The organism is Corallococcus sp. CA054B, assembly GCF_003611625.1.
GTDB classification, from domain to species: Bacteria; Myxococcota; Myxococcia; order Myxococcales; family Myxococcaceae; genus Corallococcus; species Corallococcus coralloides.
The window spans coordinates 1-55,735 of record NZ_RAVY01000009.1; the positions used below are offsets into that span (position 1 = coordinate 1).

Below are 55,735 nucleotides of genomic sequence, written 5' to 3' on the forward strand. Positions count from 1 at the left end.
CGATTCGGTGGGGCGGCTGGTGGCGTTGACCGCGTACACGGGCGAGCTGGTGCGGCGCGACGACGTCTTCCTCTTCGAGGGCCGGCGCATCCCCATCCCGGAGCTGGACGAGGGCGCGGGGCTCGCGCACGCGTACCGGCTGGATGCGGGGATGTGGAAGCGCATCGAGACGGTGGCCACGCGCGGTGACTGGGACGCGGTGTTCGCGCTCGCCACCACGGAGATGCTGGTGTCCTCCACGGTGGCCGGGGACCTGGACGCGCTGGTGGCGCAGGGATTGGACGAGGGCAGCCAGGACGCGGTCCGGCTCGACGCGGTGGTGCCGGACCGGGGGCACGCCGTGTTCGGCGGCTGGGCGCGCGTGGAGTCGCGCGGCGGTCCGCTGTTCGCGTGGCAGACCGCGGGCGAGCAGACCGCGCTGATGATGCCGGTGCGCTGGGAGGCGGAGGACGGCCACCTGCGCGAGCCCGAGGGACTCGCCCTGCCCGCCCAAAGCCCCGTGCGGGCGATGGCGCGCGGGGACCTGCTGATGCTCGCGGGCGAGACGCAGGCGCGCGTCTACGACCTGGGCTCGCGGCGCCTGGCGGCGTCCTTCGACGGCTTCCGGAGCGCGCGCTTCTGGCCGGAGCCGTCGTCGCTGGTGCCGCACGGGGCCACGGTGGCGACCGGGCAGCGCTAGTCGCGCGAGACGTGCCTCAGACCTGGCCCGTGCTCTTGAGGGCCGCGAACACGATGGCGCCGTAGACGCCGCCGCAGAGGCAGCAGGAGAGCACGGGCGCCAGGAACGCGCCCGCGATCGCCGTGCCCCAGCTGGTGCGGTGCAGCGTGCGGTAGGTGAAGGCGCGCAGGCCCACGGCCCAGAAGGGCGCGGCGTACACGGCGACGAAGGGAATCACGCCGACGATGTAGGGCGCCTGAGAGAGGGCGTGCGCGCGCATGGTCACGGAGAAGCGGTGCTCCACGCCGCCCATGCGGAGGATGAGGTGGTCCAGGCCCGCGTTCACCAGGGTCATGCCGGTGCTGACGATGGGCATGAGCACCGTCCAGGCCGCCATGCCGATGGTCATCCACAGCTTCACGTCCTTTGGATCCGCGCCGCTCGTCTCCGTCTCGGGGACGAGCCCCATGATGACGCCGATGATCGCGGTGTAGACGAGGCCTGTCGTCAGGAAGCCGGCGATCGCCGACAGCATCACGAAGCCCATGGAGCTGCTCACGGGTGCGTCGGGGTTGACGCCCCGGAGGGTCTCCGTGGGCCGCATCAACATGCCGTAGCACGTCCGCCAGAACGCCTTGAGCGTCCCCAGCTCCGCGCGCTGGTCCCAGGGCAGCTGGCCCAGGGGTTCACGTTCGAGGCAGGTGGCGCAGACGGTGCCCTCGGGGCCCTGGCGCAGGCAGCGGGCGCAGGCGAACGCGCCACAGCGCGGGCAGGTGGCCACGCCGCGCCACTCGGGGTGCACGGCGCAGACGGGCTCGGCGCCGCCGGGAGCCGGGGCCACCAGCAGCGAGGCCCCGCACCGCGCGCACGTCTCCGCGCCGGGGGTGAAGGGGGCCTGACAGGAAGGACAGGAAGGCGTCATCGCCGCGCATCCTCGCACGGCTCGGGAGCCGTGCCTTCCCGGAACGCCCGATTCACCTCGGGCGCTACGGCTCCGGCGAGGACTCCGGATCCACCGGCACCGTGGGGGACGTGTTCCCGGCCTTGTCCTGCGCTGGCGCGCTCCCCGCCGGGGCCACGACGCCCGGCGCCTTCGGAGCCCGGGCCTCCTGCGCGGCCCGGACCTGACGGGCTCGCTTCGCCTGGGCCAGCGCCGCCTTCGCCGCGCCCGCGTCGCCCAGGGCCCGCTCGCGCTTCGCCAGCGCGTCCCACAACTCAGGCGCGTCTGGATGCAGCATCACCGCCGCTCGCAACAGGCCCCGCGCCACCTTCGGCGAACGCGTGTCCAGCAGCCGCTTCAGGAAACCCGTGGGCGACAACACCAGCGAGCCCTCCGGCGTCTCGAACGCCTCACGCACGTGGGGAATCGCCTCCGGCTCCCGGTCCGCCTCCAGCAACCCCACCGCCTGCGCCAGGTGCGCGTCCATCGACTCCGGATGCAGCTCCGTCGCGCGCTCCAGCCAGCGCATCCGATCCACCGGCTTCCGCTTCGCGCGGTCCGCCAGCGTCAGCAGCTCGTCCGTGTAGTCCGGCCGCACGGCGGGAGCGCGCACCGCCGCCTCCTTCAGCGACGGCCACAGCCGCTCCGGATCCTTCGCCGCCTCCAGGCGCGTGCGCTTCAGCGCCGGCACCTCCGCGCGCTTCCACCCCGCGACGAAGCGCGCCACGTCGCTCCGAACGGACGGGCTGAAGCGCTCCGTCTCCGGACACTTCAGCGTCTCGCACGCCGCCAGGTAGTCCGCGAAGAAGCCCGCCGCGCCCTGCGTCCGGTACGCGCGCAGCCGCTCCGCGCCCATCGCCTTCTCCACCGTGGCCGCCATGTGCGCGCCCACGCGGATGAAGAGCGACTCGGCGCGCGGCTCGTGCGCGCCGCGGATCCGCTCCATCGCGCCCCGGCCGTCCCGGGCAATCGCCGCCCGCTCGAAGAGCAAGGACACCTTCGCGAACGCCCCCGCCAGGTCCGTCTCCCGCGGCAGCGTGCCCGGACCGCGCGTGGCCCAGTCGTGGTAGGCGAGCCCGTAGCTCGCCAGCCGCCCCATGCCCTCGTAGACGACCGCGTCCACGGGGTCCGTGAAGTGGCCGCCCCGGGCCGGCGCGCCCTCGTCCAGCACCGTCTCCATCAACCGGATGGACAGCCGGCGCAGCCGCTTCGCCTCGTCCTCCACGTTGGTGGCGAGCGCGATGGCCGTGTCCTCCGCCGGCAGCAGCACCAGCAGCGTCGTCGTCTCCGGCTGGCCGCCCGCGTGCGCCACGATGTAGTGGCCCCGCAGCGGATAGGTCGCGAAGCCCATGCCGTAGTCGGTGATGTGCCCGTCGCGCGTCACCATCGACGCCTGCATGCGGCCCATCGTCTCGCGCGTCACCAGCTTGTGGTCCAGCACCGCGCGCGCGAAGCCCAGCAGGTCCTCCACCGTCGCGCGCGTGCCGCCGCCCGCGAAGCGGCTGGTGACGTCCAGGAAGCGCGAGGGCTTCAGCGTGGCGCCCGACACGCGGTAGCCCACCGCCTGCTGCGCGTCGCGCGTGCTGAGCTCATCCACGTCCGCGTGGCTCATGTTCGCGGGGCCGAAGACGTGGTCGCGCAGGTACTCGCGATAGGGCTGGCCGGAGGCCGTCTCCACCGCCGCGCCCAGCAGGTTGAAGCCCCACGTCGTGTACAGGTAGCGCGTGCCCGGCTCCGACACGAGCGGCCGGTCCGCGAACAGGCCGATGGCCTCCTTCGTCGTCACCGGCTTCGTGTTGTTGCCGGCGCTCGGGCTGTCGTAGGTGGGCACCCCGCCCAGGTGGCCCAACAGCTGCCGCACCGACACCGGCCACTGCTTCACCGGGTACTCGGGCACCAGCGTGTGGATGTCCGCGTCCAGGTCCAGCTTGCCCGCCTGCGCCAGCTGCATCACGGCCACCGCCGTGAAGGACTTGGTGATGGACGCCATGCGGTACGTGGTGCGCACCGTGGCCGGCAGCTTCTTCGCCACGTCGCGGTAGCCGTAGCCGTTCATCCACCGCTGGCCGCCCCGCATCACGCCCACGGACAGGCCCGCGGTGGGGCCCTGCTTCAGGTCCGCGCGCACCAGCGCGTCCAGCGCGCGTTGCACCTCCGGCGGGAACCCGGAGGCCTTCGCGTCCGGCTCCGGCGCGACCTTCGCGCTGGACTCCGGCGGAGACGCGGGCTTCTCGGCGGGCGTCTGCGCGAACGCGGGCCCTGCCTGCACCAACAACCACAGCGCGACGAAGAGCCGCTTCATGGCACCGCCTCCGCGGTCTGGCCGCTCGCACCGGTGTCCACTGCCGCTTCACGCGAGGTCGTGAGCGCCGGTGCCGGCACCGCGCCCTCGTTCACCCAGCCCGCGAGCAGCGCGTCCGAGACCAATTGCCCCAGCAGGTCCAATCCATGGCCGCGCGGATGCACCAGGTCCTCGTGCATGAACCCCGCCTGGTTGAAGCGCGCGAGTGAACCCGCGCCGCCCATCGCCGCGTAGAGGTCGAAGAAGCCGCAGCCCTCGGCGAGCGCCACCTCGCGCTCGGCCTGGATGGCGGCCTCCAGGAACGGCCGCTGCGTCAGGGGCTTGCCCTTCGCGTGCCCGTCCTGCACCGCGTCCATGGGGCCCACCACCATGCACGCGCTGCCGGGCGCGGCGGCGCGGGCGCGGCGCAGGAGCGCGCCCAGGTCCTGGCGCACGGTGGGCAGGTCCGTGCGCTTCCACTCCAGGCGCTTGGACTCATTGCCGCCCAGGAAGAAGAGCAGCAGCTTCGGATCGCGCTGCTGAAGCTGCGCCTTCAGCGCGTCCTCCTCCAGCCGGCCATACAGCGTGGCATCCGCGGACGGCACGCCGAGCATGTCCAGCACGATGCCGGGTTCGTCCTTCTGGAGCACCACGCCCTGCACGATGGCGCCCTTGCCCTCCGCGGTGATGTCCAGCCACTTCGCGCCCGCGGGCAGGTCGAAGGACGTGGTGCGGCTGGCCCCGTCCTCCCGCGGCTCCGTGCGCGCCAGCACCGTGCCGTCCACGGACACGACGAGGCGGCCCGCGCCCTTCACGTCCTTCCACCACAGCGTCCCGCGCGGCTCGCCCTCCAGCTTGAAGCGGCCCCGGGCCCGGTTCTCGGTGGCCAGGTGGTACACGCCGGTGATGCCGAACGGGTGCGGCGGCGCCTTCAGCTCGCCCAGCGTGCGCGGCTGCCAGCCGTTGCTCACGGCGGCCGTGCGCCCCCGTCCGCCGTAGGGGGCCATGCGGTCCACCAAAAGGACGCCCCGGCCCGCGCCACCGAAGCCCGCGGCCAGCTCCTCGCGGACCACGTCCACGATGCGGTCCCCCGCGATGAGCGAGTTGCCGAACGCGGCGATGACGGTGGGCGTCGTCCCCGGCGCCTGCACGAGCCCGTCCAGCGCGGTGAAGAACGGCGTCAGCGCGGACCGCGCGCAGCCGGCGTCACCCGTCTCCAGACAGGGGTCCTCCACCGCGCCGCCCGGAGCCTTCAACCGCGTGGCCAGCGCATGCAGCCGTCCGGCACGCTCGGTGGTGGGCGGCAGCGCACGGAACGCGGAGCGCGCCAACGGACGCGCCTTGCCTGACGTCTGCGCGGGCAGGCTCGCGGAAGCGGGCACCACCTGGGGCGAACCCGCGGACTCAGCACCCGTGGAAGGTTGCGCCTCCACGGATGCGGGCGGCACGGAGTCCGTCGCGAGAGTCGTCTTCAGGGGAAAACGGTGAGGGGGTGTGCGGGACTCGCACCCGGGGAGCAGGACCCCTGCCAGGAGAGCGAGCAACCCCGCCCGCCGGAGCCCGCGCGAGACATCGAGAACCGTCATGGGGTCCGCGAGCGTAGACGAAAGCCCGGGGACACGCATGTTCTGGACCCCACGCTCGGCCGCCTCGCGAGCCGCCCCGTCGTGGCATCCCGGACATTGAATCCGTCCTGGACCGCACGTCCAGGCCGGCCAGCCCCGGGGAAGAGCAGGTTTCCCGTACCCCAGTGCAAATGCAGGGTCTGGCCGCGAACAGGGTCCCTTCACATGGCGCGACGCGGCCCCAAATTATCCGCCGCGATGATGGCGAAGAACCGGCTCACAACGTGGACGAAGCTCCACCGGCGATTTGGCGAGCACGTGCGCAGCATGCGCAACAGCCGCTCGCTCACGCAGGAAGCGCTCGCCGAACGCAGTGACCTGTCGGTGGACGCCATCCGCCGCATCGAGCGCGGTGCCTTCTCTCCGTCGCTCGACACGCTGGGCAAGCTGTCCGTGGGGCTGGACGTGTCCCTCAAGACGCTCTTCCACTCCTTCGACCTGGAGCGCACCGACGGCGTGGCGGAGATCTGCGACTTCCTCGCGTGCCGCTCCGGCTCCGAGCTGAAGCTCGCCTGGCGCGTGCTCCAGGCCATGTTCGACGAGCGCTGAAGCGCGCCCCGCTACCGGTCGCACCCGGCAGATGTTCCCTGTCACTCCCGGCGTGCTTGCCCTATGCGTCGGGGCACATGAGCCGCGCGCCCCCCACCCTCCTCCTCGTCGAGGACGACAGCGACCTGCGCGACGCGCTCGTGGAGATCCTCGTCGCGGAAGGGCACACCGTCGCCGCCGCGGAGAGCGGTGACGAGGCGCTCGCGTGGCTGGAAGCGCACCCGTGCCCCGCGCTGCTGCTCGTGGACATGTGGACGCCGCGCAAGGACAGCTGGCGGCTGCTGGACGCCCTGCGCCGCGAGCCCCGCTTCGCGGACCTGCCCGTCATGGCCATCAGCTCCGGCGAGGAGCGCCACCCCGCCATCCGCGAGGTGCTCTCCAAGCCCTTCGACCGCGAGGCCCTGCTCGCCGGGGTGCGCCGCTTCGTGCACCCGCTGCACTGAAGAGCAAGCCCGTCAGCCGCCCGTCGTCCGCTGCCCCAGCTTGCCCACCACGACCGGGTCCAGGCGGAACGAGTCGAAGAAGCGGTCCGCGTCCTGCGGCGCGCGCCCCTCCGGGTGCAGCAGCAGCTGCTGGTACAGGCGCGGGCCCACCATGAAGAAGCGGCCCCGGAGGCGGCGCGGACCGGACAGTCCCCCCACCTCCTGGCCGGGGAAGCCGCCCTCCAGCTCCAGCGTCTTCGCGGTGATGGCCGTCGCGCCCAGGGCCTCCAGCGCCCCCTGGCTGGCGCGGTCCACCACGTCGCGCGGGCGCACCTGCGCCACCGCCGCGAGCGGGAAGTCCGTATAGGAGACGTAGTAGGCGGTGTCCTCCTGCGTGCGCGCGGCGATGAACGTGTGCAGCGTCACCTCGCCCACGTCCGTGGGCTGCACGCGGCGCTCCTCGGTGACGGGGCCGGGGAACGTCACGCTGAAGCCCCCCTCCTGGGACTGGACGACGGAGGACGGCGCCTCCCGCACGGGCTGGGCGGGGGACACGGGGGGCTCGGTCTGCGTGCGCCCCGCGCACCCTCCCAGCACCAGCAGGGCGGCGGCCAGCGGCACGGCCCGGTGAGAACGCTTCATCATCCAGACGGCTCCTGACATGAGGCCGCAAGGTACGCCCTGCCCCGCCCGCGCGCATCCCTCCGCTTCATCCGGGCCCGTTTCAGGCAACGGTTGCCCCGGCCTTCAGTGCACAGCGCCGGAGCCGGCTCCGGAGCCTTCTGGGGCGGGCTCCGCCTCGGCGGAGGGCACGGGCGTCCTGGGCGAACCCGCGGACACCCGGGCCAGGTGGACGCGGAACACGGAGCCCTGGCCGGGCTGGCTCTCCACCTCGATGCGCCCGCCGTGCGCCTCGATGATCCGCCGCGACACCGACAGCCCCAGCCCCACGCCCGGGGCGCGCTGCTTCGCGTTGCCCGCGCGCTGGAACGGGACGAAGAGCCCCTGGAGATCCTCCTGCGACATGCCGATGCCCTGGTCCGCCACGGCCAGCACCACGTGCTCGCCGTCGCCGCGCACGGACACCTCCACGCGGCTGCCGGAAGGGGAATACTTGAGCGCGTTGCTCACCAGGTTGTTCAGCACCTGCTCCAACCGGGAGGGGTCCGCGCGCACCAGCACCGCGGTGTCCGGCACCACCAGCTCCAGCATGTGCCCGGAGTCGCTGGACTGGTACAGCTCCACCACGGAGCGCGCCAGCTCGCGCGTGTCGCGCACCTCCGGCTGGAGCTCCAGCTTACCGGCCTCGATGCGGGTCGCGTCCAGCAGGTCCCCCACCATCTGGTCCAGGCGCGCCACCTGCCTGCGCACCAGCGACAGCGTGCGCTGCATCCGCTCCGGGGTGACCTCTCCGCGGCCCGTCAGCGCCGTGGACAGTTTCAGCGCGGACAGGGGGTTGCGCAGGTCGTGCGCCACGCCCGCCAGGAACGCCAGCTGCTGCTCCTGCTGGTGGGTCAGGCTGTCCGCCATCTCGTTGAAGGTGCGGGCCATGTCGCGGATCTCCAGCGGGCCCTCCTCGGGCGCGCGCAGGTGCCGCCCGCCCCGGCCGAAGCCGGCCATCGCGCTGCGCAGCGCCGTCACCGGGCGCAGCGCGAAGCGCCGCAGCCAGAAGACCACCAGGCCCAGCGTCGTCAGGAGCAGCACGCCCAACAGCAGCCCCAGCAGGTCGGCCATCTCGCTCCAGTTCGTCGCGTTCTGCCGGGCCTCCTGCGCTTGGTCCACGTTGATTTGGATGAGGCGCTCCAGCGAGCTCAGCGCCGCGTTCAGCGAGGTCATCGCCGACGCCTCGTGCTGGGCCGGGGACACCCCGGGACCGACCGGCGCATGCTGCGCGGCCAGGTAGGCGAAGACCTGCTGCTGCACCTCCGCCACGGTCTGGCGCTCCTCCAGGGTGGACGCGATGGCGTGCATCTCCAGCAGCTGGCGGCGCAGGTCGGCCTCAAGCTGGGGCGGCGAGCGCCCGCGCGACGGGTCCGCCACCAGGGGAGCACCCGGCGCCATCAGCAGCCGCGAGTGGACGAGCAGGTCCACCTCCAGCTCCTCGGCCTGCCGGACGCCTTCCACGGATTCACTCAGCGTGGAAGCCATGCGCTCCAGGGCGGTCGTCAGCACCACGAGCAGGGAGGCGGACACCACGGTGAGCAGGACCAACCCACCCACCACGGTGGAAAAGAAGGCGCGCAGGCTCATCGCCGCCTCCTCGCGAGCCTTCGGCCAGCGTCCCGCTTCGTCATGGTTGCCCATCCTCCCTCCGGGCCACGCCAACCCAGGTGGTTGCTGCCCTCTTCCCAAGGAAAGCAACAAGCGTCCGATATCGTGGATTCGCGCCTGGATGCTGGCAGGCCAACTCCTGGCGCGGCCCCTCAAAAGGAGCCGGCCTCCCGAGGCCCGGCCATGTTAGTCAGCACGGACACGCGGCCCGATGCGTCCCCCGGCGTTCGGGCGCCCGCTCTCCTCGATGAGGTCACCCGATGGATCTGCTCGCACCACCGGCCCGCACCCTGAACTTCGATGCCTTCTGGCGCTGGCTCCAGGAGCACACCAACTGCATCCTGCGGTGTGGCTCTCCCGACATGACGCTGTTCGACCATGACGACTTCCACTGGATGCTGATGGAAGAGGAGCGCCAGCACGTCCTCCAGCTCATCAAGGGCAAGTCCCTGGTGGGCGAGATGGTGATGGTGGGCCGCGAGGTCACCGAGGTTTCCATCTCCCCGGATCCGGACGCGGATCCGCAGGCGGGCCACTTCCTGGTGGAGCTGATGGGCGGCCCCAAGGAAGACCCCCAGGTGATGTACCACTTCGTCATGGCCCACGGCATCGAGCCGGTCGCCGGCCACCAGGGCTTCAAGCACTAGCGCGCGACGCGCTCGATGGCCTCCACCGCCGCGTGGACGCCGTTGAGCCAGGCTGGGGGGCGCGCGTCGTACCCTCCCGGCGTCAGGAGCAGGGACGCGACCTTCGCCTCCAGCTCCCCCGCGTCCCCCACCCGCTCCGTCTCCGTCAACCGCAGGGCCTGCCGGTCGTAGAGCCGGGGCCTGGCCCAGGCCACCAGCGGCGTCCCGGTGGCCCGGGCCTCCTGCACGGTGTTGTAGCCGCCCGCCCCCACCAGCACGTCCACGCCCCGCATCACCTGGAGCGCCGGCCAGACCGTCATCCCGGAGGCGTGGGGCGTGGGGACGAGCCACAACACCGCGGCATGTCCGGCCAGCGACGTCCGCAGCCGGCTCACGGTTTCTCCGGCCTCCGCCACCTCCTCCGGGCGGCCGCAGCCCATCACCGCGACCACGGGCCGCGAGTCCCCGTCATCCAGGCCCAGCCGCCGCCGGGCCTCCTCGCGGGACAGCAGCGCGTCCGCGTCCAGCAGCAGCCACGGCGCCGTCCGCACCGCGCGCGGGTGGTGCGCGAAGGGTGCCTCCTCACCGGGCACGACGAGCAGGTCGAACGCGTCCACGGCGCGGGCCACGTCGAAGCGCTCCACGTAGACGGGGTTCAGGTCGCGGTGCACCAGCACGCGCGGCGCGCGCACCGTGGGTAGCAGCGCCACCAGCTCTCCGGCGAGTCCTCGCGGAAACGTATCCACCACCAGCACGTCCGGCGTGGACTCCGCGAGCCACGCGCCCACCGCGGCCACGGTGGCGGCCTTGTCCAGCCGCGCGTCCACGCGGTGCACGGTGGCGCCGGGGCCCAGCCACGACTCCAGGGGCAGGCCGGGGGCGAACGGGCTGTTGGTGAGGAGGTCCACCGCATGGCCCCGGGTCACGGCCACGCGGGCCAGGGCCGCGGCGCGCGTCAGGTGCCCCAGGCCTCCGCCGAGCGCATAGAGGCGCCAGTGCTGACGTCGCGCGGCCACGCTCAGCTACCGCCCAGGTCCTCCTCGAAGGAGGCGTCGTCCTCGCGCCGCACGCTCTCGCCGTCGGCCTCGGTGAAGTCGTTGGGGTCGCTGCCCGAGGACGAGGACGAGGACCCGGAGCCTCGCCACGCGTCGCGGCCGTAGTAGCCGTAGTCCTCGTAGTAGTAGCTGGGGTCGTCCTCGTCGGAGGTGTTGGACAGCTCGCGGTTCTCGTCGCCGTTGTCAGCGGTGCGCGCGCACATCACGCAGGCCACCTCCCCACCGTCGAGCGTGCGCATGTGCAGCAGGCAGATGGGCTTCTGACAGCGCATGCACTGCGTGGTCGCCCCCCGCTCACACGGATGGGAGAAGAGGAAGCCGGAGGTCTCCTGACACTGCGGCATGTCTGACGGGAAGGAAGGGGACATGGCGTGGAAGGCTCAGGGCGACGCGGCGCCCGCGGGGGTCTGGAGGCGGAAGAGCAGGGCCATGCGCAGGGGCAGGTCCAGCGAGTCGAAGCCGAGGCACGCCGCGGCCTCCGGTGACACCGGCTGCTTGGTGGCGAGCACCGTCTTGCCGGACGGGTCGCGCAGGGACAGCTTGCCGTCGCGCACCTTCACGTGGATCGCCTCCGCGCCAGAAGCGCCCTTCACGGACGCGCCGCCACCTTCGGACGCCACGGTGTAGAGCAGCATGCCCTGGTCATCCGTGAGCACCCACCCGGAGCCCTCGCGCGTCAGCGTGTAGCGCAGCGCCGAGCGCGCGGCGTCCTTCACCTGGAACGTGTCCGGGCCGCCCGTGACATAGGCCAGCACCGTTTCGTCCGGACCGGACACCTTGAGCTCGCCGCCCTTCCACTTGTAGCGGGCGACCTCCTTGTCCTCGCCGTCGACGAGCTTCGCGCCGTCGTCCTTGGGCTTGAGCGAGAAGCGCTCGCGGTCGTCGCCATCCTTGAACTTGAGCTTGGCGCCCGCGTCTTTCGGCTCGGCGGCGGAAGCGGCGGCATTGGCGGGAATCGCCTGGGTGGGCTGCGCGCTGGAGGCGGGGGCACCGCCCTGCTGGCACGCCGAAACCCCGAGCACTCCCAGGCCCACGAGGAACAGGACACGAAGCTTCACGACGCGGACCTCACGTTCCCGGGCAGGCCCTGGGAGCTGGAGTGGTTGAGCACCTGGTAGAGACTCAAGAACATCATCGTCACGGCGCGCGACGCATCCGTCTTGTGGGCGTTCAGCGACGGGGGCCTGCCTGGGAGGACCTCGGACGGCTCCGCCGCATTGGGGCCCCGGGCCACCCAGCCCTCCTCCAGCAGGACGCGCAGCTCCACCCGGTCCTCGGCCACGCGCACCCGCTTCACCCGGGCACCGGGGGGCAGCTTCACGGCGTCCCGCGCGCGCTCCTCCAGGGCCGTGAGCCCGGGGTGGCGCCCCGGATTCACGCGCAGCGCGACGGTCATCAGGCTGGCCCCGCTCCGCTTGTTCTGGTGCCTCACCTTGCCCGGCAGCGTCTTCGTGCGCCGGAGCACCCGCACCTGATCCACCACGGACAGGTGCAGCTGCGTGCCGTCCGCGAAGCGGCCCTGCAACGACAGCCACGGGTCGGCGAAGTCCTCGCGGTCCCACGTGCCGTGCTTGCCCTGGTGGACGCGCTTGCCGGGAGCCAGCGGGGTCGACACGTCCAGCGTCACCTCCACGGGCGCGTCCTGGACCAGGTCCACCTGGAAGCGCCGGAGCACCGTGGCCAGCAGCAGGCGCCGCTGCTCCTTGTACGACTCCCCGAACCGCTCCTCCCGCATCGAGGACATCGACATCTCCATCGATGCCACCTGCCCATGGACCACGGACACGATGAGCACGATGACGCCGCCCAACAGCGTCAAGAAGCACAGGAAGCCCAGCAGGGCGGACACCCCCTCCTGGCCCGAGGGCATGAGACGGAGCGCGACGAAGAGCACCCCGGAAGCGAGGAGCAGCCCCATGCCGGCACGCCTGCCCTTGCGCGCACGGAGGCTGGCGGGCTCGGGCCGCGGCTCCGGGGCGCGCTCGGGCGGGGCCAGGGCCCGCAGGTCCTCCAGCACCTCCGCCACGGTCGCACGCGCCTGGTAGCGCTGGGTCTTCTGGAAGGCTTCGGGTTCGAGCGGCACGGGGAGGAAGACCTTGTTCAGCGGGAGCCGCGAGCGAGCGTAGGAGGCGCCTCCAGACAGGTCAAACCGTCTGGGAGCGGCCCCTTGCCGGGGCCTTCCGGTGCGTGGCGCCCAGCACCTGGTAGAGGCTCAAGAGCATCATCGTCACGACGCGTGAAGCGTCATGCGGTGGGAGGACGGTGGGCTCGCTGGGAGAAGCTGGCTTCGGCCTCCGCGCCACCCAGTCCCGCCCATCCTTCCCCAGCAGGGCGCGCACCGACACGCGGTCCCGTGCCACGTCCAGCCGCGACAGCACGACCTCCGGGGGCAGCCGCACGGCCTTCTTCGCGTTCGCGCGCTGATCCGCCAGCCCGGGGAAGCGCTCCGGCTTCACGCGCAGCCCCACCTGGAGCAGCGTCTTGCCCTTGCGCTTGGTCTTCGTCTTCGTCTTGCCGCTGCTGCCCCGGCCGGTGCGCCTGCGCTTCTGCAGGTGCTCCACGACGGACAGGTGCAGGTGCGTGCCGTCCGCGAAGCGCCCGTGCAGGGACAGCCACGGGTCCGCGAAGTCCTCGCTGTCCCACCGGCCCCGCTTGCGCTTGCCCACGGCCTTGCGCTCCTCATCCACCGGCGCCAGGTCCAGCTTCACGTCCACGGGCGCGTTCGCGTCCAGGTCCACCTGGAAGCGATTCAGCACCGCGGCCACCAGCCCATAGCGCCGGTTGTCCAGGTCCGTGCGGCCCGCGCGGGAGCGGAGGACGAAGAGCGCGATGCCCGTCGCGAAGCTCGCCACGGCCACCACCAGCGGCATCCCCCCCCACGTGTCCTGCTGCGCGAACGAGAGCTGTCCCACCACGGCGGAGAGGAGGCCGCAGCCGGCGACGCTGAAGACCATCAGGCTCCAGGCGGCGATCCACAGCGCGCGCCGCTTGCGTTCCGCCCGGGCGTCCAGCTCCGCCAGGAGCTTCAGGTCCGCCAGCACCTCCGCCACCGGAGCGCGGGTTTCGTAGACGTACGTCTTCTGGAATTCGGAGAGGTCGAGCGACACGGCCGTGAGCGTAGGGAGCCGCTCCCGGGCGGTCAAACCGACCTGCGGCGTCCGCGCGCCGCCTGTAGCTTCGCGCGCCGCCGGGTGTAGCCCAGCACCTGGTAGAGGCTCAGGAGCATCATCGTCGCGGTGCGGGATGCGTCGTCCCGGGTCTCCGGTTCACGCTCCGCCCGAGCCACCCACTCGTCGGACAGCCGGGCGCGCAGCAGCAGCCGGCCCGGGGCGACGCGCACCCGCTCCAATTCGACCTTGCGGGGCAGGCGCGTGGCGGCTGTGGCGCGCACCTTGAGCCGCTCCAGGCCCGGGTAGCGCTTCGGCTTCACGCGCACGGACACGCTCAACTGGGCGAAGCCCTTGCGCTTGGTCTTCGTCCGCGTCTTGCCGCTGGCGCTCGTCTTGGAGCGCTCGCGCTTCTGGACCCGCTCCACCATGCGGATCTGCACGAAGGCGCCGTCCGCCAGGCGGGTCTCCAGCATGAACCACGGGTCGACGAAGAAGTCCGTGTTCCACCAGCCTACCAGGGCCTGCCTCACGCGCTTGTCGAGCACGTCCGGCGGGCGCAGGTCCAGCTTGAGCCGCACCGGCGCGTCCGGGGCCAGGTCCATCTCCAGGCGCCGGAGCAGCGCCTGGGCCAGGCCGTAGCGCCGGTTGTCCAGGTCGCGCGGCTTGAGGGTGTAACGCCACAGGAAGAGCAGGAGCCCCACGACGAGCAGCGCCCCGCCCACCACGCCCGTGACCGTGAGGAGCTGGGCGCCCGCCTCGGTGATTTCATCCCGCTCCACGGTGCCCGCCCACACGCCGTAGGACAGGACGACCATCACCGCGCCCGGAATCACGGTGCACCACCCGGACCACTCCAGCGCGCGCCGCTGCCCTTCCGCGCGGGCGTCCAGCTGGGACAGGACCTCCATGTCCTTGAGCAGGTCCGGCACCGGCGCGCGGGACTGGTAGCGGAAGAATTCGTGGAAGCGGCTGACGTTGACCGCCAAGGCGGTGGACTCCCTGCGATGCCCGGCGGGCGGACCTGCGCGGAAGCGTAGGGGTCCGCGCGAAGGCCGGTCAAACGCCGCCGCGCCGCCGCTTCGGGCTCCGCTTCGCCTTCCGGTCGCGCTTCGGCTTGGGGACGACCTTCGGCGGTGGCGGCGGCTGCCGGGCGACGTGGAGCAGCTGATAGAGGCTCAGCAGCATCTGCTGTCCATGAACAACACGTCGCGGTGCGTGGTCCGCAGGTGCCCGGGCGCCGTCGGCGGTCCGGAGAGAACCAGGGCTTCCACTTCTCATGGAGCAGCTCGGGCAGGGACAGTCGGTAGAACAGCAGGACCACCGCCAGCCCGAGCGCCAGGAGTCCAGCCGGGAGGGCCGCCTCGCCATCGGGGACGAGGGCCCGGCCACGGCGCACAGGGCCATGCCTCCCAGCACGGCGAAGGTCACCTTCCGGCGCTTCCACCGGGCCTCGGCCCATGCCCGGCGGATGGCGTCCAGGGCGCGCAGCACCTCGTCCACGGGCGCGCGCAGCTCCAGGGTGTTCCACTCCGGGTCTGTCTTGCCGACAGGTGCCACGCGTCCCCTCTTCACATGCCCGGCACCCGGGCGGGGCCATGCCAGCCGAAGGGCCCGGATGTCCCGCGGCGGGCAGCGAGCGAAGCAGGCTGTTAGGTAGGATGGGCGGCGCCGACGGCATCGGGCGCGAGGTGGACCTTGGACGAAGTGAGCCGGAGAGCGGCGCTGAAACTCATCGCGGCGGCGGGCATCTCCACCGTGGGGTGTTCACGCGGTTCGGGAAAGGCAGAGGAGTCGAAGATGAGTCAGCAGCAGGCACAGCAACCGGAAGCCGTGGTCCGCGTGGATCCGCTCGGGCCGTCCCCCACCCCGTGGCGGACGCCGGATCCGTTCCTCTTCTGCGTGCACCATGACGACCGCTACCCCCAGGGCAACGAGAAGCTGGGGCCGAACGCGTCGCTCGCGGGCCGGGACATCGGCCAGGACTTCGCGGGGCGGGACGGCTGGAACATGTACCACGGCACCGTGGTGCCGGGCTTCCCGCAGCACCCGCACCGGGGCTTCGAGACGGTGACCATCGTGCGCAACGGGCTGTTGGACCACTCGGACTCGCTGGGCGCGGCGGCGCGCTTCGGCGAGGGCGACGTGCAGTGGCTCACCGCGGGCGGCGGCATCAACCACTCGGAGATGTTCCCGCTGCTCAAGCAGGACCAGGGCAACCACATCGAGCTGTTTCAAATCTGGCTCAACCTGCCGCGCGCCAACAAGATGGTGCCCGCGCACTTCTCCATGCTGTGGAACCACGTCATCCCGCGCCACGTGGCGAAGGACGACGCGGGCCGCGCCACGAACGTCACCGTGGTGGCGGGCAACCTGGGTGACCTCCAGGCGCCGCCGTCGCCGCCCAAGTCGTGGGCCGCGAACGCGGACGCGGACGTGGCCATCTGGACGCTGAAGATGGAGCCGGGAGCGCGCTGGACGCTGCCGGCGGCGAAGCGCGGCACGAACCGGATGCTCTACTTCTTCCTGGGCTCGAAGATGAGCGTGGGAGGCCGGGCGGTGCCGGCGCGCAACGCCATCGAGCTGCGCGCGGACGTGGACGTGGTGCTGGAGAACGGCCCGGAGACGGCGGAGCTGCTGCTGCTCCAGGGGCGGCCCATTGGCGAGCCGGTCGTGCAGTACGGCCCGTTCGTGATGAATTCGCGGCAGGAGATCCAGCAGGCCTTCGCGGACTACCAGCGCACGGGCTTCGGCGGCTGGCCCTGGCCCAGCCACGACCCGGTGCACGCGCGCGAGGAAGGCCGCTTCGCGCGGCACGCGGACGGCCACATCGAAAAGCCGGCCTGATCAGGGCTTCTTCGCGTCGGCGCCCTCCCACTCGAAGTTCACGGTGGGCGCCTTGGCGCTCCTGGCGTCCTTCATGAGGAAGCCCTCCTGGCGCGTGTTCGCGCGCTCCAGGGCGGGCTTCAGGGTCGCGGGGATGGGCAACAGCATGCCCACCACGAACATGTTTCCGCGGCAGGCTTCGTTGTCGTAGCCAAACGCGATGCGCACGGCGACCTTGTCGCCTTCGACGTGGTGGAAGGCGACGGAGCGCTTCACGTTGTCGAGGCCGTACTGGAAGCCCACGCAGTCCTCGCCGGGCTCCAGGCTCTCCAGCAAGGCCGCCACGGTCTTCGCGCTCGCGAAGGCCTTCGCGTCGCCGACGTGCTTCTTCACGAAGCCGTCCGCCTTGAGGGCCTGGAGGACGTCCTTCTCCGGGAACACGTCCAGCAGGTTGAAGGCGCCCCGGTCCTTCGTCACGTCCCAGGTGACGTAGCCGGAATGCGCGTACGGGTGGGCGCCGCCGGTGTAGCCGGAGCTGGACTCCTCGTAGCTCGCCCAGGGCCCCACGACCGACAGCACCTTGAAGGACTGGTTGGCCTCCCAGTCGGACATGTCCCGGGTCTCCTCCGGGTCGGGCTTCAGGTCCTCCAGGAAGCCCTTCTTGCGGGACAGGAGGCCGAAGACCTCCTTGCCGCCGCGCAGGGCGCGCAGGTCCTTGGACGACATCTCGAACGAGACATCGGAGCCGGTCACCTTCCACGTCAGGGACTGGGCCTTGGGAGCGGGCGCGGCCGTGAACAGCGCCACCATCACCACGGAACTCATGAACATGCGCGCCATGCTATGGCAGCCGGGGCATGCGTTTCCGCACCTGCGTCGCACTGATGCTCTTCCTCGTCACGGCCTGCGCGACGACACAGCCGCCCGAGTCCCGGAGCCCGAGGCGTGCAAACCTTCAGCGCGCGGCGGAGCTTCCCTGGAGAGACGACGGCCGGTGTGTGGTGCGGGAGGCGTCCCGGCCCTGGACCGAAGTGGTGGAGCAGTGCTTTCCCGCGCTGGACACGCGGCGAGTCCGCTTTCGGGACGTCGAGCAGCGATGTCCCGTGGCCACGGCGGACGCGGCGAGTCTGCAAATGGTGGTGGGCGTCTGCCTGCTGACGCAGCCGGAGCTCGTGGTGGGCGCCGTGGTCGTCATCGGAGTGGTGGTGGTGGCGGTCGCCATCAAGGAGGAGTTGGAGGCGTATGAGCTGCGGCATGCGTCTCCGGATGAAGATGCGCCCCGGACGCGCCCCCTCACACGGCAACCCGTGGCGGAGCACAGCCCCAAGCCCGAGGGGAGTGCCTCCGGACGGGACTGGTTTCCTCCGCCAGGGCCTCCCAGCTCGGCGGATCCGCAAGGGCGCGGCCCGCAGTGCATCCCCAAGCGGGTTCCGCCCAAAGGGGGGAACAGTTTGCACAACACGTGCGCCGACAACATTCCGCGCAACGCCTTCCGAGGCGCCAACGTGCTGGTCAACGGCAAAGCCTTCGACGCGCTACAACCTGCGACGCGCACGCGCTGGGAGATCAAGACCGACAACTTCGATGCGTACTCGGAGGCACTGCAGGAAATCGTTCTCAGGAAGCAGGCGGCGGAGCTGACACGGGAGCGCGACATCGCGCAGGCCTGCGGATACAGCTTCGCGGTGGGAGTCCGAAGCGCCGCGCACATGGAAGCCTTGCGCAGTGAGGTTGATGGCCTCACCGTTGTTGTCATGGACTGGTGCTGAGATGGCAACTCCACCGCGTTTTCTGCTCATCGCCCATGCGCCCGCGCTCGTGGCGGATGACGACCGACCCATCAGGACAGCTCGTGCCATGGAGCAGGCCTTTCCAGGACTGAGCCTCTCGTGGTCGATCTCCGACGAAGGCCGGTTCATCCCGCTGGCGCAGCGGGATGCATGGATCGCCCAAGAACAGCCAACTCGCGGAATGCCCCTCCTCTGCAACGGGGATGAACAACATCTCGTGACGCTGACGGGATGGGAGAGCCCCGCGGGCGTCTCCGCTGGCCGGCAGGCTCAATTCCAGGTTCATGCGAAATGGCGCAGGGAGCCCAGCGGCATCACCGTGGCTACGGCAGTGCTCGCAGCGGTGGCGGAAGCCGCACACGCCTTCTGGGGCCATGTGACCCCCAGCGGCACGGCATCGGACATCGCGTTGCAGACAAGCCCCACGGTGGGAGGACCGCCCAAACCTCCCAGGGGCCTGCCCGCGCTCAAGCTCCCAGAGGCACTTCGTGCGCCCGAGGTGCCGCATCGCCTCGGATGGCTCAACTACTGGTCCGCGGCCTCTGCGCGGCTCCTCGGGTTCCCGGATGCAACACGTGACGCGGAGCTGCTGACCCGTTCCCAGCGCACGACCTCCGGAGGCTGGATCGTCCAGCTCACGGACGCACCTCTGGACCTGGACGACCCCACGCACCTCGACGCCTTGCTGCGCGCCTACGCGCGCTTCCCTGGAATCGGCGGGCGGGCCCCGTTTGCCGCCGGCACGCCGTCGCGGTAGCACTCTTCCGTGGGCACCTCCGGAATCGTCTACGCGTCCTTCGACCGCTTCCCCGCGCCCAAGGGCGCCGCCGTGCACATCCGCGCCTTCGTGGAGGCCCTGGGCGCCGCGTTCGGCCCGGTGGACCTCGTGGCCATTGGCGATGCGCCCGGCGCTCCCCCGCCTGCCCTGGGGCCCCACGTCACCTACCACCCGCTGGGTGCCCGCGGAAAAGACCTGGTCGCCCAGGCGCTGACGTTCCGCTCGCACCTGGGTGCCTGGTGGCGGGGCCGGCCGCGCGCGAAGGTCGTCCACGTTCGCTCCATCTTCGAGGGCTACCCCATCGCCCGGCGCAAGGCCGCCCTCACCGACGCGCTCGTCTACGAGGTCAACGGCCTGCCCTCCATCGAGCTCAAGTACCACCACCCCGACGTCTCCGATGACGCGGAGCTGATGCGCAAGCTGCTCGCGCAAGAAGAGGCCTGCCTCCAGGCCGCGGACCTCCTCGTCACGCCCAGCGCCGTCACCGCCGAGCACCTGATGTCCCGCGGCGCGGATCCGAAGCGCCTGCGCGTCATCCCCAATGGCGTGGACCTGGACGTGTTCCGCTACGCCCCTCCACGCCCCCCCGAAGCCGGCCGCCCGCTGCGCCTGCTCTACAGCGGCACCATGACCGCGTGGCAGGGCGTGCACCACGCCATCGAGGCCTGCCGCCTCCTGCGCCGCGACCTGCCCGTGACCCTCACCCTCGTGGGCCCCCTGCGCAAGCACGCGCGCCGCGCCCTCCTGGACCGCTGCGGCGACCTCGTGCTCCAGGGCGCCGTTGAAATCCTCGAACCCCTGCCCCAGGAAGAGCTCGCCCGGCTGCACCACGCCTGCGACGTCGTGCTCGTGCCGCTGCCCGTGAACGACCGCAACTGCGTGCAGGGCTGCTGCCCCCTGAAGCTCCTCGAAGCCATGGCCACCGGCACGCCCGTCGTCGTCAGCGACCTGCCCGTGGTGCGCGCGCTCGCGGAAGCCACCGAGGCCTACCGCATCCGCCCCGGCTCGCCCAAGGCCATCGCCGAGGCCGTGAAGGACCTCATCGCGAACCCCGCCCTCGGCGCCTCACTGAGCGCCAACGCCCGCACCCGCGTGGAGCGCGAGTTCCCGTGGGGCCGCGCGCAGGAGGCGCTCGTGAACACCTACGCGGACGACCTGGGCATCGCGCGCATCAGCACGCGCGACAACACCGCCGCCTCCGCGTCCGCCTGAAAGCCCGCCTCGATTCGCGCCCGCGCCGCCGCCCCCAGCGCCGCGCGCTTCGCCTCGGGCAGGCCCAGCACGTCCAGGCACGCCTGCCCCAGGTGGTTGAGCAGCGCCTTCTCCACGATGAAGCCATTCACCCCGGACTCCACCGCCTCCGGGATGCCGCCCGCGTCGCTGGCGATGACCGGCCGCGCGCACGCCATCGCCTCCAAGAGCGCATTGGGCATGCCCTCCCACAAGGACGGCTGGAGATACACATCACACAGCCGCAGGTGCTCCGCGATGAGCTCCGGGGACTCCAGCGCGCCGGAGATGAGGATGCGCGCCGCGTCCTCTGGATGCTCCGCCCGGTAGGCCACCAGGTGCTCCGCGTCCCGGGCGCGCACCTCGCCAATCACCAGCAGGCACGCGGGCCGCACGCGCCGCACCTCCGTGAGCGCGGACAAGAGGAACGGCAGCCCCTTCTTGTGGCGCAGCTCTCCAGAGAAGCCGAGCACCGCCTCGCCCGGCTGGATGCCCAACCGCTCACGCAGCGCCGCGTCCGCCGGGCCCGGTGAGAACAGCGCCGTGTCCACCGCGTTGGGGATGACCTCCACGCCCGGGTCGCGGCCCAGCAGCATCGCCATCTTCCGGCCCAGGTCCGCGGACGCCGCGGTGAGCACGTCCGCCCGCTGGATCGTCCAGAGCAGGCGGGCGAAGTCCCCCGGCGGGAACATCAGCTGATCCACGTCATTGCCCCGCGCGCTGAGGATGGACCTGAGCCCCGCGCTCTGCGCGAACACCACCGCGAGGAAGCCCGGCGGGTACAGGTAGTGCCCCCACACCAGGTCGTACTTCCGCCGCGAGTGCAGGTGACCGAGCACATCGAGCGTGTGCTGCATGGACAGGTCCGCGCTGCCGAACAACCCCAGCCGGTGCAGCGTGACGCCCTTCGCGAACGGCGACACGTCCCCCGCGTCCTGCACCGTCTCCAGTGCTCCGGGTTGCGCCGTGCGGGTCCAGGCGACCACGTCCACGCGTGCGCCCAGCCGCACGAGCGAGCCCGCGGTGCGCGCGCCGCTGCGCGCGAGCCCCCCGATGTCAGGGGGAAAGCGCTCGGCGAGGAGGAGGACGCGGGGACCGGAAGCCATGCCCTGAATCTACCCGGCCGCGCGCGCCGGCAGGCGGGGAACCGCGAGGGATGAAAGCCAGAAGGCGTCCCGTTGCAACGCGCAATCCATGACGCAACCCCCGCCTGAAACCTTCGCCCAGGACGCCGCCCCCTCTAGCACTGGAGCCAGGGGCCTCCTTGCCTCCCTGTGGCTGGCGGTGAAGGGCTCCACCGAGGACCTGGCCACCGGGCCCGTGGATCGCGCCTTCCTGCTGCTGTCCGTGCCCATGGTGCTGGAGATGGTGATGGAGTCCGTCTTCGCCCTGGTGGACGTGCTCTTCGTGTCGCACCTGGGCGCGGACGCCATCGCCACCGTGGGCCTCACCGAGTCCATGCTCACGCTCCTCCAGACCCTGCCACTGGGTCTGTCCATCGGCGCCACCGCGCTCATCGCGCGCCGCATCGGGCAGAAGGACCCGGAGCGCGCCGCGAGCGCCGCGGTGCAGGCCCTGGGCCTGGGGCTCGCGCTGGCCGTGCCGCTGGCGTTCGCGGGCAGCTTCTTCGCGCGTCCGCTGCTCATGGCCCTGGGCGCCGCGCCCGGCGTGGTGGAGCACGGCGCGGGCTACACGCGGCTGATGCTGGCCAGCTTCCCCATCATCATGCTGCTGTTCCTCATCAGCGCCATCCTGCGCGGCGCGGGGGACGCGGCCACGTCCATGCGCGCGCTGTGGCTGGCCAACTCCGTGAACATCGTGCTCGCGCCGCTGTTCATCTTCGGCCTGGGCCCCGTGCCCGCCATGGGCGTCACCGGCGCCGCGCTGGCCACCACCGTGGGCCGCTCCACGGGCGTGCTGTATCAGGTGTACCGCCTGCTCAAGGGCACCGGACGTCTGGAGTTGCGCCGCCGCCACCTGCGCGTGGAGCTGTCCACGCTGCGCTCGCTGCTCAAGTTGTCGGGAGGCGCCACGCTCCAGTCGCTGTTGGGCATGTCCAGCTGGCTGGTGCTGATGCGCATCGTGGCCACCTTCGGCAGCACCGCGCTCGCGGGCTACACGCTGGCCATGCGCGTCCTGCTCTTCGCGCAGCAGCCGTCGTGGGGCCTGTCCCACGCGGCGGGCACGCTGGTGGGCCAGAGCCTGGGCGCGGGCGACACCGACCGCGCGGAGCGGGCCGCGTGGCGCGCCAGCTTCTACACGCTCGCGTTCCTGGGCGTGGTGGCGGTGGGCTTCCTCGTCTTCGCGGAGCCGCTCATCCACCGCTTCACCACCGAGCCGGAGGTGGGCCTGCACGCCGTGCGCTGCCTGCGCATCGTCAGCTGCAGCCTGGCCCTCTACGCCTTCGCCACCGTGCTGCCCCACGCCTTCAACGGCGCGGGCGACACCACCACCCCCACCGTGGTGAACGCGCTCTTCTCCTGGGGCCTCCAGCTGCCGCTCGCGTGGGTCCTCTCCCATCCCCTGGGCCTGGGTCCCTCGGGCGCGTTCATCGCCATCGCCGTCACGTACGGAGCGCTCGGTCTGACGAGCGCCGCCCTCTTCCGGCGCGGCGGCTGGAAGCTGCGCCACGTCTGAGGCCGTCCTCCGCCAGCCGACAGTCCACACGGTCCCGGGGCTGAGTTGAAAGCCCCCGGGCAGGTGCCGACCTTCCACGAACTCTCGCAGCGAGTGGGCGCAAGCAAGCGCCTCCAGCCACGGGGCTCCTGTCACCCCGGGGCGCCGCCGAAGTGTCGCCGCGAGAGCACGGGGCACAACGGTCGGGGAGGGGCATTACACATGGCGGGCAACGAGCGGTTGGGCGTGGCGGTGGTGGGACTGGGCGGCGCGGTGGCGACCACGGCGGTGGCGGGCATGGAACTCTTGCGCCGGGGACGGGTGGACACGCGGGGCCTGCCCCTGGCGGATGCGAAGGGCCTGGGGCTGGTGGAGTACGGCGAGCTGACCTTCGGCGGCTGGGACCTGTTCGAGGACGACCTGGCGCACGCGGCGCGCAACCACGCGGTGCTGACGGAGGCGCAGCTGGAGGCGGTGGCGCCCACGCTGGGCCGCATGCGGCCGTGGCCCGCGGCCTCCAACGCGAAGTTCTGCAAGAACGTCATCGGCACCGCGGAGAAGAAGGCGCGCACCCTGCGCGAACAGGTGCGGGCCATCCGCGACGACCTGGCCCGCTTCAAGCAGGACCAGGAGCTGGACCGCGTGGTGGTGGTGAACCTGGCCTCCACGGAGAAGGCCGTGGACCTCACCCGTCCGGAGTTCGCCACACCGGAGTCCTTCGAGAAGGCCCTGGACGCGAACGCCCCGGACATCGGCCCCGCGATGCTCTACGCGTACGCGGCCATCGTGGACGGCATCCCGTTCGCCAACTTCACGCCCAGCGTCGCCGCGGACGTGCCCGCGCTGCTGCTCTTGGCGAAGCGCACCGGCGCGCCCATCGCGGGCAAGGACGGCAAGACGGGGCAGACGCTGCTCAAGACGGTGCTCGCCCCCGCGCTGCGCGACCGCGCGCTGCACGTGGACGGCTGGTACTCCACCAACATCCTGGGCAACCGCGACGGCGAAGCCCTCAACGACCCGGCGTCAAAGCAGAACAAGCTCGACACCAAGGGCGCCGCGCTGGACAGCATCCTTGGCTACAAGGTCCAGGACCACGTCGTCCAAATCCAGTACTACCGCCCGCGAGGGGACAACAAGGAGGCCTGGGACAACATCGACGTGACGGGCTTCCTGGGGCAGCCCATGCAGCTGAAGCTCAACTTCCTCTGCAAGGACTCCATCCTCGCCGCGCCGCTCGTCGTGGAGCTGGCGCGCACGCTGGACCTGGCCAAGCGCCGGGGCGAGTGCGGCGTCATCGACGCGCTGGGCTGCTTCTTCAAGGCCCCCATGTCGCAAGACGGCGAGCCCGTGGAGCACGCCATGGCGGAGCAGCAGCGCCGGCTGATGGCGTGGCTTGGCGCGGGCCGCGCTCGGCAGGCGGAGCGCCGCCCGGAACGCATCAGGGGCTAAAGCCATGAACGCACCCGCGCGTGACACGGCGTCCCCGAGCCGTCTGGCGGAGCTCCGCCCGCTCCTGTCGGAGCTGATGGACCTCAAGCGCATCCGCACCCCGGACCACCCGGACGGCCTGGCGGCGCACGGCTTCCGCCGGGCCTGGGCCGCGCTGGCCTCCGGCATGGACCCACGCAGCGTCGCGCTGCGGGAGACGGCGCGCGCATTGGCGGCGGTGCGGCTGGGCGGACTGGACATGGACGTCCTCCAGCGGGCGGGGCTGTCCCCGCTGGACGCGACGCGGGTGCTGCACCGGGGCCTGGAAGCGGTGGCCGCGCCGCTGGACCCGGGCCTGAGGGAGCGGCTGTCCGTGGCGCTCTCCCAGCCACCGGAGGAGACGTGTCACGTGCCGCCGCCCCTGTTCGTGGAGCGGCTGGTGCGTCAGCCCCGCGCCGGGGCCACGTCCCCGAACCGGCCGCGCCTCCTCGTCCCACCGCTGGAGAGTCATGCGGACCACTGCTACGCGGTGGCGGTGGGCGCGGTGCTCGTCGCGCCACGCTTCGGCGCCTCCCCAGCCCTCCCGTTCATGGCGGGGCTTTCGCACCATCTCTTCAACGCGGCCCTGCCGGACGCGGGCTACACCGGCGAGTCCCTGCTGGGTGAGTGGCTGGAGCCCATCGCGAAGCGACTCACGGACGCGGCGCTGACCGCGCTGCCGGAGCAGCTGGCCGGTGTCGTGCGGCAGGCGCTGGCGCTCACCGGCAACGTGGACTCGGCGGAGGCACGCGCCTTCAACGCCGCGGATACGCTGGACCGCGTCCTGGAGCTGGAGGCCCACGCGCGCGCGGCGGGCTTCACCCTGCGCCAGGCCATGGAGGACCTGGAGCTGATCCACCCCGGCCCGCTCCAGGCCTTTGGCAACGACGTGCTGCGCGAGACGGAGGTGTGGCCATGAGCCTGCCGCGCGAGTGCGCCGCCTCGCCGCCGGGCCTGCGCCATCCCTTCACCGGCCTGCCCCTGAAGCCCGTGACGCCGGAGCTGTGGACGGATGGAGCCACGCGCTGGCCCGTCGTGGACGGCATTCCCTACCTGCGCACCGGCCGGGAAGCCCTGCGCGAAGCCGTGGTCTCGGCGCTGGAGCGGGGGGACCGCCTCCACGCGAAGGCGCTGCTGTTGCGAGACCAGGACGACCATGCGCGCCTCCCGCCTCCGCCGCTGGCGGAGACCACCCGCCTGGTGGAGGGCGTCGAGTCGCGGGCCCTGGGTTTGAGGGACGCCCTGGAGCAACTGCGCTTCGGGCCGGTCGCCCACTACTTCGCCCACCGGCAGTCCGCCCCCACCTTCCTGAGCGCGCTGGGGCTGCTGTCCCAGCACTGGGACGCGCCCCCCTGCGTGGTGGAGGTGGCCTGCGGCATCGGGCAGGTGCTGCACGAGGTGTCCGTGAGAGGCACCCCGGTCCTGGGCGTGGACGTCGTGTTCTCCAAGCTGTGGCTCGCACGTCACTTCATCGTGCCGGACGCCATGCTGCTCTGCGCGGACGCGTCCGCGGGACACCTGCCCTTCGCGCCCCTGGAGGGCGCCACGGTGATGTGCCACGACGCGCTCTACTTCCTGCCGGACAAGGCCCGCGTGCTGGGGGAGCTGCGCCGCGTGGCGGGGAGCACGGGCCGGGTGCTCGTGGGCCATGCCCACAACCGCAAGGTGGACCAGCGGGGTGTGGGCGGCACGCCGCTGAGCCCGGACGAATACGCGGCGCTCATGCCCGGCGCCGCCTGTTACGACGACGCCGCCTTCGTCACCTGCTTCCTCGAAGGAACCCGCGTGCCGGCCACCGCGCCCGGGCAACTGGATGCCGCGGAGGCGCTCGCCTTCGCCTGGCCCGGAGGGCCGGGGCGGCGCGCCATCGACTTCGGCGTGCCCGTGCCGGGTGCGCGGCTGCGTCCCAACCCGCTGCTGGAGGTGCGTGACGGGCGCGTCCACCCGGCCTGGCCCACGCAGGGACTGGCCGCGGAGTACGCCACGGCCCACTACCTGCGAGGGGACGCGGCGCTGCTCCAGCAGGCCACCGCCCGCGGCGCGGACGAATCGCGCGTCCGGCTCGCGCGGCGGCGCTGGCTCTTGAACCTTCCGGAGAGGTGGTGACCATGTTCGAGGCGAGGCCGAAGGCCCGAAGACTGGGCTGGGCGGTGGTGGGCTGTGGCTGGGTGGCGCGGGACTACGTCATCCCGGCGCTCCAGGGCGCGAGCAACGCGCGGCTGGTGGCCCTGTGCGACGCGAACGCGGAGGCGCTGATGCGCATCCCCGCGGACGACGTGAATCGCTACACCGCGCTGGGGTCGGTGCTGGCGGACAAGGACGTGCAGGCCGTCTACATCGCCACGCCCAACCACCTGCACGCGGCGATGACGGAGGCGTGCGCCGCCGCGGGCAAGCACGTGCTGTGCGAGAAGCCCATGGCCGTCACGCCGCGAGATGGCCTGCGCATGGTGTCCGCGTGCCAGCGCGCGGGCGTGCACTACGCCACCGCGTTCGACCAGCGCCACCACGCGGCGCACCGCAAGCTGCGCACGCTGGTGAAGGAAGGCGTGCTGGGCACCGTCACCCAGGCGCGCATCCACTACGCCTGCTGGCTGCCCGAGGACTGGACGCCGGACAACTGGCGCATCGACCCGGAGCAGGCCGGCGGCGGCGCGATGATCGACCTGGCGCCGCACGGCCTGGACCTGCTGGAGGTGGTGCTGGGCGACGAGTGGGAATCACTCACCGCCATGACGCAGCGGCGCGTGCACCGCTACGCCGTGGACGACGGCGCGGTGTTGATGGGCCAGTTCAAGAGCGGCGCGCTGGGCCTCTTGCAGGTGGCCTACAACTGCCCGGACGCGTACCCCCGGCGCACGCTGGAGCTCATCGGCACCCGGGCGCGAGCGCTGGCGTACAAGACCATGGGCCAGACGCCCGGCGGCTCCCTGTCGCTCATCGACGCGAAGACGGGAGAGGAGACGTGGGTCCCCCTCTCGCCGGAAGAGGACCGCAGCCCCTTCCTCCACCAGGTGGAGGTCTTCTCCGCCTGCGTGCTGGAGGGCCGTCCGCAGCCGTTCGCGCCGGAGCGCGACGTGCGGCTCGTGGGGCTGCTGACGCAGGCGACGCAGGCTGGAAAGGCGTTTCCGCCATGTCACTGACCCGCTACGCCTGCACCCACTGCGGCACGTGGCAGCCGGGCTTCCCGCGCGAGCAGCCCACGGGCTGCCCCACCTGCCTGGACGTGCGCAACGCGCTGCCGCGCGACGGCTGGGACTTCCAGACGGCGGGCCAGGTGTCGGAGCGGCTCGGCACGCGCTGGGAGGAGGCGCTGCCCGGCATCTGGGGCTTCACCTGCACGCCGTCCTTCGGCCTGGGCTCCACGGGGTGGCTGCTGCGCAGGCCCGAGGGCAACGTCGGCTTCGAGGGCGCGCCCTGGTACTCACGGCCCGCGCTGGAGTTCATCGAGGTCATGGGCGGCCTCCAGGTGCTGTCCGCGTCGCATCCGCACGGCTTCGGGGCGCTGTGGCAGCTGCAGGAGCACTTCGACCCGCTGCTCGTGCTGCACCGGGACGCGGTGCGCTTCAGCAAGGCCTTCCAGGTGCGCTGGCCGGTGGATGACGAGCACGAGCTGGCGCCGGACCTGACGCTGCATTGCGTGGGCGGCCACTACGAGGGCCAGACGGTGCTGTACGACGCGCGCACCCGCTCGCTGTTCTGCGGCGACGCGCTGAAGGTGGACCTGGACGCGCGAGGCAGGCCCACGGGCCTGTCGTGCCACAAGGGCTTCCACTACGCGATTCCGCTGAGCCACGGCGAGCTGCGCCGCTACCGCGCGGTGCTCAAGCAGCTCCCGTTCGAGAACGTCTTCACCCCGTTCGAGTTCGCGCGTGGCGTCACCCGCGAGCACGCGCTGGCGCTGTTCGACCGGCTGCTCTCGGGCATGCCGCACACCCGTCCCCTGTCCTTGGAGGAACTGTCATGAGCATTGCCCGAGCCATCGACGCGTATCACCACGCCGTGTCCACCGGCGCCCTGCAGCTGTTCCGCATCGACCCCATCGACCGGCTGGGGATTCCGGTGGCCTCCGCCAGCCTGGCGCTGGGGGGCGGGACGGGCGCGGTGCTGCACGGCAACGGCTACGGCCGCACGGACGAAGAGGCGCGGGTGGGCGCGCTGGGCGAGCTGGTGGAAGAGACCTTCTGCGAGCTCGCGATGCACCGCATGCCGCGCGTGCACGGCAGCTACGCGGCGCTGGTGCGCGCGCGAGGCCCCACCGCGGTGGCGGATCCGCTCACGCTGGGGCTGCCCGCGGGCAGTCCGTATCAACCGGACCTGCCGCTCGTCTGGGTGGAGATGCAGCGGCTGGCCACCGGCGAGCGGGTGCTGGTGCCGGAGGAGTACGTCGCCATCCATCCCGGGCAGTTGCAGGGGAAGACCCCGCTCATCACGCCCATCACCAACGGCCAGGGCGCGGGGCTGACGCGGCCCCAGGCGCTGGCGCACGGCCTGCTGGAGCTCATCCAGCGCGACGGCAACGGGCTGATGTACCGCGCCATGGACCAGGGCGTGGTGCTGGACCTGGAGGGCACGGACCTGGCGCCGGACGTGCGCGAGCTGTTGGAGCTCTACCGCCGCGCGGGCGTGGAGGTGATGGCGAAGCTGGCCAGCACGGACTTCGGCCTGGTGAACCTGTACGTGGTGGGTCGCGACCCGTCCGTGGGGGACCAGCCGCTGATGGTGACGGCGTGCGGAGAGGCGGCCGACCCGGACCGGGACCGGGCCCTGCGCAAGGCGCTGCTGGAGTACGCCTGCTCGCGAGCACGCAAGGCGTTCATGCACGGGCCGCTGAGCCACGTGGCCCGGGTGGCGCCGCCGGAATACATGGACCGCTTCGTGCCCCAGGTGGACCTGGACGCGGAGGAGCCGCGCGCGCTGAACGCGATGGTGGAGTGGGCGCGGCTGCCGGCCCCGGCGCTGCGCGAGCTGACGGCGTGCACGCTGACGGTCCGCCAGAAGGTGCGCTTCGAGGACCTGCCCCGCTCGCCCACCGTGGAGGACCCGTCGCTCCGGTGCGACCACGTGGTGAGGCAGCTGCACGCGGCGGGCTTCGACATCCTGGTCGCGGACCTGTCGCCGCCGGGCCGCCAGGTGCACGTGGTGAAGGCGCTGGTGCCGGGCCTGGAGGTGGAGACGATGACGTACAACCGCCTGGGCGAGCGCAACGTATCGAGGCTCCTGGAGCGCAGGGACCCGCTGGTGGGCCTGGGAGCGCCGCCGCCGGGCGCGCAGCCGGTGCGGCTGACGCCAGAGGCCGAGTCGCGGCTGGGAGGACCGGTCTGGTTCAACGTGCGGCTGGCGGAGGCGCGGGTAGGCAGGCTGTACGCGCTCTACCGGGAGCCGGACCGCCACGCGGTGCCGGCGGTGCTCGCGAGCCGCCGCTTCGGAGGGCAGTGAGCCATGGCCCTGCGCTTCGCGTACAACACCAACGGTGTATCGAACCACCGCTTCGAGGACGCGCTGGGCCTCATCGCGGACAGTGGCTACGACGGCGTGGCGCTGACGCTGGACCACCACCACTTCGACCCGTTCGCGCCGGACTTCGAGCAGCGCACGGAGCAGCTCGCCACGAGGCTGGAGCGGCTGGGCCTGGGGCTGGTGGTGGAGACGGGGGCGCGCTTCCTGCTGGACCCCAGGAGGAAGCACGAGCCCACGCTCATCACCCCGGAAGCGGAGGGCCGCGCGCGGCGGCTGGAGTTCCTGAAGCGCGCGGTGGACGTGTGCGCCACGTGCCGGGGGGAAGCGGTGTCCTTCTGGGCGGGAGTGCCCCGCCCGGGCGTGACGGAGGAGGCCGCGTGGCCGTGGCTGGTGGACGGCGTGACGCGGCTGGCGGAGTACGCGGCGGTGCGCGGCGTGGTGCTGGCGGTGGAGCCGGAGCCGGGGATGCTGGTGGAGACGGTGGACGGCTGGCGCCGCTTGGAGGCGCGGGTGCCCGGCGTGCGTCTGGCATTGGACGTGGGGCACCTGCTGGTGACGCAGGAGCGGACCCCCGCGGAGGCGGTGCGCGAGTTCGCGCCGGTGCTGGGCACGGTGGCGCTGGAGGACATGAAGCGCGGCGTGCATGAGCACCTGCCGTTTGGCGAAGGCGACGTGGACGTGCCGTCGGTCCTGCGAGAGCTGACGCGCGCGGGCTACGACCGGCTGGTGTGCGTGGAGCTGTCGCGGGACGCGCACCGGGCGCACGAGCTGGTGCCCCGGGCGCTGGAATGGTTGAGGGAGCGCCTGCCGACGGGCGCGGAGGTGGCGGCGTGAACAGCGTGAACGGACTGCGGATCTGCTTCATCTCCCGGCGCTTCTTCCCGGCCATCTCGGGGATGAGCGTCTATGCGCTGAACCTGGTGCGGGAGCTGGTGGCGTGCGGGCATGACGTGACGATGGTGAGCCAGTACCGCAGCGACGCCGCGGGCATGGCGGTGTACGGAGGAGGTCCGCCGCCGGGCATCCCAGGCGCGCACGTGCTGGGCTGCGAGTCGGTGGGTGAGCAGCGCATCAACCAGGGCCAGCCGGCGAGCTTCGAGCACGACCTGGAGGTGATGGTGGAGACGGTGGTGCGCGAGCACCGGCGCCGCCCGTTCGACATCATCCATGCGCAGTACGGCTATCCGTGCGGCCTGGCGGCGCTGCAGGCGGCGAGGCTCCTGGGCTTGCCCAACGTCGTCTCCATCCAGGGCGGAGACGGGCACTGGGTGGGGACCTGCTGCGGGACGCACAAGCAGGCGATGCTCGCGGTGCTGGGCCACGCGGGGGCGCTGCTGATTGGGAGCAGGTCCTTCGCGCAAGAGGTGAGCGAGCACCACGGGACCCCGCTGGAGCGGTTCACCATCGTCCCCGGCGCCACGGACACGCAGCGCTTCCATCCGAGGAGTGAGTCGACGCAGGGAGACCTGCGGGACGTGCCGGTGTGGCTGTACCACGGCCGGGTGGACGCTCGGAAAGGGGTGATGGAGCTGCTGGATGCCGTGCAGCGGCTGGTGGCGGACGGGCGGAAGTTCAAGCTGCGGGTGTCTGGGATTGGGCCGGACGTGGAGGCGCTGCGTTCGAGGGTGGCGACGGAGGGGCTCCAGGGCGTGGTGGAGCTGACGGGTGCGTCCACCTACGCGGAGGCGCCGGACCTGTACCGGAGCGGGGACCTGTTCGTATCGCCCACGTATTCAGAAGGGTTCTCCAACACGCTGCTGGAGGCGATGGCCTCCGGGCTGCCCATCGTGTCGACGCGAGCGGTGGGGGTGGTGGACTGCCTGGAGGACGGCAGGGATGCGCTGCTGGTGCCGCCGAAGGACAGCGCCGCGCTGGCGGAGGCGATGGGCCGGCTGATGGACGACGCGCCGCTGCGCAAGCGGTTGGCGGTGACGGCGCTGCGCGAGGTGCGGGAGCTGTACTCGTGGCGGGCGGTGGGGCGGAGGATTCAAGGTGTCTACAGGAACCTGACGGGCACGCGGCCGGACACGCGGTGGACGCACCTCTACGACCCGGCGATGACGGAGGAGCGCGCGGACCACACCTGCCGGTTCCGGGCGGAACCGCACCTGCTATGAGCACGGCCCTGTTCGTGTCGCCGCACCTGGACGACGTGGCCTTCTCCTGTGGAGGCACGTTGGCGGCGTTGAAGGCGAAGGGGTGGACGGTGGCGCTCGTCACCGTCTTCACGCGCTCGGTGCCGAAGCCGAAGGGCTTCGCGCTGCAATGTCAGACATCGAAGGGGCTGGGGCCGGAAGTGGACTACATGGCCCTGCGGAGGAAGGAGGACCGCGCCTTCGCGGCCTGCATGGGCGTGGACCAGGTGCGGTGGGGGGACCTGGAGGAAGCGCCGCATCGGGGCTACGCGAGCCCGGAAGCGCTGTTCCAGCCACCGCGAGCGGACGACGGCATCGAAGCGAAGGTGGCGAAGTGTCTGAAGCCGGTGTTGTGGGACCTGAAGCCGGACCGGGTCTTCGTGCCCCAGGCGTTGGGAAGCCACGTGGACCACGTGCAGGTGGTGCGAGCCGTGAAGGGGCTGGGCATCCCAACGAACCGGATCCTCTACTACCGGGACACGCCGTACGCCGTGCGCCAGCCCAAGGCCCGCCCCGACGCCGCCGTGCCCCAGGGCCTGCGACCCCTGGCGGTGGACATCACGGAGCACCTGCCGAAAAAGGTGGAGGGCTGCGTCCGCTACGGCACGCAGCTGGGCTTCCAGTTTGGCGGAGTGGACGGCCTGGCTCGGACGCTCACGACCTTCCACCGGATGGAAGCACAAGCACGGGGACAGCAAGGAGCAGCGGAGGTGTTCCTGTCACAAGGCACGCAGTAGACCGGCTGCATCAAGAACCTGGTGCACCTCCGTGGCCAGCCGGACGTGTTCTGGGTTCGTCACGGTGAAGCGTTCCTCCGTGAGGAGGACCAGGGTTCCCAGGTCATCCACGGGCTCGACGCGCACAGGGGCAGGAAGCGGAGGAACCTCTCCCCACTGCCGGGAGAAGTACGTCATCCAGCCCACGAAGGTGCCCGCGTCTCCCGATGAAGGCGACACCTTGTCCCGATACTCCCGAGATGCAACGACGCTCCACGTCGGCTCCCAACAACGCACCACGGAACGGAGCACCTCGCGCAGGAGCGGTGCGGACAGGACGCGCTCTGCCATGTCACCACGGCGAGGAGGACTGACCAAGCACATCGACGTCGGCACATCATCCGCGGAACCGCAGTAACCATCGACCAGACTTGTCTCATCCGGATGGGTTCCCGCCCACAGCCAGTAGCGAAAGGCGTCACCCAGCCGGTTCTTCTTCCGAGCGAACAGCTTCATGAAGTTTGCACGGTCCGTCGAGAACGTCCGTGCACTCGCATCCTTGAACGTGCGTCCGGCCTCGTGCCATCTCCGCCACTCGGGCTCAAGGCGGCCCAGTGCATCGAACAGGTTCGATGCTCGGGTGGCACAGGACTCCGCATCCTCGGACCGTCCCAGCCAGTAAGCGCCTACGTAGTAGTCGTCGGTCATTCGATCGGTACAGCTCTTTTCTTTGGGGAGTGGAAGCGTACTTCCACTCCGACGCGGCGGTCTTTGAATAGGAGACGCAGTGCATCCGCGAATTTCTCCTCCGCGACCACCCATCGAACGCGCAGTCCTCCAGCGACCCTCAGCTGCCGCTGAGCTTGATCAGCCAGTGCGTCCGCATTTTTGAAGAACCCTTTCGCCATCAGATCGGAATCAAAGAACTGCTCGTAGCCAGGTCCCTTGGCTTCCAGCAGAACAGGCTCCTCCGGATCGAAGCCGTCGAAGTCGACCTCCTCGTCCCCTCGCTTGACCCGGTACGCGGAGCCCTTCGGCGCCCCCGTCACCTGGGCCTGATAGTCGCGGGCACGGTCGGACATCGACTCATTCACCTGTACCCACTTGCCCGGACCTCCCGTGCTGCCACTCGGAGGCGGGCCCATCGCAGCCATGGCCACCGCCGTGGACGCGAGCGTCACCTCCACCACTCCGTCCACCACCGCCACCGCGCTCACGTCCAGCACGCGCGCCGGGTTGAAGCCCGCCTGTGTCGAGCCCAGCCGCACCGCGTCCGGGAAGCGCGGCATCAAGGAGAGCGCGGATGACAGCCCTACCGTCACGCCGTGACTCACCAGCACCGTCACCGCGAGCACGAAGACGCGCGCCACCTCCGGCCCCAATGCCTGCGCGAAGACCTCCGCCGCCTCCTCCAGCTCCTGGAACGTCTGCGCCCTATCCGTGGCCGCCTTCAGCGCACCGCACGCCCTCACCACCGCGAGGAACGACTGCACGCCCACGTACGCCAGGAACACGGCGGCAATCACCGCAGCGGCCTTGGTGAACAGAGGCTCCGGAGCCGCCGCCAACACCACCCAGGACGCAATCGCTCCCGAGACCACGGACACGAAGAACTCCGGGTTCAGCGTGTCCTGCAACGCCGCGCCAATGCTCGCTCGCAAGGGGTCCAGCGACATGCCCACCGCGAGCGTCAGCCGGTCCAGCTCACCGAAACCCGCCCCATCCTCCAGCAAGGACAGACAGTCCCCCGGAGCCTCATGCGCCCGGCACCACCGCCCGTACCCGTCCCGCAGCATGAACCCGAGCCCCAGGTCCAGCTGTGCCCCCTTCTTCGCGACCGCGCGCACCACCCTCGGTGACCGCAGCGTCAGCGGCACCTCCAACACCAATCGCGCCAGCGCCGCCTCGAACTCCCGTGCACTGACCGGCACACGCCGGTCCCAGGTCACTGGTGCATACGTCCGGGTCCCCTGCTCCGTGCGCAGCCGCACCGTGGGTCCGCTGGCGCAGCCCACCCAGAACACCAGCAGCATCAGCCAGCAGCCAGCCCGTCCCCACGGTTTCGTGCCCAAGCGGCGTCTCCAACTCACGACAGGTCATCTACACTGTGCCGAGGACCGCGATTCTCCCCCGGTCACCGGAGCACGGATGACGTCGATATCGGATGAGACCCACGAGCGCATCACCGACCTCTGCGCCCAGGGAGACACCGCCGCGGGACAGGAAGACTTCGAGCAGGCCCTGAAACACTTCAAGGCCGCCCTCGCCCTGATTCCCGAACCCACCCGCGACCATCAGCAGAACACCTGGGTGCGCGCCGCCATCGGCGACATGTACTTCCAGCTCGAGCGCTTCGAGGACTGCCGCGAGCACTTCCGCGAAGCCGTCCACTCGCCCGGAGGGCTCGGCAATCCCTTCATCCACCTGCGGCTCGGCCAGAGCGCCCTGGAGCTGGGAGACGAAGCCCGCGCCGCCGACGAGCTGGCCCGCGCCTACATGGGCGGAGGCGAGGAGCTCTTCGAAGGCGACGACGCGAAGTACCTGGAGTTCATCCAGGCCCGCCTGAAGCCGCCCCAGGACGCCTGAGGGTTCCGGGGACCGAGCGCCGGACTCCCCGCTCGACCTGGCGCCTCACGCACACGGGGCATGCACACCCTGAGGCGTGAACCCGCTCCCGCGAGGAGGCGCCCATGACACGCCAGCAGCCGAGCACCGTCCGTCCCTTCTTCCCGGAAGGCTTCCGCGAAGGCGACGAGGACGTCAACGGCACGCGGATCCACTTCGTCATCGGAGGCAAGGGCAGCCCCGTCCTGCTGCTGCACGGCTACACGCAGACGCACCTCATGTGGTGGCGCCTGGCGCCGGAGCTCGCGAAGCAGCACACCGTGCTCATCCCGGACCTGCGAGGCGCGGGCGCCTCGGCCGCCCCCGCGCGGGGCTATGACAAGGAGACGATGGCCCGCGACATGCGCGCGCTGGTGAAGAAGCTCGGCTTCGACAAGGTCTCCGTCGTGGGCCACGACATCGGGCTGATGGTCGCCTACGCCTACGCCGCCTTGTTCCCCGACGAGGTCGAACGCCTGGCCCTCCTGGACGCGTTCCTGCCGGGCATCGAGCCCTGGTCCGACCAGGTCATGAGCAGCAGGGACGTGTGGCACTTCACCTTCAACGGCGCCACCGCGGAGAAGCTGGTGCAGGGGCGTGAGCGCATCTACTTCGACCATTTCTGGACCGACCTTGCCGCCAATCCCCAGGCCGTCGGCGAAGCGGAACGGCAGGCGTACACGGAGGCCTACGCGGCTCCGGGCCGGCTCCATTCGACGTGGAGCTACTTCCAGGCCTTCGACCAGGACAAGAAGGCCTTCCGGGAGCTGGCCCGGAACAAGCTCCCCATGCCCGTGATGGTCATTGGCGGTGACAAGTCCCTGGGCGAACCGCTCGTCGCGCAGGCGCGTGCGGTGGCGAATCAGGTCGAGCCCCACATCCTCCGGGACACCGGCCACTGGGTGACCGAGGAGCGGCCCGAGGAGGTCCGCGAGCTGCTCGGAGACTTCCTCCGGGCGTGACGTCAGGCCCCGAAGCCGCCCAGCGCCGTGCGGCTGAAGCTGGCTGCGCCCTGGCTGACGCGCACGGCGGACTGGCTGAACACCTGGAACGCGGCGCGGATCTCCTGGGCGCTCTGCCCCGGCGTGAGAATCCACCGGTCCGCGATGCCCATCTCCTGGAACACGCGCCGGAAGTCCGTCACCCCATCGTCGATGCCCATCGCCGCGACGATGTGGTTCTCCACCCGCTGCAGGTCCTTCACCAGCGCCGCCACGTCCTTTGCCCGCGCCTTCTGCGACCCCGCGTCCGCGCCGTCCGTGATGAGCAACGTCACCGTGCGCACCGGCACCCCGTTGCCGCTGAACTCCTGCGCCTTCGCCAGCACCGTGCCCAGCAGCACCACCGCCTGGTCGTACAGCGGCGTCCCCAGGTCCGCCGAGTAGTTCTTGGAGTGCATCCGCACCACGTCCTCCAGCGGCCGGAACGGATTGAGCACGTGTCCGTTCAGGTAGCGCGTGTGGAACAGCACGCCATCCTTCTGCTGGCTCGCCAGGAGCGCGTCCAGCACCAGGTTGTGTCCATCACATACCGTCTTCGTGTGCCCCGCGTGCGAGATGCTCCCGGAGTCATCCGGCATCACCGTCACCAGCACCACCTCGCTCGCCTGCACGTCGTCCACGTGGATGCCCAGGCCCGCTTGAATCTGCGCTCCCAGGTCCACCACCGTGAGCGTCTGCAACCCCGCCATGCTCAGGGTGCCCTCCGCGTGCGCGTCCTCGAAGAGCTTCGTGACACCCGTCCCGTTCGCCTTGCTCATGTCCGTGTCTCCCTTCGTGTGAGTGCCAATGCCAGGCGTCACGCCAGGTGCAGATCCGGCCAGCTCGCCAGCGGGTCCGTGGACTTCACCAGGTGCATGCCCGCGTCCGCGAAGCGCTTGAGCGCCGCGTCCGCCTGCGGCGTGAAGTCCGCCGCGAAGCCGCCCTTGCCGTCCGGCACCGTCACCGACGACATGCAGTCCGTCAGCAGGTACACCTTGCGAGCCAACGCCGCGTCCTGCGCGACGATCTCCCCCAGCAGGTCGTCGATGCTGCTCTTCACGCAGTGGCTGGCCGCCTGCCCGCCAATCACCACCGCGTCCGACGTGAGCAGCGTCTTCAGGAACTGCGTGTTGCGCTGCGCGAGCGGCTGGCCGTCATGCCGCATCAGCACCTCCGGCCGCAGCACCGAGTAGTTCTCCGTCAGCGGGTTGCCGCCCTTCACCTCCGCCCACGACTGCACGCCGCGCGCGTACGAGTGGAACAGCCGCGCCTCCTGCACCACGCCCGACAGCGCGTGCCCGTCGCTGCCCAGCAGGCAGTGCGGCGGCCACAGGTAGAGCGTGTACTTCCCCGCGCGCTCCAGCTCCTCGCAGTAGAACTTCACCTGCTTGAGCAGCCACGGGTAGTTGCCGCCGCACAACCACTTCGCCACCGCGGGGTTTGGCTTGGCCTGGCCGCGCTCGATCTGCTCGCGAGTCACCTCGCGGTACGGCTGGAGCGGCTGGTCGTCCTGGTCCAACCAGAAGGACGGGAAGAAGATCTGGTAGGCGAAGTGCGTATCCAGCGTCGCGGTGACGTTCGTCAGCGTCCCCAGGTTCCGGTAGATGAACTCCGCGATGCGGCGGTTGTCGTCGATGGCGCCCCGCCCGCTGCGCCCCGCCACGTACAGCGAGCCATCCGGGAAGCAGAAGTCCTTCTGCACGTCGATGAGCAGCAGGTGCAGATTGAAGCGGTCCGTGGCCGCCGCCGTCACGCCCTGCGCCGCCTTCCACGCTCCGGCGTCGCGCTGGAGCTTCCCGGCGTTCGGGCCGTAGCCGTACTCCGCCGCGTGGTTGGAATTGTAGAACCCGGGCAGCGGCAGTTCCTTCACGGTCGTCTTCTTCATGTCCAGCCCCCTGTGTGTGTTTCACTTCATCCGCAGCACGGTGAGGTCCTGGGCCCCCACCACCGTCAATCCCTCACGCGACAGCAAGAGCCCCCGGCCCGCGTCCACGAACGGCTCCGCGTCCGGGAACTCGCGCACCGCCACCAACTGGCCCTGCTGGAGCTCCACGCGCGTCAGCCCGGCGTCCGTGGCGCAGAAGAGCGCGCCCCCCACGGCGCACTTTCCACGCAGCGTCCCCAGCCACGAGCCGTCCCCCGCGTCGGCCCGGGCGCTCGCGCGCACCGCTCCGTCCGCTCCCAGCAACACCGCGTGGTGCACCGTGCGGCCGTGGGCCTCCTCCGCGAGCAGCAGCCACACCGAGCCCGCGTCGAACACGGCCTCCGCATCCAGCAGCTGCCCTGACGGCCACGGCAGCGCGAGCCCGTCCCGCAGCCCCTTGCGCTCCACGTTGAACAGGAAGGCCCCTCGCAGCCCCGCCGCGCGGTGGAACCCCAGCCCGAACCGGGGTCCCACGAACAGCCGCGTCTGCCCCTGTAAGACATCCCCCCACCGCTCGGCCCCGTACACGCCGTCCCGCCACAGCCCGCCGCCCGACGCCCAGAACCGGTGTCTGGCATTGGCCGCGAACACCGGCCGGTTGTCGCAGACATCCACGCCCAGGAACTCCTGCTCCCGGCCTGGCGCGAACACCGCCACGCGCCCCCGCTGCCCCAGCAGCGTCACGTCCCCCTGAACCGCCCAGCGCAGCGTCGGGTCCAGCTCACCGCGCATCACCGTGCGGCCATCCTCACGCCGGTACGCGCCGTCCGCGTGGTAGACGAAGCGCACCGTCCCGTCCTCCGCGCTCGCGTGCACCAGCACGCCGCGGGTGGTGAACGTCCGCTTCGCCGTCACCTGACCGCGCACCGCCGACACTGGCGTGGCCGCCACCGCCGCGTGCGGCTGACACGTGGGACACGCGGCCCGCGCGTGCTCCAGGCCACACGACGCGCACGCCGCGAAGCGAAGTCCCTCCAGCACGGGCAGCGGGAACGCACCGCGCCGGTCCTCCACGAACACCTGGTGGAACAGGTGCAGCAGGTCATCCGGCAGCGAGGCCCGGGGCAGCGCCGGCTTGGGGTACTGCACGTCCGGATGGAACACGGTGACGCGCTGGAGCATCCGTCCCACCGCGTTCAGCCGGGCCGTCTGCGTCTTCGGCTTGTGGATGCCACCCTGCGGCCCCACGCACAGCAGCGACTGCATCACGGTGACGGCGAAGGCATACCAGTCGCTCTCCACCGTCGCCGGCCGCGCGGGCGTCAGCGTCTGCGCGCCCGGGTCCAGCCGCAGCGGGTCCAGGAACTTCTCCGTGAACACCGGGCACAGGAAGGGACCGAACTGGAAGCTGTCCGCGTCGATGAAGTACGCGTCCGTGCCCACCGTCAGCACGTTCAAGTCATTGAAGTCCCCCACCACCACGCTGGCCGAGTGCACCGCCGCCAGCACCCGGTGCAGCCCCGCCAGCACCGTCACCGCGTCCGAGGCCTTGCCTCCCGCGCGCCGGAACGCGGGCTCGCTCCACCGGCGCAGCGGCTCCACGCCGTCCAGCTTGCGCATCGCATAGCCCAGGACCTCCGCGCCCTTTTTGTCCGTGGCCAGGGCCTGCGGCGTCACCACGCGCGCGGGAAGGCCCGAGGGAAACGCGCGCAGCTTGCGCTGGTGCTCCACGAGCCGGGCCTTCGCCGCGGCCTGCTCGGGCAACAGGCCCAGATAGTCCGGATGCTCGGGCTGCTTGAAGACCTTGAGCGCGCGGCCATTGCCCAGGTCGTAGACATCCGCCTCTCCGCCCTTGCCCAGCGCCCGCTGCGGATCCAACCGGACCTTCTTTCCCTCCAGCCAGACGTCCATGGCCTCACGCCCTCCCCATCCGGCGGCGCAACACCACCAGCGTGGTGTCGTCCGTCAGAAGGCCCGGCGTGCGCAGCAGCCGCCGCTCCGCGAAGTCCGCGCGCACCGACTCACGGTTGAGCTGCGCGAGCCGCCGTCGCACCGCGTCCGGGTTCGTGAAGTACCGGTCCTCCGACCAGAAGCGAGACAGCGGGCCCACGGGCTCATCGCGCTCTGGCAGCCGCGCCTGCGAAAGGCCCAGCAGGTCCCCCACCCCATCCGTGCCCACCAGCAGCGCGTGCACGTCCTCCGTGGGCACCAGCGCCCGGGGCTCCAGCCGCACGTCCTCGCCGCGCAGCAGCGCATACGCGAGATACGGCGGCGCGTTGCCTGGGAACGGCCCCAGCGCGTGCACCTCGCCGTTGAGCATCCACACCCCGTCCCCCGACGAGAACACGAGCGTATGCGCCGGCGTCATCACCGCCCCCACCAGCGTGAAGAGCAGGTCCCCCAGCACGTCCCGCCCCAGCGTGGATGCCAGGCCCTCCATCAGCTCCAGCAGGTCCGAGCGCAGCCCGGTCAGGAAGTCCGCGCCGTCCACCGCCTCGCCCCGCGCCAGCCTCGCCTGCGCCGCCTGCGCCAACCGCCGCACGCCCAGCTGCGCCCCCAACTCGCTGCACGGCTGGCTGCCACACCCGTCCGCCACCACCACCACCAGCCCGTGCTCGCTCTCCCGGACGCAGGCGGCGTCCTGGTTGTTGCGTCCCGAGCGCGCGTGCTCCCGGCCCTGCACCGAACCCACCGCGACATCGAAGGGCAGCGTGGACATGGCTCTCCCGTGGCCCTCGAAAAGGGCTCGCACGACCGGAACCTGCTGGCGAGTGAGCGGCCCCGCGCCGCTCGGCTTTGTGTACCTACGACACCAACATAGTGTCCAAGTGACACGAAATCAAGGCGACGTGGGACAACCTGTCAGCGGGCGCCGATGGGTTGTGACAGGAGGTGGGTGTGTTCAGAGCTCGAAGTTGAAGCCGGCCTTCTCGAGCTGTTTGTACTTCTTGTGGTCGAACCGGTAGAGGCGCGCGGCGCGGTGGGAGACGTCCTGCTCCACCTCGTCCAGCTCCTCCAAGAGGTCCATGGCGAGGATCTTCTTGCGGAAGTTGCGCTTGTCGAGCTCGCGCTCCAGCACCGTCTCGTACAGCCGCTGGAGCTGCGACAGCGTGAACTTGGGCGGCAGCAGCTCGAACCCGATGGGCTGGTAGCGCACCTTGCCCTTGAGCCGTTGCAGCGCCGTGGCCAGCACGTCCGCGTGGTCGAACGCGAGCTTCGGCGTGTCCCAGACGGAGAACCACGCCGCTTCACGCGCGTCGGTGGAGGCCTGGAGGTGGTGCTGGGACAGCTTCACCAGCGCGAAGTACGCCACGGTGATGACGCGGCCCCGGGGGTCGCGGTCCGGAGAACCGAACGTGTAGAGCTGCTCCAGGTGGCTGGTGCGCAGGCCCGCTTCCTCCTCCAGTTCCCGGCGCGCGGCGTCCTCCAGGGACTCGTCCATGCGCACGAAGCCACCGGGCAGCGCCCACCGGCCCTGGTACGGCTCCACGCCGCGCTGGATGAGCAGCACCTTGAGGTCCTCCTCGTCCAACCCGAAGACGACGCAGTCCACCGTCACCGCCGGGCGCGGGTACTCATAGGTATGGCTCACGGGAAATCCCTCCAGCCGGCATCGTGTCCAGAGGACACGGTGCCGGCAAGCGCCTTCACATGTGGGAGGCGCACGGCGGCTGGACAGGTCTCCCGCGGTTCATGAGCCCCCGGCGGCCGAAGTTCCCACGAGAACGCGCGACGCACGGAGCGCAGCGGTAGGCCGTGACAGCGTGCTGGAACGGACACCAGGGCAGGCCACGGGCAGAAGCCGCCTGCCGGGGGCGATGTCCGCGAACTGGTCCGACTGTCGGACCAGTTCGCGTCGCCTGCCACCCAAGGCCGCGCTGTCCCGGCGGGCGCCAGGGCGGGTCGGCCCTCACGTCCATGTCAGACCCGTCTGGTTGGATGGGCGAAGCATGGGCGAAGAGGGGAACGGTGATGGTGCGGGTGGGGCTCGTGGCGTACGTGGAGGAGCAGCTCGAGCGGGAGATCGCGCTGGGACGGCTGCCGGGGAACGGGCGGTTGGCCTCGGAGCGGATGATGGCTCGTCGCTATGGGGTGAGCCGGGGCACCGTGCGCGAGGCACTGCGGCGGCTGTCGGCGCGGGGGCTGGTGGTGCAGCATCCCGGACGCCAGGCACGAGCGGTGGCACTGGATGAGTCGCTGACGCTGGAGAACCTGGGCCTGGCGCTCCATGGCGAGCGCCCCGAGGAGTGCCGACGCCTCTTGGAGGGCTTCTTCCACCTCAAGCGGCACGTGTTGGTGGAGCTGCTGGCCGACTGCTGCGCGAATGCCTCCGTCATGGACCTGCAGCTGCTGGGGGACACCTGCTTCCAGCTTTGGGACGCGGCACGCTGGCACCCCGCGGAGCGGTGCGTGCAGCTGGAGTTCGAGTTGCTGCGGCTGGCGGCCCGGGCGGCGGTACGTCCCGGGTACCAGCTCCTCATCCAGTCGCTACAGCGGGCCTTCAGAGGCACCGCGGCCCGGCTGCTGCCCTTCATGGGCGGCGAGTCGCTGCGCGAATGGGCCGTGTGCGCGAGGCATGCCCTGAACGAGCGCGACACCCAGGCACTCCTGCACCAGCTGCCGGCACTCCTGAAGGCGTGCGATGAGCGTGTGCTGGACGCCTTCGCCCCCACTTCACGAAAGCATGCGCCTCCCGAGGACAACCGCCCCCAGGAGTGCAGCCCCAGCACCCCCGCGTCAGCCACCGCGCAGGATGATGCGGACCCCCTCGCACCAGCCGACGAGGCGATCGAGGTTGCACCTCATGTCTCGCGGCAGGACTGTCCCGTGGAGGCGGACCGCGCGGCGCCGTTGTTCGCAGAGGCCCCGGCGCTCGTTCCCTGCGAGCGTGATGGGGAGTGTGCCGGAGGAGACGAGACGAACGCGCCCCTGGGAAGACTGTCCGACTGTCGGACAGGTTGTGACGCTTCGCCTCCCGAGGCGGGACTCCAGCTCAGGACTCCATCCACCGGCGCTCCTGGACAGAATCGCGTAACGGAGGACAAGGAGAGAGGATTGCTCCGCGTCGATTGCTCCGGACGCCTCCGCACGAATCGTGCTTCCGCGCCGGATGAGTCAACGGACCGCGAACCGCCGTCCTAGACGGCGACGAGCCGCCCCAGGCGCCGCCAGTCGACCAGGTTGACGTTCTCCTCCGCCAGGTCGAACTCCAGCGAGCGGCGCATGCCCAGCACGTCGCCGCCCATCTGGAAGGGCACCTCGCGGTCGAAGTCCATCCGCAGGCGCTCCACGAAGAAGTCGTGCATGCGCGGCATGGGGTGCTCGCCGCGCCACAGGCGGAACATGTTGCGCGTGGCCTCCATCACGCCCGCGCCGTACACGCGCACGGACAGCCGGTGCGGTACCGCCTGCGCGAACGGGAACGCCTTGAAGCCGAAGCCCCACTCCGGCGTCGTCGCCGCGCCCGCCACGCCCGCGGGGCCCTGGTACAGGAGCTGCCCCTCGCCGCCGTTGGGCAAGGGCCGCACCGCGCCGGACGCGTCGATGGTCAGCGCGGACGCGCCCAGGTTGTAGACGGAGACGTTCGGGTTGCCCTCGCCGAACAGGTGGCGCGGCACCGTGCGCGTGAACATGGCGCCCAGGTAGCCGCGCAGGCCGGACTGCGCCTTCTTCAGCGGACCGGCGGAGGCGAGCTGGTTCTTGAAGTCCTGAATCATCTCCGCGTCCCAGCCCGTGCCCGCGAAGGGCGCTACCCGGCCCTCCACCCGCACCAGGGAGAAGGGGCGCAGGGGTGGCAGGCGCTCGCCATACGCGGCGATCTGCTTCAGGGCCACCTGGGGACGCGGCGCCCCGGTGACGCGGGCCCAGGCGTTGCCCGTGCCCAGCGGCAGCACGCCAATGGCCGGCAGGGCCACACCCTGGGAACGCAGCTCGTTGAGCAGGCCCGTGATGGTGCCGTCGCCTCCGCCCGCGAGCAGCAGGCTGGGCGGATCGTGCCTCAGCTGGTCCACCCACTCCTGGGCTTCCTCCAGGGAACGGGTCAGGGCCACCCGGGCCCGGGGGAGCAGGTCTCGGACGAGCCCGCCCATCCCCTCGGTCCCTTTACGCGCACGCAGATTGACGAGGACGGCGATGTTCATGGCGGGCGCGACTCTTCCCCAGTTCATGTCATGGCCCCGTCACGAAAAGAGCCCCGGCATGGGGACTCCCCCGAAACATGGGCATCACACCCCCAGGGCGTGCATGAGCCGCGCGTCCAGGTGCCGCTCGGCCGCACGCCGGCGCAGCGTCACCGCCGCGGCGGCCAGCCCTCCGGCCACCAATAGACGACGCAGCCATTGTTTTCCGGTGCCATGGTAACCGCCCGAGGCCGTGTCCCCCTCATCCATGGGTTGGAAGACGTTGCCGGGGGTGGGGCCCTGCCGCTCGTTCTTGAAGTGCAGCGCGTCCGTGCCGGCCTTCATGGTGCGCTCGAACATGCCGGGGAGCAGGCCATGCATCGCCGAGAAGCTGCTCCCGGCGCCGCCGACCATCACCTCGTCCTGGGGGTGGCGCAGCACGCGGAGGATGGTGCGGGCCACACGCTCCGGCGTGTAGACGGGCTCCACCGGGCGGATGCGCCAGCCGGTGTAGTTGGCGGTGTGGCGCCAGAGAGGCGTGTCGATGGCGGCGGGCATCACCGTGCATACGTCGATGCCCGTGTTCAGCAGCTCCTGGCGCAGCGACGCGGAGAAGCCGCGCACCGCGAACTTGGAGGCCACGTAGGCGCTCAGGTACGGCGCGGGCACGGTGCCAAAGGTGGAGGACACGTTGACGAGCGTCCCGTAGCCCTGGCGGCGGAACTGGGAGAGCGCCATGCGCGCGCCACTCACCGTGCCGAAGAAGTTGGTCTCCATGAGCTGGCGGAAGGCCTCGTCCGGCGTCTCCTCCAGGCTGCCCAGCATGTAGACGCCCGCGTTGTTCACCCAGCCGTCGAAGTGGCCGAAGGCCTCCACCGCGGCCTCCGCCAGCCCCTTCACGGCCGCCGCGTCCGACACGTCCGTGGGCACCATCAGGGCCTGGACGCCGTGGGACTCGCACTCGGCCGCCAGCTCCTCCAGGGGCTCCTCCCGCCGCGCGGCGAGCACCACGTGGGCGCCCTTCTTCGCCAGGAGCAGCGCGGTGGCCCGGCCAATGCCGCTGGAGGCGCCCGTGATGACGATGACCTTCTTCTTCCAGATGCGATCCATGGAGTGGGGTCCTTGTTGGCGGGCCCGCCAGCTCTGGACGGCCCGAGCGTTCAAAATGGGTTCGTGGACGGAAAGGTGGGGATGACGCTCGGCGTCGCACCCGGGACACCGGTGACTCACCCGGAGGGCAGCCAGCGAGGCAGGGGGCCTGGAATCCGGACGGGGGTCCACATGCGGGACCGGGAGGCAGGCGCCGGGGGTCGCTGGCCTGGAGGGTGGACAGTCCGGTAGAGGACGGAACGCGGCCTGCATCGCCGGTCCGGCCATCCCTTCCACACCCACGTGACCATGCCCTTCTGTCCGAAGCCGTCCGCGTTCGCGCTGATGTTGTGCCTGCTGTGCGCCACCGCCTCGGGGGCCGCGCCCCACCGGCTGGTGGTCTCCAGCGGCGATTGCCGGGACGCGGAGCTGAGCGGCCAGTCCAAGGCATTCTACGACGCCCTCCGCGCCCGCCCCGAACAGCACCTGCTGAGCGCGCCTGAGTTCGCCGAGCGCCTCTTCCCGGACTCCTCGCGCTCCTTCGAGGACCTCCAGCGCCAGCTGGACGCCGCGCAGGACCAGTTCTACGAGGGCCGCAACGCCCGCGCGACCCAGCTGCTGGACGACGCCCTGAGCGACATCCGCCGCCTGCCGCCGGGCGAGCCGCGCTGGAAGCTCTTCGCCCACGCGCAGCTCCTGCACGGCCTCAACCACCGGGCGCTGGGGAAGACGAAGGACAGCGACGCGGCCTTCCTCCAGGTGCTGCGCCTCCAGCCGAAGTACCAGCTGGACCCGGACCAGTACGCCCCCTCCATCCGGCAGGCCTTCGAGAAGCTGCGCCGCGACCTGGGCCGGACGCCCAAGGTGAAGCTGTCCCTGAAGTCCACGCTGCCCGCGGCGGACGTGTACCTGGAGGGCTTGAGCGTGGGGCAGACGCCGCTCACGCTGGAGCTGCCCGCGGGCGCGTACGAGCTGACGATGGTGAAGGGGGACGCGGTGAGCTTCCCCCGGCAGGTGCAGGCGCAGGGGGCGGACACGCCGCTGCTGGTGGACCTGGCCTACGAGGGGTCCGTGACGGCCGCGCCCTTTCCGTGCCTCGCCGCCGCGGACGGCAACGAGGAGCGCACCTGGAGCCACGCGGTGCGCCTGGGCGGCACGCTGGGCGTGGAGGAGGTCATCGTCGTGCGGCTGGAGCGCCCGAGCAGCGGGCCCAAGTGGTTCGCCGCCACGGTGCTCAACGTCGACGGCGGGCAGAAGCTGCGCGAGGGCGGCTTCAAGACGCAGGGCCTGGACGCGCCCGGTGAGGCGCTCTCCGCGCTGGTGGATTTCGTCACCACCGGGCGCTCGCCCTCCAACCTCGTGGTGATGAACAACGCCAACGGCAAGGCGCCCTGGGACGCGGGCAGCGCGAGGGGCACGGCCGGCGCCGCCGGCACGGGCGCGGACCTCACCGCGCCCCACCTGCTTTCGGAGGACGTCTCCGGCGGCGCCGCCCCCAGCACGGGCCTGCGCACGGCGTCGTACGTGACGCTGGGCGCGGGTGTGGCGGCCCTGGGCGGCGCGGGCGTGGTGCGGCTGCTGGCCCAGAAGGACCTGAACGGCCTGGAGGACCGCCGCGCGGCCAATGGCGGCCAGCTGGTGAGCACGGATGCGCGGGCCGTCGCGCTGCGCGACTCGCTGGTGGGCAAGAGCAATCTGATGACGGGGCTGCTCGTGGGCGGAGGCGCCGCGGTCGTCACCGGTGCGGTGCTCTTCCTCGTGTCGTCCCCCGCGAAGCCCGCGCCCGTGACGCTGGGAGTGACGGCGGACGAGACGGGCGCGGCGGCGAGCGTGTCCGGATCGTTCTGAGCGGACGGTCCCGGCCAGAGGTTCCTGGCCGGGGAGCACCGGGCGCGTAGAGTCGCACCCCCATGCGCGCTTCCCTCCTGCTGTTGCTGCTCACGGCGAGCACCGCCCTCGCCGCGCCCCGGACGTTCCGCGTCGACTACTTCCACACCGGCAACGCCACCGAGGAGCGCTTCAGCCTGGAGCGGCTGGTGGTGGAGCCCCTGCCGTGGCCGGGCCACCCGGCGCGGGCCATCGACGAGACGAACCTGGGCAAGTACCTCTTCGAGGTGCGGGACCGGCGGACGAACCGGCTCCTGTTTTCGCGCGGCTTCGCCTCCATCTTCGGCGAGTGGGAGCTGACGGACGAGGCGAAGCAGGCCCACCGCACCTTCAGTGAATCGCTGCGCTTCCCCGCGCCGGACAGCCCCGTCCAGGTCATCCTGAAGAAGCGCGACGCGCAGAACGCCTTCCGCGAAATCTGGTCGCTGGTGGTGGATCCGAAGGACCCCTTCGTGGACCCGTCCTCGCCGCCCGCGCCGGGCCCGCTGCTGAAGCTGCTGGAGAACGGGCCGCCGCAGGACAAGGTGGACTTCCTCATCCTGGGGGACGGCTACACGGAGGCGGAGCGCGCCAAGTTCGAGAAGGACGCGCGCAAGCTGGTGGACACCCTCTTCAGCTTCTCCCCCTTCAAGGAGCGCAAGGCGGACTTCAACGTCTGGGGCCTGATGCCCGCGGCGGCCGAGTCCGGCATCTCCCGGCCCTCCACCGGCGTCCACCGCCGCCCGCCCCTGGGCTCCACCTACGACGCCTTCGGCGCGGAGCGCTACATCCTCACCTTCGACAACGCCGCGCTGCGCAACACCGCCGCCTTCGCGCCCTACGAGTTCATCGAAATCCTGTCCAACGGCAACACCTACGGCGGCGGCGGCATCTTCAACCTCTTCAGCACCGTGGCCTCCGACAGCCTCTGGGCCCCCTACGTCTTCGTCCACGAGTTCGGCCACCACTTCGCGGGGCTGGCGGACGAGTACTACACGTCCGCCCCCGTCTACGGCGCCGCGCCCTCGGAGCGGGTGGAGCCCTGGGAGAAGAACGTCACCGCCCTCCACGACCCCGCCCAGCTCAAGTGGAAGGACCTGGTGGCGCCGGGGACCCCGCTGCCCACGCCCTGGAATCAGTCCACCTATGACGCGCATGCCCTGCAGGTGCAGCAACGCCGGAAGAAGATTCGCGCGGAGCGCAAACCCGAGGTGGAGATGGACGCGCTCTTCATGGAGCAGCGCAACTGGGAGGAGAAATTCCTGGGCACCCAGAAGGTCTCCGGGAAGGTGGGCGCCTTCGAGGGGGCCCACTACGAGGCGAAGGGCTACTTCCGGCCCCAGACGGACTGCGTGATGTTCACCCGGGATCGGGTGCCCTTTTGCGCGGTGTGCCAGCGCGGCATCACGGAGGTCATCGACCTGTACGCGGGTCCAGCGTCCGCTCCCGCCCGGAAGAGTCCCTGACTTCCTTCGATTCCCAGGCCCCTGGGCGTCCTTTCGCGTGACAGGAACGTGGCAGGTGGTTGGGCAAATGGACGCCCCTCTGTTTTCGGGTGTAAGGGGGACCGCACCTGCAATCTGGACCCCCATCTGGGAGGCATTCACATGCTGAAGCAGAGCCTGAAGCGGAGCTGGCTGCCGGCGCTCGTGACCACCGTGTTCGTCACGGTCGGCACGGGTTGCGGCGATGAGTGTGTCGATCAGTTCGACTGTCGTGACAAGGGCTCGGCCCCCGCGGGCCAGGCGTGGACCTGCAACGCGGACAACAAGTGCGAGCTGCGCAAGCTGAACATTCCTCCGGAAGAGGACGCGGGCACGGACGTGGACGCGGGCACGGACGCGGGCACCACCACCACGGCGAGCGAGCAGATCGCCGCGTTCCTCGCGGCCCCGGCGGGCGCGCTGGCCACGCCGCAGCCCGTGAGCGGCGCGTTCGTGACCTTCATCAAGCCCGAGGTGGCGGGGAGCTCGTCCACGGAGGCCTCCGGCTTCTTCCTGCAGGCCGAGGCCAACGGGCCGGCCATGTTCGTGCGCGGCTCCGCGTCCACCACGGCGGTCGCCGTGGGTGACCTCGTGACGCTGAACGTCACGGAGAAGGAGATCGTCAGCGGGCTCAACGTGGCGAAGACCGTCACGGACCTGACCGTGGAGAGCAAGAACAACGACGTGTCGGGCCTCACGGCGGACATCTCCGGCGTGAGCAGCTTCGAGGACGCGGGCACGACCGGCGTCTACGAGAGCCGCCTGGTCACCGTGTCCGGCAAGCTGGAGACGGGCGTCAGCAGCGGCTCGGCCTTCACCGCCTTCCCGCTGATCACCACGGGTGAGCAGTCCCCCAGCCCCCTGCGCCTGCGCGTGCCCACCACCCTGTCCACGGACCTGGACCTGGTCCTGGGCTGCGACGTGGCCGTGCCCGCCGGCATCGTCTGGCGCTTCAACGCCCAGCCGCAGGTGTCCGTGTTCGCGCCGGAGCAGCTCACCATCACCAGCTGCCCGGCCCCGTCCGCGCTCGCCGCGACCGCGACGTCCAGCACCGAAGTGCGGATGACGTTCGACCGCCGCATCGCGCCGGCGAGCATCACCGCCGCCGCCACGCAGTTCACGTTCGACAACGGCCTGCAGGCGCAGAGCGCGACCGTGAACGGCAAGGACGTGCTGGTGACCACGACCGAGCAGACCGCCGGCACGCAGTACACGGTGCAGGTCTCCGGGGTGACGGACACGCAGGGCAAGGCCATTGTCACGCCGAACTCCACCCAGTTCCAGGGCTTCTCCCTGCTGGCCGTCCACGGCGGCCGCGTGGTGCTCACCGGGACGGGCTTCACCGGCGCGACGGCGGTGACGATTGGCGGCGTGGCGCAGACCTTCACGGTCGACTCCGACACGCAGATCACCGTCACCAACGTGCCGGACACCACCCCGGTGGGTGCGTCCCAGCCGGTGGAGGTCACCACCCCGGCCGGCGCCGTGAGCGTGGGCGCCCTGCCCGTCGCGCACCTGGTCATCAATGAGCTGGACGCCGACACGCCGGGCACCGACGTGCTGGAGTTCGTGGAGATCTCCACGGGCGTGCCGAACCTGTCCGTGTCCGGCTTCTCGCTGGTGATGTTCAACGGCTCCAACGACCAGTCGTACCTGGCCGTCGACATCAGCGGGAAGGCGGACGCGAACGGCCTGCTGCTGGTGGGTAACGCCGGGGTGACCCCGACGCCTGCCGTCACCTTCGCGAACGAGACGCTCCAGAACGGCGCGGACGCGGTGGGCATCTACCAGGCCCCGGCGAGCGCGTTCCCCAATGGCACGGTGCCGACCACCACCAACCTCATCGACGCCATCGTCTACGACACGGCGGATCCGGATGACGCGGGCCTGCTCGACGCGCTGCTCGGCACCGGTCCGGAGCGCGTGCAGATCGACGAGACGGGCACCTCGGGTGGCTCCGCCGCCAACTCCATCCAGCGCTGCGGTGCGGCGCGCAAGGATGGTCGCGTGTTCAGCCGCGTCGCGGCGCCGACGCCCGGCGCGGTCAACGCCTGCCCGTAATCGCCGGACCTGAAACCCTGCCGTAACCCAGGGCCGCGTTCCCCCACCGGGGAGCGCGGCCCTTCTTCTTGGAAGACAGGGGGATGTGTCACTCTTGGAAGCATGGGGATGCACCGCCCGTCATGGCGGTGGGCCGCGGTCCCCGTCCAGCGTCCGGACCGGATGGCATCCATGGCTCTTCTTCGAATCGTCGCGCCCCTCGTCGCCCTGCTGCTCACCGCGTGTCCCGGCTCCACAACACCTTCGACGCCGGTCGTGCCTTCCGACGGCGGGGTGAACGCCGACAGTGGTGTGCCCTCTGACAGCGGCGTGACGTCCGACGGTGGCGTGCCCGGTGATGGCGGTACACCTGACGACGGTGGCGTTTCCGTCGATGACGGCGGCTCTTCCGACGGTGGCGTGTCCGTCGATGACGGTGGGCCTGGCGACGCGGGCGCGCTCGATGCTGGCGGCGCCTCCGACGATGGCGGCTCGCCCGGTGACGGCGGTGTGCCTTCCGATGGCGGCAGCATGTCCCCCGATGCGGGAGTACCGGATGCAGGCATTCCGGCGCTGACCGTGACGTCCCTGGGGCTCGGGGACGGACGCGTGGGGCAGCCCTACTCCATGACGTTCACGGCCTCTGGCGGGCGGGCGCCGCTCACCTGGAGCTTCACCGGCACGCTGGCCGCGGGGCTCACCCTCTCCACCGACGGCGCCCTGTCCGGCACGCCCACCGCCGCGGGCACGGTGCCCTTCACCGTCATCGTGCGCGACGCGGACGGCCAGACCGCGTCCGCGCGGCTGCTGCTGCGGGTGGAGCCGCTCCTCTCGCTGTTCACCGTGGGCCACTGGAACCTGGAGTGGTTCGGCGCGCCCAACCAGGGCCCGGCCAACTCCACCTCCGACGGCGGCGTGCCCGATGACCTCCAGATCGCGGGGGCGACGAGCGTCATCCGCGACGCGGGGGCCCACGTCTGGGGTTTGGTGGAGATGGTGGACACCGCGGACTTCAACACGCTCCTGGCGGGATTGCCCGGCGGCTACAGAGGCTTCCTCGCCAACAACACCACCTACGTCCTCAGCGGCACGTCGCTGTACTCCGCGGGCGAGCAGAAGCCCGGCATCCTCTACGACAGCTCGCTCACCTATCGCAGCGCCCAGATCATCCTCACCGCGCAGGCCGCAGACTTCGGCGGACGCCCGCCGCTGCGCGTGGACTTCACCACCCGCATCCACGGCGAGGACGCGCCGCTGGTCGTCATCGTCACGCACATGAAGGCCTTCGAGGACATGACGTCCTATGGCCAGCGGCAGCGCTCCTCGACCGCCCTCAAGAGCTACCTGGACCAGTGGCTGCCCGAAGCGCGCGTGCTCGTCATCGGCGACTGGAACGATGACCTGGACCACTCCATCTCCACGCAGAACGGCGTCGCGCTGCCCACGCCCTTCGCGAACTTCCTGGACGACCCCACGCACTACACCTTCCTCACGAAGGTGCTGACCGACGCCACCATCCGCACCACCACGGAGTACAACGAGGTCATCGACCACACGCTCGTCACCGACGAGGTCGCCGTGGACGCGGTGCCCGGCGGCGTCCAGGTGCTCCGGCCCGACACGTCCATTCCGGACTACGCCCACACCGTCAGCGACCACTACCCCGTCCTCACCCGCTACGACCTGAGCGGCGTTCCCGGTCCGCGCGTGCGGCTCACCGCGCCCCTGGACGGCACGTTCGTCGTGGGCACCTCGCTGACGTTCACGTGGCGCTCGGCGGGCGTGAGCACCGTGCGCATCGAGGCCTCCTACGACAGCGGCGACAGCTGGAACGTCGTGGCCCCTTCCGTGAGCGCGAGCGCGGGCACCTTCACGTGGACCGTGCCGGACGTGGAGAGCAACCTCGTGCGCGTGCGCGTGGTGGACACGGCCAACGCGTCGCGCTTCGACATGAACCCCGGCCGCATCTGGTTCACGCGCACGGAGCCTCGCGTGATCATCAACGAGCTGCTCGCCAACGAGCCCGCGCTCCCCGGCACCACCGCGCACGAGTTCGTGGAGCTCTACAACGCGGGCTCCGCTCCCATGGACCTGTCCGGCTGGAGCCTGTGGGACGCCCTGAACCCGCAGCACGTCTTCGCCGCGGGCACGGTGCTGCAACCGGGCCGGCCCTTGGTCGTCTTCGGTGGGCCCGCGGGCTTCCCGGCCGGCACGCCCGACACCGTCGCGGCCTCCAGCGGGTCGCTGAGCCTCAACAACACGTCGGACACCGTGCAGCTCAAGCGCCCGGACGGCGGCGTCGTGGACAGCGTCGAGTACTTCAGCACCGTGGACGCGGTGTCCATCAACCGCTCCCCGGACCTGTCGCCGGACGCGGGCTTCGTGCTGCACACCACGCTGACGCCCGGGCTGCAGTCCTCGCCGGGCCGGCGCGCGGACGGAGGCGCGTTCTAGTCAGCGCAGCGGCGGGGCCTCGGGGTCGGGCCCGGGCTCCGGCTCCACGGGCACCGCCTCCACGTCCCGGGCGATCCACTCCTGGCCATGGTCCTCGTAGGTGACGCGGATCTCGTCACCCTCGGACATGTCGTGCAGCTGCACGTTCTCGTCGGCGCGCTTGAGCCGCGTGGCCTCGTCCACGAAGACCTCCTGCTCATGGCCATGGCCGTCCACGAAGAGCAGCTCGTCGTCGCCCACCCAGGACACGCGGCCCGCGGCCCAGCCCATGGGCCTGGGCTGCGGACCGGAGCCGCCCGTTCCCTCTGGAGCCGGAGCGGGGATTGGCGCGCCCTTCGCCTCCGCGCCCGCGGACTTCAGCGCCTTGGGATCCACGGTCTCCTTGGAGGCCATCAGCCCGCGCAGCACCTCCGAACGTCCTTCGCGGTGCTTCGCGGAAGGGCCGTCGGGCCCCGGCTCGCCGCCGTTGCACGCCGACAGCCCTCCGAGTCCCACCAGGCCCAGCACCAGCAGGCCCGCCGTCCCGTGCATGCTCCGCATTGGCCACGTCCTCCCGTGTCGTGCGAAGGAGCCCGCATCCCCACGGAGTCCCCCTCCATGGCGCGCGGGCCCGCTCTCCCTCGGTAAAGATGAGGACACCCTGCCCCGCCGGGAACCACGGCCGTTCCGGCCTGGGCCTGGCTGTCTATCCGGCCAGGAGCCAGTCACGCACCGCGAGGAAGCGGGCCGTGGGGGCCGCGGCCCTGCGCCACGCGACATAGAGCGTTCCCCGAGGCCGCCGCGCGGAGCGTCGGCCCGGCTCCGGCGTGAGCGTCACGACCCGCTTCTCGCGCACGGCGGGCGCCACCAGGTAGTCGGGCAACACCGCCAGCCCCACGCCCGCCTCCACCAGGGCCAGCATCTCGTCCAGGTTCGCGACGCGGCACACCACCTGCGCCGGCAGGGGCTCCTTCGGCCCGAAGGTGGCGCGCCACCACGGCGCCAGCATGGCCAGGTCCGCGTCGAAGGCGATGAACCGGTGCGCAGCGAAGTCGCGTGCCCCGCGCGGCGTTCCCCAGCGCTTCAGGTACGCGGGCGCGCCTATGGCAACGAACTCCTCCTGGGCCACCGCACGGACCTCCAGGCCCGGAGCGTCCGGCAGCAGCCCGAGGATGCCCAGGTCCAACGCCCCCTCCAGCAGCAGCCGTGACACGCGGCTGGGCACGTCGAAGCGCACGTCCAGCCGCAGCTCCGGGTGTCGCGCCAGCAGGCCCGGCAGGCGGGGCCGGAGCCAGTACCGGAAGAAGGGCCAGGGGCCGCCCAGGGACACCTCACCGCGCACCGCGCGCTGGGCTTCGGAGGCAGCCTCCAACGCCGCGTCCACCGCGGGCAGGTGCTCGCCCAGCCTCGCGACGAGGGCGGCTCCCGCGGGAGTGAGCCGGGCCCGGCGCCCCACCCGTTCGAACAGCGCCACGCCCACGTGCCGCTCCAGGGCCTTGAGCTGCTGGCCCACGGCGGAGGCGGTGATGCCCAGGCGCGTGGCGGCGGCCGCGTGCGTGCCCGCCCGGCTGACCTCCCACAGCGTCCAGAGCGCTTCGTGATTGCCAATCATGGCTTCAGTTTATGTGAAGCGACCCTCGGTTTTCTTGGGGACGGCCGGGACGTATTCCATCGCCCATCGCCCCAAGAAAAGGGGCTCGAGGGAGGACGTCCCATGGAAGCGCTCACCGCCGTGAAGGTGCTGCTCATCGTCACCAGCCACTCGCAGTTCGGGAACACCGGGGAGAAGACGGGCTTCTGGTTGGAGGAGCTCGCCGCGCCGTACGAGCAGTTCGTCAAGGCCGGTGCGCAGGTGGACATCGCGTCACCGCTGGGCGGCAAGGCGCCCGTGGATCCGCGCAGCGAGAAGGAGCAGACGGAGGACACGCGCGCCTTCCTCGCGGACGCCGAGGCGACGAAGAAGCTGGCGAACACGAAGGTGCTCGCCCAGGTGAAGGACACCTACGACGCGTACTTCGTGGTGGGCGGGCACGGCGTGATGTGGGACCTGGCGAAGCACGCGCCAACGCACCAGCTGCTGTCCGCGGGCTACGCGCGGGGCTCGGTGGTGGCGGCGGTCTGCCACGGCCCGGCGGCGCTGGTGGGCGTGAAGGGACCGGACGGCAAGCCGCTGGTGGCGGGCAAGCGCGTGGCGGCCTTCAGCAACGCGGAGGAGCAGGCGGCGAAGTTCGACGCCATCGTCCCCTTCCCGCTGGAGACCCGGATGCGCGAGCTGGGCGCGCGCTACGAGTCCGGCCCGTTGTGGGAGAGCTTCACGGTGCGCGACGGGCGGCTCGTCACGGGGCAGAACCCGGCGTCCTCCGCCGCCACCGCGCAGGAGGTCCTGAAGGTCCTGGCGGAGAAGAAGCAGGCCCCGGCCCCCAAGGGCTGAGGTCAGCCGAACTGGAAGCCGGAGATGCGCGTCCCCATCATGGAGCCAGACCAGGCGGTGGTGCCCCGGTCCTCACCGGCGGCACCGGCGACGACCATCAAGGGGAGCAGGTGCTCCTCGCGAGGATGGGCGAGCCGCGCGTAGGGAGCCTGCATCCACTGCGTGAGCTTCGCGTCACGCTCGGCCGCGGGAGCGGTGGCGGCGTCCTGGACCCACGCGTCGAACTTCGCGGAGACCTCATGCGCGCGAGGGTCTCCGAAGGCGCGCAGGTTG

Annotated in this window: 51 protein-coding genes and 1 pseudogene (1 of these 52 cut by a window edge); 26 read left to right on the forward strand and 26 right to left on the reverse strand. The window is 71.2% G+C overall.

The annotated features are described in order from the left end of the window. A pseudogene (locus D7V80_RS41655) lies at positions 1-679 on the forward strand (hypothetical protein); the annotation flags it as partial. A gap of 16 nt (positions 680-695) precedes the next feature. Here D7V80_RS41655 and D7V80_RS03875 read toward each other — a convergent pair. From D7V80_RS03875 to D7V80_RS03885, 3 genes are all read right to left on the reverse strand, one after another. Beyond that, complete coding sequence (locus D7V80_RS03875; protein WP_120586870.1) at positions 696-1,580, reverse strand: zinc ribbon domain-containing protein; 885 nt, start codon at positions 1,578-1,580, stop codon at positions 696-698. A gap of 64 nt (positions 1,581-1,644) precedes the next feature. Further along, positions 1,645-3,900: a serine hydrolase domain-containing protein gene (locus D7V80_RS03880; RefSeq protein ID WP_120586871.1), complete on the reverse strand. Its 2,256-nt coding sequence runs from the start codon at positions 3,898-3,900 to the stop codon at positions 1,645-1,647. Further along, a complete protein-coding gene (locus D7V80_RS03885) occupies positions 3,897-5,327 on the reverse strand; it encodes a GDSL-type esterase/lipase family protein (RefSeq protein WP_233585116.1) in 1,431 nt (476 codons plus the stop codon). Before D7V80_RS03885 ends, D7V80_RS03880 begins: the two co-directional genes overlap by 4 nt. Before the next feature lie 342 nt (positions 5,328-5,669). Between D7V80_RS03885 and D7V80_RS03890 the strand changes: the two genes are divergently transcribed. Both D7V80_RS03890 and D7V80_RS03895 read left to right on the forward strand, forming a co-directional pair. Then, entirely contained in the window at positions 5,670-6,053 is a 384-nt protein-coding gene (locus tag D7V80_RS03890) for a helix-turn-helix domain-containing protein (RefSeq protein WP_199738362.1), read from the forward strand. Positions 6,054-6,130: 77 nt separating this feature from the next. Further along, positions 6,131-6,496, forward strand: a complete 366-nt coding sequence (locus D7V80_RS03895) for a response regulator (protein WP_120586874.1) — start codon at positions 6,131-6,133, stop codon at positions 6,494-6,496. Positions 6,497-6,508: 12 nt separating this feature from the next. Here the strand turns inward: D7V80_RS03895 and D7V80_RS03900 are convergent, their stop codons facing one another. Together D7V80_RS03900 and D7V80_RS03905 are read right to left on the reverse strand one after the other, a co-directional pair. After that, the gene (locus D7V80_RS03900; protein WP_233585117.1) at positions 6,509-7,120 is read right to left on the reverse strand and encodes a hypothetical protein; all 612 of its coding nucleotides are present in this window, start codon (positions 7,118-7,120) and stop codon (positions 6,509-6,511) included. A gap of 102 nt (positions 7,121-7,222) precedes the next feature. Continuing rightward, a complete protein-coding gene (locus D7V80_RS03905) occupies positions 7,223-8,779 on the reverse strand; it encodes an ATP-binding protein (protein ID WP_370452450.1) in 1,557 nt (518 codons plus the stop codon). Positions 8,780-9,006: 227 nt separating this feature from the next. Between D7V80_RS03905 and D7V80_RS03910 the strand changes: the two genes are divergently transcribed. Continuing rightward, positions 9,007-9,393, forward strand: a complete 387-nt coding sequence (locus tag D7V80_RS03910) for a serine/threonine protein kinase (protein ID WP_120586875.1) — start codon at positions 9,007-9,009, stop codon at positions 9,391-9,393. Here the strand turns inward: D7V80_RS03910 and D7V80_RS03915 are convergent. The 7 genes from D7V80_RS03915 to D7V80_RS41305 form a co-directional block, all read right to left on the reverse strand. After that, complete coding sequence (locus D7V80_RS03915; RefSeq protein ID WP_120586876.1) at positions 9,390-10,388, reverse strand: hypothetical protein; 999 nt, start codon at positions 10,386-10,388, stop codon at positions 9,390-9,392. The genes D7V80_RS03910 and D7V80_RS03915 overlap by 4 nt on opposite strands. Before the next feature lie 2 nt (positions 10,389-10,390). Next, positions 10,391-10,795, reverse strand: a complete 405-nt coding sequence (locus D7V80_RS03920) for a hypothetical protein (protein ID WP_120586877.1) — start codon at positions 10,793-10,795, stop codon at positions 10,391-10,393. A gap of 12 nt (positions 10,796-10,807) precedes the next feature. After that, positions 10,808-11,485 (reverse strand): hypothetical protein, encoded by a 678-nt coding sequence (locus tag D7V80_RS03925; RefSeq protein ID WP_120586878.1) that lies wholly within the window; start codon positions 11,483-11,485, stop codon positions 10,808-10,810. Then, positions 11,482-12,510, reverse strand: coding sequence for a hypothetical protein (locus D7V80_RS03930; RefSeq protein WP_120586879.1), 1,029 nt, complete (start codon positions 12,508-12,510; stop codon positions 11,482-11,484). Before D7V80_RS03930 ends, D7V80_RS03925 begins: the two co-directional genes overlap by 4 nt. Positions 12,511-12,571: 61 nt before the next feature. Next, positions 12,572-13,534 carry a hypothetical protein gene (locus D7V80_RS03935; RefSeq protein ID WP_147446978.1) on the reverse strand — a complete coding sequence of 321 codons (963 nt, stop codon included), beginning with the start codon at positions 13,532-13,534 and terminating at the stop codon, positions 12,572-12,574. Between the two features lie 32 nt (positions 13,535-13,566). After that, on the reverse strand, positions 13,567-14,523 hold the full coding sequence (locus tag D7V80_RS03940; RefSeq protein WP_120586881.1) for a hypothetical protein: 957 nt from the start codon (positions 14,521-14,523) through the stop codon (positions 13,567-13,569). 70 nt (positions 14,524-14,593) lie between these two features. Continuing rightward, positions 14,594-15,094, reverse strand: coding sequence for a hypothetical protein (locus tag D7V80_RS41305; RefSeq protein WP_147446979.1), 501 nt, complete (start codon positions 15,092-15,094; stop codon positions 14,594-14,596). A gap of 240 nt (positions 15,095-15,334) precedes the next feature. Between D7V80_RS41305 and D7V80_RS03950 the strand changes: the two genes are divergently transcribed. After that, positions 15,335-16,381, forward strand: coding sequence for a pirin family protein (locus tag D7V80_RS03950; RefSeq protein ID WP_120586883.1), 1,047 nt, complete (start codon positions 15,335-15,337; stop codon positions 16,379-16,381). Here the strand turns inward: D7V80_RS03950 and D7V80_RS03955 are convergent, their stop codons facing one another. After that, complete coding sequence (locus D7V80_RS03955; protein ID WP_233585118.1) at positions 16,382-17,191, reverse strand: hypothetical protein; 810 nt, start codon at positions 17,189-17,191, stop codon at positions 16,382-16,384. A 272-nt stretch (positions 17,192-17,463) separates the two neighbouring features. Here D7V80_RS03955 and D7V80_RS03960 point away from each other — a divergent pair, with 272 nt between their 5' ends. The 3 genes from D7V80_RS03960 to D7V80_RS03970 are packed head-to-tail and all read left to right on the forward strand — an operon-like array spanning position 17,464 to position 20,140. Then, positions 17,464-18,129, forward strand: coding sequence for a DUF6310 domain-containing protein (locus tag D7V80_RS03960; protein ID WP_370452451.1), 666 nt, complete (start codon positions 17,464-17,466; stop codon positions 18,127-18,129). A 1-nt stretch (position 18,130) separates the two neighbouring features. Beyond that, positions 18,131-18,907 (forward strand): DUF5953 family protein, encoded by a 777-nt coding sequence (locus tag D7V80_RS03965; RefSeq protein ID WP_120586886.1) that lies wholly within the window; start codon positions 18,131-18,133, stop codon positions 18,905-18,907. Positions 18,908-18,916: 9 nt separating this feature from the next. Beyond that, positions 18,917-20,140 carry a glycosyltransferase family 4 protein gene (locus D7V80_RS03970; protein WP_120586887.1) on the forward strand — a complete coding sequence of 408 codons (1,224 nt, stop codon included), beginning with the start codon at positions 18,917-18,919 and terminating at the stop codon, positions 20,138-20,140. Here D7V80_RS03970 and D7V80_RS03975 read toward each other — a convergent pair. Further along, positions 20,071-21,264, reverse strand: coding sequence for a glycosyltransferase (locus tag D7V80_RS03975; RefSeq protein ID WP_120586888.1), 1,194 nt, complete (start codon positions 21,262-21,264; stop codon positions 20,071-20,073). The two genes, D7V80_RS03970 and D7V80_RS03975, sit on opposite strands and share 70 nt — an antisense overlap. Positions 21,265-21,442: 178 nt before the next feature. Between D7V80_RS03975 and D7V80_RS03980 the strand changes: the two genes are divergently transcribed. The 10 genes from D7V80_RS03980 (at position 21,443) to D7V80_RS04025 (ending at position 32,573) form a co-directional block, all read left to right on the forward strand. Further along, entirely contained in the window at positions 21,443-22,795 is a 1,353-nt protein-coding gene (locus tag D7V80_RS03980) for an MATE family efflux transporter (RefSeq protein WP_233585119.1), read from the forward strand. A gap of 201 nt (positions 22,796-22,996) precedes the next feature. Beyond that, positions 22,997-24,223, forward strand: a complete 1,227-nt coding sequence (locus D7V80_RS03985; RefSeq protein WP_120586890.1) for an inositol-3-phosphate synthase — start codon at positions 22,997-22,999, stop codon at positions 24,221-24,223. Positions 24,224-24,227: 4 nt separating this feature from the next. Continuing rightward, entirely contained in the window at positions 24,228-25,160 is a 933-nt protein-coding gene (locus D7V80_RS03990; protein ID WP_120586891.1) for a hypothetical protein, read from the forward strand. Then, on the forward strand, positions 25,157-26,347 hold the full coding sequence (locus D7V80_RS03995; RefSeq protein ID WP_120586892.1) for a class I SAM-dependent methyltransferase: 1,191 nt from the start codon (positions 25,157-25,159) through the stop codon (positions 26,345-26,347). The genes D7V80_RS03990 and D7V80_RS03995 overlap by 4 nt, the downstream gene beginning before the upstream one ends. Positions 26,348-26,349: 2 nt before the next feature. Then, positions 26,350-27,384, forward strand: a complete 1,035-nt coding sequence (locus D7V80_RS04000; RefSeq protein ID WP_120586947.1) for a Gfo/Idh/MocA family protein — start codon at positions 26,350-26,352, stop codon at positions 27,382-27,384. Further along, positions 27,375-28,208, forward strand: a complete 834-nt coding sequence (locus D7V80_RS04005; protein WP_120586893.1) for a hypothetical protein — start codon at positions 27,375-27,377, stop codon at positions 28,206-28,208. Before D7V80_RS04000 ends, D7V80_RS04005 begins: the two co-directional genes overlap by 10 nt. Beyond that, on the forward strand, positions 28,205-29,680 hold the full coding sequence (locus D7V80_RS04010) for a YcaO-like family protein (RefSeq protein WP_120586894.1): 1,476 nt from the start codon (positions 28,205-28,207) through the stop codon (positions 29,678-29,680). Before D7V80_RS04005 ends, D7V80_RS04010 begins: the two co-directional genes overlap by 4 nt. A gap of 3 nt (positions 29,681-29,683) precedes the next feature. Next, positions 29,684-30,535 (forward strand): sugar phosphate isomerase/epimerase, encoded by an 852-nt coding sequence (locus tag D7V80_RS04015; protein WP_120586895.1) that lies wholly within the window; start codon positions 29,684-29,686, stop codon positions 30,533-30,535. Continuing rightward, complete coding sequence (locus tag D7V80_RS04020; RefSeq protein WP_233585120.1) at positions 30,532-31,818, forward strand: glycosyltransferase family 4 protein; 1,287 nt, start codon at positions 30,532-30,534, stop codon at positions 31,816-31,818. The genes D7V80_RS04015 and D7V80_RS04020 overlap by 4 nt, the downstream gene beginning before the upstream one ends. Continuing rightward, positions 31,815-32,573, forward strand: a complete 759-nt coding sequence (locus D7V80_RS04025) for a PIG-L deacetylase family protein (protein WP_120586897.1) — start codon at positions 31,815-31,817, stop codon at positions 32,571-32,573. The genes D7V80_RS04020 and D7V80_RS04025 overlap by 4 nt, the downstream gene beginning before the upstream one ends. On the opposite strand, the gene D7V80_RS04030 is transcribed toward D7V80_RS04025, so the two are convergent. Then, a complete protein-coding gene (locus tag D7V80_RS04030; protein WP_120586898.1) occupies positions 32,556-33,260 on the reverse strand; it encodes an immunity 52 family protein in 705 nt (234 codons plus the stop codon). The genes D7V80_RS04025 and D7V80_RS04030 overlap by 18 nt on opposite strands. Beyond that, positions 33,257-34,624, reverse strand: a complete 1,368-nt coding sequence (locus D7V80_RS04035; RefSeq protein ID WP_233585121.1) for a restriction endonuclease fold toxin 5 domain-containing protein — start codon at positions 34,622-34,624, stop codon at positions 33,257-33,259. The genes D7V80_RS04030 and D7V80_RS04035 overlap by 4 nt, the downstream gene beginning before the upstream one ends. Positions 34,625-34,700: 76 nt before the next feature. Here D7V80_RS04035 and D7V80_RS04040 point away from each other — a divergent pair, with 76 nt between their 5' ends. Together D7V80_RS04040 and D7V80_RS04045 are read left to right on the forward strand one after the other, a co-directional pair. Then, positions 34,701-35,138: a lipopolysaccharide assembly protein LapB gene (locus D7V80_RS04040; RefSeq protein WP_120586900.1), complete on the forward strand. Its 438-nt coding sequence runs from the start codon at positions 34,701-34,703 to the stop codon at positions 35,136-35,138. Between the two features lie 104 nt (positions 35,139-35,242). After that, positions 35,243-36,118 carry an alpha/beta fold hydrolase gene (locus tag D7V80_RS04045; protein ID WP_120586901.1) on the forward strand — a complete coding sequence of 292 codons (876 nt, stop codon included), beginning with the start codon at positions 35,243-35,245 and terminating at the stop codon, positions 36,116-36,118. A gap of 2 nt (positions 36,119-36,120) precedes the next feature. On the opposite strand, the gene D7V80_RS04050 is transcribed toward D7V80_RS04045, so the two are convergent. The 5 genes from D7V80_RS04050 to D7V80_RS04070 all read right to left on the reverse strand — a co-directional run bounded on the left by D7V80_RS04050 (position 36,121) and on the right by D7V80_RS04070 (position 41,592). Then, positions 36,121-36,915 carry a hypothetical protein gene (locus D7V80_RS04050; RefSeq protein ID WP_120586902.1) on the reverse strand — a complete coding sequence of 265 codons (795 nt, stop codon included), beginning with the start codon at positions 36,913-36,915 and terminating at the stop codon, positions 36,121-36,123. Positions 36,916-36,953: 38 nt separating this feature from the next. Beyond that, entirely contained in the window at positions 36,954-38,021 is a 1,068-nt protein-coding gene (locus tag D7V80_RS04055; RefSeq protein ID WP_120586903.1) for a nicotinamidase, read from the reverse strand. Between the two features lie 21 nt (positions 38,022-38,042). After that, positions 38,043-39,911 (reverse strand): hypothetical protein, encoded by a 1,869-nt coding sequence (locus D7V80_RS04060; RefSeq protein ID WP_120586904.1) that lies wholly within the window; start codon positions 39,909-39,911, stop codon positions 38,043-38,045. 4 nt (positions 39,912-39,915) lie between these two features. Continuing rightward, positions 39,916-40,719 carry a protein phosphatase 2C domain-containing protein gene (locus D7V80_RS04065; protein ID WP_120586905.1) on the reverse strand — a complete coding sequence of 268 codons (804 nt, stop codon included), beginning with the start codon at positions 40,717-40,719 and terminating at the stop codon, positions 39,916-39,918. A gap of 183 nt (positions 40,720-40,902) precedes the next feature. Further along, the gene (locus D7V80_RS04070) at positions 40,903-41,592 is read right to left on the reverse strand and encodes an NUDIX domain-containing protein (protein WP_014393057.1); all 690 of its coding nucleotides are present in this window, start codon (positions 41,590-41,592) and stop codon (positions 40,903-40,905) included. A 380-nt stretch (positions 41,593-41,972) separates the two neighbouring features. On the opposite strand from D7V80_RS04070, the gene D7V80_RS04075 reads away from it, so the two are divergent. Further along, positions 41,973-43,142 carry a FadR/GntR family transcriptional regulator gene (locus D7V80_RS04075; protein WP_120586906.1) on the forward strand — a complete coding sequence of 390 codons (1,170 nt, stop codon included), beginning with the start codon at positions 41,973-41,975 and terminating at the stop codon, positions 43,140-43,142. On the opposite strand, the gene D7V80_RS04080 is transcribed toward D7V80_RS04075, so the two are convergent. Next, positions 43,139-44,140, reverse strand: coding sequence for a diacylglycerol kinase family protein (locus tag D7V80_RS04080; RefSeq protein ID WP_120586907.1), 1,002 nt, complete (start codon positions 44,138-44,140; stop codon positions 43,139-43,141). The genes D7V80_RS04075 and D7V80_RS04080 overlap by 4 nt on opposite strands. 84 nt (positions 44,141-44,224) lie before the next feature. Next, positions 44,225-45,229 (reverse strand): SDR family oxidoreductase, encoded by a 1,005-nt coding sequence (locus D7V80_RS04085; protein ID WP_120586908.1) that lies wholly within the window; start codon positions 45,227-45,229, stop codon positions 44,225-44,227. A 288-nt stretch (positions 45,230-45,517) separates the two neighbouring features. Here D7V80_RS04085 and D7V80_RS04090 point away from each other — a divergent pair, with 288 nt between their 5' ends. From D7V80_RS04090 to D7V80_RS04105, 4 genes are all read left to right on the forward strand, one after another. Further along, complete coding sequence (locus D7V80_RS04090; protein WP_120586909.1) at positions 45,518-47,056, forward strand: PEGA domain-containing protein; 1,539 nt, start codon at positions 45,518-45,520, stop codon at positions 47,054-47,056. Between the two features lie 62 nt (positions 47,057-47,118). Next, positions 47,119-48,540 (forward strand): IgA Peptidase M64, encoded by a 1,422-nt coding sequence (locus D7V80_RS04095; RefSeq protein ID WP_120586910.1) that lies wholly within the window; start codon positions 47,119-47,121, stop codon positions 48,538-48,540. A 141-nt stretch (positions 48,541-48,681) separates the two neighbouring features. Beyond that, on the forward strand, positions 48,682-50,619 hold the full coding sequence (locus tag D7V80_RS42125; RefSeq protein ID WP_199738363.1) for a hypothetical protein: 1,938 nt from the start codon (positions 48,682-48,684) through the stop codon (positions 50,617-50,619). Positions 50,620-50,790: 171 nt separating this feature from the next. Further along, positions 50,791-53,052, forward strand: a complete 2,262-nt coding sequence (locus D7V80_RS04105) for a lamin tail domain-containing protein (RefSeq protein ID WP_233585122.1) — start codon at positions 50,791-50,793, stop codon at positions 53,050-53,052. Here the strand turns inward: D7V80_RS04105 and D7V80_RS04110 are convergent, their stop codons facing one another. Continuing rightward, positions 53,053-53,592 (reverse strand): hypothetical protein, encoded by a 540-nt coding sequence (locus D7V80_RS04110; RefSeq protein ID WP_120586911.1) that lies wholly within the window; start codon positions 53,590-53,592, stop codon positions 53,053-53,055. It abuts the gene before it with no gap. Between the two features lie 145 nt (positions 53,593-53,737). After that, positions 53,738-54,643 carry a LysR family transcriptional regulator gene (locus tag D7V80_RS04115; RefSeq protein WP_120586912.1) on the reverse strand — a complete coding sequence of 302 codons (906 nt, stop codon included), beginning with the start codon at positions 54,641-54,643 and terminating at the stop codon, positions 53,738-53,740. Between the two features lie 102 nt (positions 54,644-54,745). On the opposite strand from D7V80_RS04115, the gene D7V80_RS04120 reads away from it, so the two are divergent. After that, the gene (locus D7V80_RS04120) at positions 54,746-55,462 is read left to right on the forward strand and encodes a type 1 glutamine amidotransferase domain-containing protein (RefSeq protein WP_120586913.1); all 717 of its coding nucleotides are present in this window, start codon (positions 54,746-54,748) and stop codon (positions 55,460-55,462) included. 2 nt (positions 55,463-55,464) lie between these two features. Here D7V80_RS04120 and D7V80_RS04125 read toward each other — a convergent pair whose 3' ends face one another. After that, a protein-coding gene (locus D7V80_RS04125; protein ID WP_120586914.1) for a class III extradiol ring-cleavage dioxygenase crosses the window boundary here: on the reverse strand, positions 55,465-55,735 show its 3' portion. Its footprint extends 551 nt past the window's final position; 271 of the gene's 822 nt are visible here — the last part of the coding sequence; the start codon falls outside the window, past its right edge; its stop codon occupies positions 55,465-55,467.

What these genes read in the sequence shown, in the direction of transcription:
- D7V80_RS03890 (WP_199738362.1), top strand. Translation starts at nt 5,670, where the DNA reads ATGGCGCGACGCGGCCCCAAATTATCCGCCGCGATGATGGCGAAGAAC.
- D7V80_RS04030 (WP_120586898.1), bottom strand. Translation starts at nt 33,260, where the DNA reads ATGACCGACGACTACTACGTAGGCGCTTACTGGCTGGGACGGTCCGAG.
- D7V80_RS04085 (WP_120586908.1), bottom strand. Translation starts at nt 45,229, where the DNA reads ATGGATCGCATCTGGAAGAAGAAGGTCATCGTCATCACGGGCGCCTCC.
- D7V80_RS04115 (WP_120586912.1), bottom strand. Translation starts at nt 54,643, where the DNA reads ATGATTGGCAATCACGAAGCGCTCTGGACGCTGTGGGAGGTCAGCCGG.
- D7V80_RS04090 (WP_120586909.1), top strand. Translation starts at nt 45,518, where the DNA reads ATGCCCTTCTGTCCGAAGCCGTCCGCGTTCGCGCTGATGTTGTGCCTG.
- D7V80_RS04120 (WP_120586913.1), top strand. Translation starts at nt 54,746, where the DNA reads ATGGAAGCGCTCACCGCCGTGAAGGTGCTGCTCATCGTCACCAGCCAC.
- D7V80_RS03900 (WP_233585117.1), bottom strand. Translation starts at nt 7,120, where the DNA reads ATGATGAAGCGTTCTCACCGGGCCGTGCCGCTGGCCGCCGCCCTGCTG.
- D7V80_RS04105 (WP_233585122.1), top strand. Translation starts at nt 50,791, where the DNA reads ATGGCTCTTCTTCGAATCGTCGCGCCCCTCGTCGCCCTGCTGCTCACC.
- D7V80_RS04010 (WP_120586894.1), top strand. Translation starts at nt 28,205, where the DNA reads ATGAGCATTGCCCGAGCCATCGACGCGTATCACCACGCCGTGTCCACC.
- D7V80_RS04025 (WP_120586897.1), top strand. Translation starts at nt 31,815, where the DNA reads ATGAGCACGGCCCTGTTCGTGTCGCCGCACCTGGACGACGTGGCCTTC.
- D7V80_RS04110 (WP_120586911.1), bottom strand. Translation starts at nt 53,592, where the DNA reads ATGCGGAGCATGCACGGGACGGCGGGCCTGCTGGTGCTGGGCCTGGTG.
- D7V80_RS03950 (WP_120586883.1), top strand. Translation starts at nt 15,335, where the DNA reads ATGAGTCAGCAGCAGGCACAGCAACCGGAAGCCGTGGTCCGCGTGGAT.
- D7V80_RS03965 (WP_120586886.1), top strand. Translation starts at nt 18,131, where the DNA reads ATGGCAACTCCACCGCGTTTTCTGCTCATCGCCCATGCGCCCGCGCTC.
- D7V80_RS03955 (WP_233585118.1), bottom strand. Translation starts at nt 17,191, where the DNA reads ATGTTCATGAGTTCCGTGGTGATGGTGGCGCTGTTCACGGCCGCGCCC.
- D7V80_RS03880 (WP_120586871.1), bottom strand. Translation starts at nt 3,900, where the DNA reads ATGAAGCGGCTCTTCGTCGCGCTGTGGTTGTTGGTGCAGGCAGGGCCC.
- D7V80_RS03910 (WP_120586875.1), top strand. Translation starts at nt 9,007, where the DNA reads ATGGATCTGCTCGCACCACCGGCCCGCACCCTGAACTTCGATGCCTTC.
- D7V80_RS04015 (WP_120586895.1), top strand. Translation starts at nt 29,684, where the DNA reads ATGGCCCTGCGCTTCGCGTACAACACCAACGGTGTATCGAACCACCGC.
- D7V80_RS04075 (WP_120586906.1), top strand. Translation starts at nt 41,973, where the DNA reads ATGGTGCGGGTGGGGCTCGTGGCGTACGTGGAGGAGCAGCTCGAGCGG.
- D7V80_RS04040 (WP_120586900.1), top strand. Translation starts at nt 34,701, where the DNA reads ATGACGTCGATATCGGATGAGACCCACGAGCGCATCACCGACCTCTGC.
- D7V80_RS03895 (WP_120586874.1), top strand. Translation starts at nt 6,131, where the DNA reads ATGAGCCGCGCGCCCCCCACCCTCCTCCTCGTCGAGGACGACAGCGAC.
- D7V80_RS03985 (WP_120586890.1), top strand. Translation starts at nt 22,997, where the DNA reads ATGGCGGGCAACGAGCGGTTGGGCGTGGCGGTGGTGGGACTGGGCGGC.
- D7V80_RS04055 (WP_120586903.1), bottom strand. Translation starts at nt 38,021, where the DNA reads ATGAAGAAGACGACCGTGAAGGAACTGCCGCTGCCCGGGTTCTACAAT.
- D7V80_RS04045 (WP_120586901.1), top strand. Translation starts at nt 35,243, where the DNA reads ATGACACGCCAGCAGCCGAGCACCGTCCGTCCCTTCTTCCCGGAAGGC.
- D7V80_RS04080 (WP_120586907.1), bottom strand. Translation starts at nt 44,140, where the DNA reads ATGAACATCGCCGTCCTCGTCAATCTGCGTGCGCGTAAAGGGACCGAG.
- D7V80_RS04065 (WP_120586905.1), bottom strand. Translation starts at nt 40,719, where the DNA reads ATGTCCACGCTGCCCTTCGATGTCGCGGTGGGTTCGGTGCAGGGCCGG.
- D7V80_RS03975 (WP_120586888.1), bottom strand. Translation starts at nt 21,264, where the DNA reads ATGGCTTCCGGTCCCCGCGTCCTCCTCCTCGCCGAGCGCTTTCCCCCT.
- D7V80_RS03995 (WP_120586892.1), top strand. Translation starts at nt 25,157, where the DNA reads ATGAGCCTGCCGCGCGAGTGCGCCGCCTCGCCGCCGGGCCTGCGCCAT.
- D7V80_RS03920 (WP_120586877.1), bottom strand. Translation starts at nt 10,795, where the DNA reads ATGTCCCCTTCCTTCCCGTCAGACATGCCGCAGTGTCAGGAGACCTCC.
- D7V80_RS03905 (WP_370452450.1), bottom strand. Translation starts at nt 8,779, where the DNA reads ATGGGCAACCATGACGAAGCGGGACGCTGGCCGAAGGCTCGCGAGGAG.
- D7V80_RS04050 (WP_120586902.1), bottom strand. Translation starts at nt 36,915, where the DNA reads ATGAGCAAGGCGAACGGGACGGGTGTCACGAAGCTCTTCGAGGACGCG.
- D7V80_RS04095 (WP_120586910.1), top strand. Translation starts at nt 47,119, where the DNA reads ATGCGCGCTTCCCTCCTGCTGTTGCTGCTCACGGCGAGCACCGCCCTC.
- D7V80_RS03875 (WP_120586870.1), bottom strand. Translation starts at nt 1,580, where the DNA reads ATGACGCCTTCCTGTCCTTCCTGTCAGGCCCCCTTCACCCCCGGCGCG.
- D7V80_RS04060 (WP_120586904.1), bottom strand. Translation starts at nt 39,911, where the DNA reads ATGGACGTCTGGCTGGAGGGAAAGAAGGTCCGGTTGGATCCGCAGCGG.
- D7V80_RS04005 (WP_120586893.1), top strand. Translation starts at nt 27,375, where the DNA reads ATGTCACTGACCCGCTACGCCTGCACCCACTGCGGCACGTGGCAGCCG.
- D7V80_RS03990 (WP_120586891.1), top strand. Translation starts at nt 24,228, where the DNA reads ATGAACGCACCCGCGCGTGACACGGCGTCCCCGAGCCGTCTGGCGGAG.
- D7V80_RS04000 (WP_120586947.1), top strand. Translation starts at nt 26,350, where the DNA reads ATGTTCGAGGCGAGGCCGAAGGCCCGAAGACTGGGCTGGGCGGTGGTG.
- D7V80_RS42125 (WP_199738363.1), top strand. Translation starts at nt 48,682, where the DNA reads ATGCTGAAGCAGAGCCTGAAGCGGAGCTGGCTGCCGGCGCTCGTGACC.